The 57671-nt window shown below is 41.3% G+C and carries 53 protein-coding genes and 1 pseudogene (1 of these 54 only partly in view); 31 read left to right on the forward strand and 23 right to left on the reverse strand.

The features are described from left to right. Positions 1 to 85: 85 nt before the first annotated feature. Positions 86 to 2035, reverse strand: a complete 1950-nt coding sequence (locus MST17_RS07770; RefSeq protein ID WP_180026978.1) for an alpha/beta fold hydrolase — start codon at positions 2033 to 2035, stop codon at positions 86 to 88. Between the two features lie 190 nt (positions 2036 to 2225). Next, positions 2226 to 3308 (reverse strand): putative zinc-binding metallopeptidase, encoded by a 1083-nt coding sequence (locus tag MST17_RS07775; protein ID WP_180026979.1) that lies wholly within the window; start codon positions 3306 to 3308, stop codon positions 2226 to 2228. 447 nt (positions 3309 to 3755) lie between these two features. Here MST17_RS07775 and MST17_RS07780 point away from each other — a divergent pair, with 447 nt between their 5' ends. Genes MST17_RS07780 through MST17_RS07790 form a run of 3 tightly spaced genes read left to right on the forward strand, consistent with a single transcriptional unit; the run spans position 3756 to position 5424 of the window. Further along, positions 3756 to 4196, forward strand: coding sequence for a CopG family ribbon-helix-helix protein (locus MST17_RS07780; RefSeq protein ID WP_078190923.1), 441 nt, complete (start codon positions 3756 to 3758; stop codon positions 4194 to 4196). A gap of 11 nt (positions 4197 to 4207) precedes the next feature. After that, positions 4208 to 4405, forward strand: a complete 198-nt coding sequence (locus MST17_RS07785; RefSeq protein ID WP_180026980.1) for a hypothetical protein — start codon at positions 4208 to 4210, stop codon at positions 4403 to 4405. Next, complete coding sequence (locus MST17_RS07790) at positions 4402 to 5424, forward strand: ABC transporter substrate-binding protein (protein WP_180026981.1); 1023 nt, start codon at positions 4402 to 4404, stop codon at positions 5422 to 5424. The genes MST17_RS07785 and MST17_RS07790 overlap by 4 nt, the downstream gene beginning before the upstream one ends. Positions 5425 to 5521: 97 nt before the next feature. On the opposite strand, the pseudogene MST17_RS07795 reads toward MST17_RS07790, so the two are convergent. Continuing rightward, positions 5522 to 6189, reverse strand: a pseudogene (locus MST17_RS07795) (epoxyqueuosine reductase QueH). A 623-nt stretch (positions 6190 to 6812) separates the two neighbouring features. Here MST17_RS07795 and MST17_RS07800 point away from each other — a divergent pair. The 4 genes from MST17_RS07800 to MST17_RS07815 all read left to right on the forward strand — a co-directional run bounded on the left by MST17_RS07800 (position 6813) and on the right by MST17_RS07815 (position 10351). Beyond that, entirely contained in the window at positions 6813 to 7802 is a 990-nt protein-coding gene (locus MST17_RS07800) for a putative oxygenase MesX (RefSeq protein WP_180026982.1), read from the forward strand. 76 nt (positions 7803 to 7878) lie between these two features. After that, positions 7879 to 8907 carry a methionine synthase gene (locus tag MST17_RS07805; protein WP_180026983.1) on the forward strand — a complete coding sequence of 343 codons (1029 nt, stop codon included), beginning with the start codon at positions 7879 to 7881 and terminating at the stop codon, positions 8905 to 8907. A 103-nt stretch (positions 8908 to 9010) separates the two neighbouring features. Then, positions 9011 to 9505: a flavin reductase gene (locus MST17_RS07810; RefSeq protein ID WP_180005612.1), complete on the forward strand. Its 495-nt coding sequence runs from the start codon at positions 9011 to 9013 to the stop codon at positions 9503 to 9505. 45 nt (positions 9506 to 9550) lie between these two features. Beyond that, the gene (locus tag MST17_RS07815) at positions 9551 to 10351 is read left to right on the forward strand and encodes a sulfite exporter TauE/SafE family protein (protein WP_180026984.1); all 801 of its coding nucleotides are present in this window, start codon (positions 9551 to 9553) and stop codon (positions 10349 to 10351) included. Between the two features lie 193 nt (positions 10352 to 10544). Here MST17_RS07815 and MST17_RS07820 read toward each other — a convergent pair whose 3' ends face one another. The 7 genes from MST17_RS07820 to MST17_RS07850 all read right to left on the reverse strand — a co-directional run bounded on the left by MST17_RS07820 (position 10545) and on the right by MST17_RS07850 (position 16613). Continuing rightward, positions 10545 to 10874, reverse strand: a complete 330-nt coding sequence (locus MST17_RS07820; protein WP_121594129.1) for a multidrug efflux SMR transporter — start codon at positions 10872 to 10874, stop codon at positions 10545 to 10547. Positions 10875 to 10881: 7 nt separating this feature from the next. Then, entirely contained in the window at positions 10882 to 11763 is an 882-nt protein-coding gene (locus tag MST17_RS07825; protein ID WP_180026985.1) for a hypothetical protein, read from the reverse strand. After that, the gene (locus tag MST17_RS07830) at positions 11760 to 12776 is read right to left on the reverse strand and encodes an isopenicillin N synthase family oxygenase (protein ID WP_180026986.1); all 1017 of its coding nucleotides are present in this window, start codon (positions 12774 to 12776) and stop codon (positions 11760 to 11762) included. Before MST17_RS07830 ends, MST17_RS07825 begins: the two co-directional genes overlap by 4 nt. Before the next feature lie 81 nt (positions 12777 to 12857). Further along, the gene (locus MST17_RS07835) at positions 12858 to 13739 is read right to left on the reverse strand and encodes an ABC transporter ATP-binding protein (protein WP_180026987.1); all 882 of its coding nucleotides are present in this window, start codon (positions 13737 to 13739) and stop codon (positions 12858 to 12860) included. Beyond that, on the reverse strand, positions 13739 to 14683 hold the full coding sequence (locus MST17_RS07840; protein WP_168377501.1) for an ABC transporter permease: 945 nt from the start codon (positions 14681 to 14683) through the stop codon (positions 13739 to 13741). The genes MST17_RS07835 and MST17_RS07840 overlap by 1 nt, the downstream gene beginning before the upstream one ends. 188 nt (positions 14684 to 14871) lie before the next feature. Continuing rightward, the gene (locus tag MST17_RS07845) at positions 14872 to 15573 is read right to left on the reverse strand and encodes a Sir2 family NAD-dependent protein deacetylase (RefSeq protein ID WP_180026988.1); all 702 of its coding nucleotides are present in this window, start codon (positions 15571 to 15573) and stop codon (positions 14872 to 14874) included. A 104-nt stretch (positions 15574 to 15677) separates the two neighbouring features. Beyond that, complete coding sequence (locus MST17_RS07850; protein ID WP_180026989.1) at positions 15678 to 16613, reverse strand: LysR substrate-binding domain-containing protein; 936 nt, start codon at positions 16611 to 16613, stop codon at positions 15678 to 15680. Positions 16614 to 16859: 246 nt separating this feature from the next. On the opposite strand from MST17_RS07850, the gene MST17_RS07855 reads away from it, so the two are divergent. The 3 genes from MST17_RS07855 to MST17_RS07865 all read left to right on the forward strand — a co-directional run bounded on the left by MST17_RS07855 (position 16860) and on the right by MST17_RS07865 (position 21007). After that, a complete protein-coding gene (locus tag MST17_RS07855; protein ID WP_180026990.1) occupies positions 16860 to 18080 on the forward strand; it encodes an acyl-CoA dehydrogenase in 1221 nt (406 codons plus the stop codon). A 209-nt stretch (positions 18081 to 18289) separates the two neighbouring features. Continuing rightward, positions 18290 to 19717, forward strand: coding sequence for an MFS transporter (locus tag MST17_RS07860; RefSeq protein WP_180026991.1), 1428 nt, complete (start codon positions 18290 to 18292; stop codon positions 19715 to 19717). A gap of 51 nt (positions 19718 to 19768) precedes the next feature. Then, positions 19769 to 21007, forward strand: a complete 1239-nt coding sequence (locus MST17_RS07865) for a CaiB/BaiF CoA-transferase family protein (protein WP_180026992.1) — start codon at positions 19769 to 19771, stop codon at positions 21005 to 21007. 125 nt (positions 21008 to 21132) lie between these two features. On the opposite strand, the gene MST17_RS07870 is transcribed toward MST17_RS07865, so the two are convergent. The 7 genes from MST17_RS07870 to MST17_RS07900 form a co-directional block, all read right to left on the reverse strand. Then, positions 21133 to 21369, reverse strand: coding sequence for a hypothetical protein (locus MST17_RS07870; protein ID WP_257222993.1), 237 nt, complete (start codon positions 21367 to 21369; stop codon positions 21133 to 21135). A 276-nt stretch (positions 21370 to 21645) separates the two neighbouring features. Next, complete coding sequence (gene pcaD, locus MST17_RS07875; protein WP_180026993.1) at positions 21646 to 22425, reverse strand: 3-oxoadipate enol-lactonase; 780 nt, start codon at positions 22423 to 22425, stop codon at positions 21646 to 21648. 68 nt (positions 22426 to 22493) lie between these two features. Continuing rightward, positions 22494 to 23699, reverse strand: coding sequence for a 3-oxoadipyl-CoA thiolase (pcaF, locus tag MST17_RS07880; RefSeq protein ID WP_180026994.1), 1206 nt, complete (start codon positions 23697 to 23699; stop codon positions 22494 to 22496). 126 nt (positions 23700 to 23825) lie between these two features. Further along, a complete protein-coding gene (locus MST17_RS07885; protein WP_180026995.1) occupies positions 23826 to 24476 on the reverse strand; it encodes a 3-oxoacid CoA-transferase subunit B in 651 nt (216 codons plus the stop codon). A 19-nt stretch (positions 24477 to 24495) separates the two neighbouring features. Beyond that, positions 24496 to 25182, reverse strand: a complete 687-nt coding sequence (locus MST17_RS07890; protein ID WP_078193765.1) for a 3-oxoacid CoA-transferase subunit A — start codon at positions 25180 to 25182, stop codon at positions 24496 to 24498. 154 nt (positions 25183 to 25336) lie between these two features. Next, complete coding sequence (catC, locus tag MST17_RS07895) at positions 25337 to 25627, reverse strand: muconolactone Delta-isomerase (protein WP_078190886.1); 291 nt, start codon at positions 25625 to 25627, stop codon at positions 25337 to 25339. A gap of 20 nt (positions 25628 to 25647) precedes the next feature. Beyond that, a complete protein-coding gene (locus MST17_RS07900; protein WP_180026996.1) occupies positions 25648 to 26757 on the reverse strand; it encodes a muconate/chloromuconate family cycloisomerase in 1110 nt (369 codons plus the stop codon). A gap of 103 nt (positions 26758 to 26860) precedes the next feature. Here MST17_RS07900 and catM point away from each other — a divergent pair, with 103 nt between their 5' ends. Then, the gene (catM, locus tag MST17_RS07905) at positions 26861 to 27784 is read left to right on the forward strand and encodes a cis,cis-muconate-binding transcription regulator CatM (protein ID WP_180026997.1); all 924 of its coding nucleotides are present in this window, start codon (positions 26861 to 26863) and stop codon (positions 27782 to 27784) included. Positions 27785 to 27860: 76 nt separating this feature from the next. Here the strand turns inward: catM and MST17_RS07910 are convergent, their stop codons facing one another. After that, positions 27861 to 28856 (reverse strand): ABC transporter substrate-binding protein, encoded by a 996-nt coding sequence (locus MST17_RS07910; RefSeq protein ID WP_180026998.1) that lies wholly within the window; start codon positions 28854 to 28856, stop codon positions 27861 to 27863. A 3-nt stretch (positions 28857 to 28859) separates the two neighbouring features. Further along, positions 28860 to 29447, reverse strand: coding sequence for an ANTAR domain-containing response regulator (locus MST17_RS07915; protein WP_078190882.1), 588 nt, complete (start codon positions 29445 to 29447; stop codon positions 28860 to 28862). A 446-nt stretch (positions 29448 to 29893) separates the two neighbouring features. Between MST17_RS07915 and MST17_RS07920 the strand changes: the two genes are divergently transcribed. The 18 genes from MST17_RS07920 (at position 29894) to MST17_RS08005 (ending at position 53832) form a co-directional block, all read left to right on the forward strand. Beyond that, entirely contained in the window at positions 29894 to 31243 is a 1350-nt protein-coding gene (locus tag MST17_RS07920) for an MFS transporter (RefSeq protein WP_180026999.1), read from the forward strand. A gap of 66 nt (positions 31244 to 31309) precedes the next feature. Then, on the forward strand, positions 31310 to 33856 hold the full coding sequence (gene nirB / locus MST17_RS07925; protein ID WP_218949207.1) for a nitrite reductase large subunit NirB: 2547 nt from the start codon (positions 31310 to 31312) through the stop codon (positions 33854 to 33856). 113 nt (positions 33857 to 33969) lie between these two features. Beyond that, positions 33970 to 35580 (forward strand): nitrite reductase small subunit NirD, encoded by a 1611-nt coding sequence (gene nirD, locus MST17_RS07930; RefSeq protein WP_180027000.1) that lies wholly within the window; start codon positions 33970 to 33972, stop codon positions 35578 to 35580. Positions 35581 to 35847: 267 nt separating this feature from the next. Continuing rightward, positions 35848 to 38640, forward strand: a complete 2793-nt coding sequence (locus MST17_RS07935; RefSeq protein ID WP_180027001.1) for a nitrate reductase — start codon at positions 35848 to 35850, stop codon at positions 38638 to 38640. Continuing rightward, the gene (locus MST17_RS07940) at positions 38640 to 39263 is read left to right on the forward strand and encodes a molybdenum cofactor guanylyltransferase (RefSeq protein ID WP_373683052.1); all 624 of its coding nucleotides are present in this window, start codon (positions 38640 to 38642) and stop codon (positions 39261 to 39263) included. The genes MST17_RS07935 and MST17_RS07940 overlap by 1 nt, the downstream gene beginning before the upstream one ends. A 356-nt stretch (positions 39264 to 39619) precedes the next feature. Beyond that, the gene (gene moaA / locus MST17_RS07945; protein WP_180004418.1) at positions 39620 to 40660 is read left to right on the forward strand and encodes a GTP 3',8-cyclase MoaA; all 1041 of its coding nucleotides are present in this window, start codon (positions 39620 to 39622) and stop codon (positions 40658 to 40660) included. A 2-nt stretch (positions 40661 to 40662) separates the two neighbouring features. Next, positions 40663 to 40914, forward strand: coding sequence for a MoaD/ThiS family protein (locus MST17_RS07950; protein ID WP_180004419.1), 252 nt, complete (start codon positions 40663 to 40665; stop codon positions 40912 to 40914). 2 nt (positions 40915 to 40916) lie between these two features. Next, the gene (locus MST17_RS07955) at positions 40917 to 41480 is read left to right on the forward strand and encodes a molybdenum cofactor biosynthesis protein MoaE (RefSeq protein ID WP_180004420.1); all 564 of its coding nucleotides are present in this window, start codon (positions 40917 to 40919) and stop codon (positions 41478 to 41480) included. Positions 41481 to 41540: 60 nt separating this feature from the next. Next, positions 41541 to 42464, forward strand: coding sequence for a bifunctional molybdenum cofactor biosynthesis protein MoaC/MoaB (gene moaCB, locus MST17_RS07960; protein ID WP_168377472.1), 924 nt, complete (start codon positions 41541 to 41543; stop codon positions 42462 to 42464). Further along, entirely contained in the window at positions 42461 to 43735 is a 1275-nt protein-coding gene (locus MST17_RS07965; RefSeq protein ID WP_180027002.1) for a molybdopterin molybdotransferase MoeA, read from the forward strand. Before moaCB ends, MST17_RS07965 begins: the two co-directional genes overlap by 4 nt. A gap of 9 nt (positions 43736 to 43744) precedes the next feature. Next, the gene (gene modA, locus MST17_RS07970) at positions 43745 to 44506 is read left to right on the forward strand and encodes a molybdate ABC transporter substrate-binding protein (RefSeq protein WP_180027003.1); all 762 of its coding nucleotides are present in this window, start codon (positions 43745 to 43747) and stop codon (positions 44504 to 44506) included. A 3-nt stretch (positions 44507 to 44509) separates the two neighbouring features. Further along, on the forward strand, positions 44510 to 45208 hold the full coding sequence (gene modB / locus MST17_RS07975) for a molybdate ABC transporter permease subunit (protein WP_180027004.1): 699 nt from the start codon (positions 44510 to 44512) through the stop codon (positions 45206 to 45208). Then, on the forward strand, positions 45195 to 45833 hold the full coding sequence (locus MST17_RS07980; RefSeq protein ID WP_180021861.1) for an ATP-binding cassette domain-containing protein: 639 nt from the start codon (positions 45195 to 45197) through the stop codon (positions 45831 to 45833). The genes modB and MST17_RS07980 overlap by 14 nt, the downstream gene beginning before the upstream one ends. Positions 45834 to 46046: 213 nt before the next feature. Next, positions 46047 to 47450, forward strand: coding sequence for an amino acid permease (locus tag MST17_RS07985; protein ID WP_180027005.1), 1404 nt, complete (start codon positions 46047 to 46049; stop codon positions 47448 to 47450). A 198-nt stretch (positions 47451 to 47648) separates the two neighbouring features. Further along, entirely contained in the window at positions 47649 to 48077 is a 429-nt protein-coding gene (locus MST17_RS07990; protein ID WP_218945786.1) for a cation efflux protein, CzcI-like, read from the forward strand. 47 nt (positions 48078 to 48124) lie between these two features. Next, the gene (locus tag MST17_RS07995; protein WP_180027006.1) at positions 48125 to 49447 is read left to right on the forward strand and encodes a TolC family protein; all 1323 of its coding nucleotides are present in this window, start codon (positions 48125 to 48127) and stop codon (positions 49445 to 49447) included. A gap of 13 nt (positions 49448 to 49460) precedes the next feature. Next, on the forward strand, positions 49461 to 50687 hold the full coding sequence (locus MST17_RS08000) for an efflux RND transporter periplasmic adaptor subunit (RefSeq protein WP_180027007.1): 1227 nt from the start codon (positions 49461 to 49463) through the stop codon (positions 50685 to 50687). Further along, the gene (locus MST17_RS08005; protein WP_180027008.1) at positions 50677 to 53832 is read left to right on the forward strand and encodes an efflux RND transporter permease subunit; all 3156 of its coding nucleotides are present in this window, start codon (positions 50677 to 50679) and stop codon (positions 53830 to 53832) included. The genes MST17_RS08000 and MST17_RS08005 overlap by 11 nt, the downstream gene beginning before the upstream one ends. Positions 53833 to 53946: 114 nt before the next feature. On the opposite strand, the gene MST17_RS08010 is transcribed toward MST17_RS08005, so the two are convergent. Further along, a complete protein-coding gene (locus MST17_RS08010) occupies positions 53947 to 54645 on the reverse strand; it encodes a DUF1826 domain-containing protein (RefSeq protein WP_180004439.1) in 699 nt (232 codons plus the stop codon). Between the two features lie 128 nt (positions 54646 to 54773). Then, complete coding sequence (locus MST17_RS08015; RefSeq protein WP_180004441.1) at positions 54774 to 55010, reverse strand: VF530 family DNA-binding protein; 237 nt, start codon at positions 55008 to 55010, stop codon at positions 54774 to 54776. Between the two features lie 423 nt (positions 55011 to 55433). Here MST17_RS08015 and MST17_RS08020 point away from each other — a divergent pair, with 423 nt between their 5' ends. Next, the gene (locus tag MST17_RS08020; RefSeq protein WP_257246887.1) at positions 55434 to 55922 is read left to right on the forward strand and encodes a hypothetical protein; all 489 of its coding nucleotides are present in this window, start codon (positions 55434 to 55436) and stop codon (positions 55920 to 55922) included. A 2-nt stretch (positions 55923 to 55924) separates the two neighbouring features. Here MST17_RS08020 and MST17_RS08025 read toward each other — a convergent pair whose 3' ends face one another. Next, positions 55925 to 56626, reverse strand: coding sequence for an IS1-like element ISPa14 family transposase (locus tag MST17_RS08025; protein ID WP_257246861.1), 702 nt, complete (start codon positions 56624 to 56626; stop codon positions 55925 to 55927). A 167-nt stretch (positions 56627 to 56793) separates the two neighbouring features. Here MST17_RS08025 and MST17_RS08030 point away from each other — a divergent pair, with 167 nt between their 5' ends. Continuing rightward, positions 56794 to 57426: a tyrosine-type recombinase/integrase gene (locus tag MST17_RS08030; RefSeq protein WP_180027280.1), complete on the forward strand. Its 633-nt coding sequence runs from the start codon at positions 56794 to 56796 to the stop codon at positions 57424 to 57426. Here the strand turns inward: MST17_RS08030 and MST17_RS08035 are convergent. Beyond that, positions 57423 to 57671, reverse strand: partial view of a M48 family metallopeptidase gene (locus tag MST17_RS08035; protein ID WP_180027279.1) — the 3' end only. The gene runs 492 nt beyond the window's last position; 249 of the gene's 741 nt are visible here — the last part of the coding sequence; its start codon lies off the right edge, out of view; it ends in the stop codon at positions 57423 to 57425. The genes MST17_RS08030 and MST17_RS08035 overlap by 4 nt on opposite strands.

Raw genomic sequence — 57671 nt, forward strand, 5'->3', positions numbered from 1 at the left:
ATAGAGCTAATTTAGCAATAAAACACTGCTTTTAAAAGATAATTTATAAATACATAAAGCAATTTAATCGTTATTGATTCAACGCTTATTTATCCAAATGCTCTCTCAAAATGCGTCGCAACTCTAAAATGGCATCTGGAGACTCATGGATGGAATGCCCACCATTGAACATTTTTTCAGACACAGCACCATCTAAATGAGAACTTGTATAGGGAACAATGCCATCCGACATTTTGCTCGGTTCAGTACTTTGCGTCTGATTTCCCATAATAGAATGATAAGGAATATCTTTATTTGGCATGATGTCAGCAGACAACAGCATAAAACGTGATTGTTGACTTAAATCTGCTGGCCCAGACTTAATCAGGCCCATCGTTGAATTTTTTGCATTCGGGATTTCAACATTGACATCATTTAAAAAACTTAAAGGCAATACCACGATTTTTTTCGCCAAATTGGTAAACCAGCGGTCTGCATAGTCAGTACCATGATGCGGTGCGGCAATGAAAATTGCACGACTAACTGGCTTCAAGGCTTTAAAGACAAAACGATCGCGGATAATTGGATGACGTTGTAACTGTGTATTTTGTTCATAGTTCATGAGTGGAATAGCTTGAGCGGAAATATCTGCATCACTAACCAATAAACGACTAATGATGCCGCCCATACTATGTCCGATAATGACAGCATCTTGAGCCGAAGGCGTATTGGGTTGAACAATTGCAAATGCCTGTTTGAGTAAAGCATTGATTTGAAAACGACTCTCAAATATTGGCATATTGGTTGAGTAAAACACTTGCCAAACTTGGTAATGATCACGTAGTTTTTGATCACCCATAATGTTATTGGTCAGGCCGATCCAAGTTTCAGGACTGCTGGCTAATCCGTGAACCATGACAATAATCTTTTTATTAGGTTGATACGGCTCTAACATAAACACATGTGGCATGCGCAAATGTTCTTCCTTATTCAATAGTGTCCAATAGCCAGATCGTCCTAATTTATTTTCGGCTAACCAAAGACCATAAGGCACAGAATAATTGGCTGTTAGGGTATAGGGCTGAGATTCAATTTTTGCCTTTTTAAATTGATAGGGATTAAATAATTCAACATTAAAGTCTGATTGCGGCGACAAAATTTCACTAATGCTGCTATTGGTCTTTGCAGGCTCTGCTATCGCACTGACAGATAAATAGCGTGCTGTATGGATATTGGGGTTGGATTTATTTGAATAATATTGTTCAGGATCTAATATAAAAGGCTGCGCAGCAGACAGATCCGTGGCTTTTTTGACTAAGACAAATTCAGAGCCTATGCCTTCCTGACGGTTAATGGTTTTTAAGCCTGAAAAATTAAAATTATAGCTCGACTGTAATTTATCAATGTCCGCATTTTTGATTTCAGGATAATGTTCATAGTTAAAATGATAAAGCGATGAACCCAGCATTAAACTTTCAGGCATTTGCTGATAGTCAAAACGGGTGAATGATGAGGTGATTAAACGTGATAAAGCCACATTATAAAAGGTGCGGACTTGTCCCTGACGCAAATCAAATAACCGTTCTTCAGGGGCTTGAGCGGATTTAAATAGATAGACATAGCTGTAACGCAGACTGAAATCAAAGTCTGCAAGCTGCTGATCCATACACATTTTAATTTTGCTTGAAGCTAATTTTCCGCTGTGTTGTTTTAAGCTTTTTTTGCATTGTGGATTTTGTTCGGCGCTTAAAGCACGTGCTATGTACAGCTCACTTGCTGCTGCATAGACTTGAGCAATATCTAAAGTTTCATTATTACGCATTTTGTGAATACAGCTTTCAAGCGCATTTAAACAAGATTGGTCGCTTTCATTCACCATTAACAGGATTTGATGGCTAAATGTACTGAGCTTCTGATGGGTTAATATGCTATCTGTTTTATTATTTAGTGACGCACTGAGTTGATTTTCTTGTAATTTGACCAATTGGCATCCACTAAGCAAACTCAGGCTGATGATATACATAAAACGAGCGGGTAAATGCGTGAAAGGCATCATTGGAAAGGTCACAGGCATCTATTTTTTGTTATTTTAACCTTTATAAAATAGTAAAAATAGGGCAGGTGTTACAGCGCTCAATCCTAGAAAATTACTACGTATGTATCCTTTCTAACTAAGCTAATGTTCGAATGCTGTGATACCGAAAAGTTGATTTGAGATTCAAACACTGTCACGTGTTAAATTTAATCTAATTGTGCTGCTGATTTTTTAAGGTCATATTGAGCAATTTATGATGAATGAATCTAAGTTTATCCAATACCGGATTCGACAACGTAAATGGATAAGCATCATCTAAGCCCATGCTGCGGTTCAACGCATTTAAATTAAAGGTCAAGGTCATCCAGTGTTGCAGCAATAGGTCAAAATCCTGAGCGCCAATCGGGTTCTCTTTCAGTTCTAAATTATTCAAATCTGACTTATTGGTTTTGACCACTAATCCTGCATAGTAGGCGGTTTCAAGAGTGTCCATCATGTGCAAATAATGCGCCCATGTTTCCGCCCAATCTTCCCAAGGATGCGTACTGGCATAGGAACTGACATAGTAATCCGCCCAATTTTGCGGCGCACCGTCATTATAATGCCGTTTCAGAGCTTCACTATAATCTTGTCGTTCATCACCAAACAGTTCCCGAAATTCATCAATTAGCTCTGGGTGTAAATGTTTGATCAAATCAAAATAATAATGACCACTTTCATGTCTAAAATGACCTAGAAGTGTGCGGTAGTTTTCACCCATTTTTATGCGCGTTGTTTCACGGTAAATCACATCTGCTTCACTGGCATTCAAGGTAATAATGCCATTGGCATGACCAGTCATGACAGGTGTATTTTCTGTTGGCATCAGAAAGTCAAAACGCAGGCCAAAACGGTCCTCTTTACTTCGTTTAGGACGCGGCATGGTATTCAGTTGCTGCATTAAATACAAAAAACGCCGTTTGGCATGTTCCAATCGAGCCCAGTACACAATATGGTCTGGGTTATCTAGGTTGGGAATGGTGTGCGTGAGCAGGCAAGACTCACAATAAATTTCCTCACTGTCAGCAGGCACCATCCAGTTACATATCTGATGATGCTGATAATTATGACAAGGTTTAAAGCGTTTTCCCTTTATTTCAGGATTTAACGCAAGCCACAGCGTAGTGCTGTGCTTTTCAAAACAGCCCATTTGCTTTTCAGAGGCAATATAACCCAGCGCAGTCTGACAATTGACACAGTGTGAATTGGCAAAAAAGATTTGGTTAGAACATACCGCGCAGCTGAAATACTTCATAGGCGTTGAGTGATGAATAGAATGATCAATCAGTATAAATGATGTTCAATGTTGATGAAATAAATTGAACTTCGAGTTTGTTGCATGTCGGTCAATGCTCTTGCTTAAGAACAACGACCTTTAGAAATAGTCTTTCATCAAATAATACATCGCAGCAATAGTGCAAAGGGGTCTCGATGAGTGCATTTATTGCACAAATCATGAACAGTAAAATCTAAAAGAAAGTTAAGAGTCCCAAAAAACGATCATTTTTCATGTTCCTCACTTGGCACAGTTTCTGCATTTCTATCGATATTACGAAATAAATATTTTGTATTACTTAAACAGGAGATGCATATGAACCGCCATCAATCTGCAACATTTCTGCATCAATTAAAGCAATTTTTTATTGAGCTACTGAGCGCCCGTGCGGGTTTCTATATTCAGCAAAAAAAATAAGGAACAACAGTGCCTAAACAAAAGCTGGCGCGTATCAGTATTACAGTACCTGAAAAAACAGTCGATGCTTTGGATCAAAAAATTGTCGATCAGCATTATGAAAGCCGTTCTCAGGCCATTGTGGACATGATCAATAAGCATCTGATTGCCGATCAGGAGCAACGTAATGAAGTAATGGTCGGCACGTTTACATTACTTTATGACGCAAGTAGTACGGCGCTACGTATTCAGCTTTTAGATTTACAGCAGCAGTTTTTAGAACAAGTGGTGAGCTCACTGCATATTCAACTAGACGACCACAAAATTTTAGAAGTCATGATTCTGCAAGGCGTCAGTTCAGAGCTCAAAGTCATCAGTCAGCATTTTTCAGCACTTAAAGGTGTGATTAAAGGACATTTGGAGTTGATGGACGCTGTGATGCCGCCAATTCCGCAAAATGCAAAGAATTAAGGAGTTTTAAAATGGGCCAATTATATCGTTCACAAGGTCAGTTTAAAGACAAAGTAACAGACCTACAGCAAGCACATGCTATTGCAGCCAACCATAGACCAAATCTTGCAAAGCACAATGTTCAATCTGTCAGCAATCCTAAAACGCCATCGTTTTTGTATACCAATACCAAATTTAACTGTAATGCCATCGGGGAAATCGCACTATGATCAAAAAAGCCTGCTTATCTGCATCCGTTTTGACCGCCATCTTACTGGGTGGTTGTGACAATACAGCCAAAACACCTGAACCAAACGCGCAAGCAGAAGGCACAGTCAATACAAAAGCCATCACAATTGGCTATAGCGACTGGCCTGGTTTTGTCGCATGGCAAGTTGCTATTGAAAAAGGCTGGTTGAAAGAAGCCGGTGTCAATGTGGACTTTAAATGGTTTGATTATTCAGCTTCATTATCTGCATTTGCGGCTAATCAGTTGGATGCTGTTTTGGTCACCAATGGCGACAACTTAGTCACAGGTTCTGGCGGCACAAAAGGCGTCATGATTATGGCGACGGACTATTCTGCGGGTAATGATGTCATCATTGCTAAAGATGGCATCAATAGCTTAACTGATTTAAAAGGAAAAAGTGTCGCAACAGAAAAAGGCTTGGTTGATCATTTGCTTTTGGCGACGGCTTTGGATGATGCAAAAATTCAAGCTTCTGAAGTGAAGTTGGTCAATACCATGACCAATGAGCTGCCACAAGTATTTGCAAGTCCTGATATTGCAGCGATTGCCGTGTGGCAACCGGTCGCAAATCAAGCTTTGAAAGCGGTAGCAGGTTCTAAAATCATTTATACATCGAAAGATAAACCCGGTCTGATTTACGACACATTAACCGTCAACATGACGCATTTATCTGCCAACAAAGAAGAATGGAAAAAAATCATTCAAGTTTGGGATAAAACGGTTAAATACATCAATGACCCTGCAACGCATGCCGATGCAGTGAAAATCATGTCGACCCGTGTTGGCGTTGATCCTGCACAATATGAACAGTTTATTGGAGGGACACATTTACTGGATTTAGCTGCCAATAAACAAGTCTTTAAAAAAGGAACTGGTTTTGACTCGATTTATGGTTCTAGTTACCACGTGAATAAATTTAATGTTGGCAATGGCATTTATAAAACTGAAATGGATGTGGATGGATCAATATATCCAGCTTTGGTTGAAGAACTGAAATAAGTTGAAATATAGCTAAAAAAAAGCCCTGAATGGTGTAAATACTTCAGGGCTTAACAACATCAAATTAATATCAGTGAAAAATAACGAAGAGTAGAACTTAAGCTTCTTCATCCATCGCATTGGAATAAAACTTCACCCCTAATTTGATTCGGTCACGGCCTTGGCTCATGCGCCAGCGATTGGTATCGCGCAGTGAATAGACACAGCCGCAGTATTCCTGCTGATAAAATTCTTCTTTTTTACTGATTTCCAGCATACGTACAGCACCGCCATTTTTACGCCAGTTATAGTCCCAATAGGTTATTCCGTCATAATGTGAAGCTGAACGATGCCCGCAGTCATTAATCTGCTGCATATTTTTCCAGCGTGAAATACCCAATGAACTGCTGATTAGGCTAAAGCCATGTTCTGCCGCATATAATGCAGTACGTTCAAAGCGCATATCAAAACACATGGTACAGCGGAGGCCTTTTTCAGGCTCATTTTCATAGCTTTAGCGCGAGCAAACCAATTGTCTGGCTCATAGTCAGAGTCAATAAACGGAATGTTATGTTTCTCGGCAAAGCGGATATTTTCCTCTTTACGGATTTCATATTCTTTCACAGGATGAATATTGGGATTGTAAAAGAAAATTGAAAAATCGATACCTGATCCAATTAATGTTTCCATGACTTCGCCAAAGCATGGTGCACAGCAAGAGTGGAGTAAAAGCTTGTCATGACCTACTGGGAGAGTCAGTGTCTGAGGTTCTAATTTATTAGACATGATTTTAAGAAGGTATAAGTATAAACCGAATATTTTAGCGATTCCTTAACATACCAAAGCTCGAATATGCTGATTTTTTCTAAGTACAAGTTGAGTCATATTCAGTATATTGACTAAAAAGCTGAAACGACATGAATATATGCTTATTTCATATTTTGTTTATCTATTTATGGCAAGGTTTAAGAACTTTATAGCTCAGGACAAAAGTATATTAGTGTTACAGATTCAATATTAAAACAATTAGTGATTTGATCTTTTTTCATTTTAAAGTTAGAAAAATTCACCCTAATGAATAAATCGCTAAATTTTGAGAGTGGAGATTTTGAGCCAATCTGTACGATTCTACACATTTCAGATGTGTGTTTGAATGAAAAAATTTTCATTGAATTTTTTTTAAGCCCTTATTTATATTAAATAAAATTTAAATGCTACCTGGGTGGCAGTTTTTTTATCGCCAGTTGAATGATGCATAGTTGAAGAAAATTCATTGTATTTAAATCTTAAACATGAATTTATCTCACTTTGAGTTGAGGTTAAATCATTTTTATTCATCTTAAGTTTCACGTATAAATTACTTCATACAGAAATTTTGATTATTTTTAATATTAGGGTAGTGAATCTCCATGAGTCATAAATTTGCATGTTCAATCAAACGTATTCGCTTTGATGAAAACTATGAGCCAGCAGACAATACACGTCTAACAACGAACTTTGCCAATTTGGCACGTGGTGAACACCGTGAAGAGAATCTGCGCCGTACTTTGGCAATGATTAATAACCGTTTCAATAGTTTAGCTACTTGTGACAACCCAAATGCAGATCGTTATTCACTTGAAATTGACATCATTTCTGCTGAACTCGATGTGGAAGGCAATGGTCAAACTTTCCCGTTTATTGAAACTTTAAAAAGCACCATCATCGACCATAAAACCAATGAACGCATTGAAGGCATGATTGGCAACAGTTTTTCTTCGTATGTACGTGACTATGACTTCAGCGTAGTATTACCAGCACTCGGTTGCAAATTCAATGAAAAACCTGAAGATTTTGGCGATTTACACGGCAAGCTTTATCAACACTTGATCAATTCAGACGTATTCAAAGCTGAATTTAAAAAACAACCTGTCATCTGTTTAAGTGTCTCAACGACAAAAACCTATTACCGTACTGCAAATGTACATCCGATCTTAGGTGTGGAATACACCAATGATGACTATTCACGTACCGATGACTATTTTGCAAAAATGGGCTTAAGCGTTCGTTACTTCAAACCTGAAAATGCGACTGCACCATTGGCATTCTATTCAGCAAATAACTTGCTCAGCGACTATACAGATTTCGAACTGATCAGCGCGATCAGCACCATGGAAAGCTTCCAAAAAATCTACCGTCCTGAAATTTACAATACCAATGCGACAGCAGGTTTAGTGTATCAACCAAGCTTAAGCTTTGGCGATTACTCATTAACCCGTATTGTGTATGACCGTGTCGAACGTGGTCAGTTGGCGGTTAAACAGGGCAAATGGACCGAAGAGAACTTTATCCAGCCATATCAAGACATTTTGAATGAGTGGGCTGCTAATTTTAGCATTGAAAATGCAGACGCAGCTTAATTTTAAAATACGTAAATAGATGAAAACGCGGGTGTAAACCACCCGTTTTAAAGAAAATAGAGATAGAAGATCGAATATGGCCATTTTACTCCCAACTTCAACTGCTGGCAGCTTACCTAAACCGTCTTGGCTGGCTGAACCTGAAAAATTGTGGTCAGCATGGAAACTTGAAGGCGAAGAATTATTAGATGCAAAACGTGATGCGTTGAAATTATCTTTGCATGAACAAATCCATGCAGGCATTGATATTGTCAGTGATGGTGAACAAACCCGTCAGCATTTTGTGACCACATTTATTGAACATCTTGAAGGGGTAGATTTCGAAAAGCGTGAAACGATGCGTATTCGTAATCGTTATGATGCAAGTGTACCGTCTGTGGTGGGCGAAGTATCGCGTAAGAAAGCAGTGTTTGTTGATGATGCAAAATTCCTACGCAGCCAAACCAATCAGCCGATCAAATGGGCACTGCCTGGCCCAATGACAATGATTGATACTTTGTATGATGGTCATTACAAGAGCCGTGAAAAATTGGCTTGGGAATTTGCTAAAATCCTGAATCAAGAAGCGTTAGAGCTTGAAGCGGCAGGCGTAGATATCATTCAATTTGATGAGCCTGCGTTTAACGTATTTTTTGATGAAGTCAATGACTGGGGTATTGCGACCTTAGAGCGTGCGCTTGAAGGTTTGAAATGTGAAACTGCTGTTCACATTTGCTATGGTTATGGCATCAAAGCCAATACCGATTGGAAACAGACTTTGGGTAATGAATGGCGCCAATACGAAGAATCATTCCCGAAATTGCAGCAATCGAAGCTCGATATCATCTCGCTTGAATGCCAAAACTCTCGTGTACCGATGGATTTAATCGAACTCATCCGCGGTAAAAAAGTGATGGTTGGCGCCATTGATGTAGCAACCAATCAGGTTGAAACAGCAGAAGAAGTAGCAAATACATTACGCAAAGCGCTTCAGTTTGTAGATGCCGACAAGCTACATCCTTCAACAAACTGCGGTATGGCGCCTTTACCTCGCCAAGTGGCGCAAGGCAAACTAAATGCGTTAAGCGCAGGCGCTGCCATTATTCGTCAAGAATTGACCGCATAAATTCGAGCTGACTCGGTTTCATGTAAGGGCAATAAGGAAATTAAATTTGCTATTGCCCAAACTGAGAAAGAGATAAGCCATATAGACCATTGAGATTGAAGAGATGATTGAAGCAACTGATTTTAGAAATGCAATGTCTTTATTGACGACTGCAGTCAACGTGATTACGACTGAGGGTGAAGCAGGCATGCATGGATTTACAGCATCAGCAGTATGTAGTGTGACAGATACACCGCCAACTTTGCTGGTTTGTATGAATCAATCATCTCGTTCTCATGCGCATTTTCTTGAAAATAAAGTTCTGTCTGTCAATGTTTTGGGCGCACAGCATGAGCAAATTTCCAATGCCTTTGCTTCAAGCAAATTCAATTCGGAGGAGCGTTTTAAATTGGGTACTTGGACTGCATTAGAAACAGGTTCACCAATACTCAAAGATGCTTTGGTCAGTTTTGACTGTCAGATTGAACAGATTCAAGAAGTGGGTACGCACAGTGTGTTTATGTGCCGTGTGGTTGCAATCAAGCAAAGTCAGCAGGAGGAAAGCTTGGTATATTTCAACCGCGCTTATCATGCTGTGGGTCAAGTGGAGTTGGCTTAAACCAGTCAGACTTCTTCAATACATCACTTTAAAAGTATCTATTTCGTGGAACTCATTACTTTCTTAATTATTGGCGCATTTGCAGGTTTTGCTGCGGGGCTGTTTGGCGTTGGCGGCGGTACTATCATTGTGCCTTTGCTCTATATTGTTTTTAGCCAAATGGGCTATAGTCCCGATGTGATTATGCATTTGGCGCTCGGCACATCTTTGGCTACGATTGTGGTGACATCGATCAGCTCCTTGATGGCGCACAATAAAAATGGCGCTGTGATTTGGCCTGTATTTAAAAATTTAGCTCCGTCTATGGCGATTGGCTGTTTTGCAGGCGCAGGGATTGCAGGCTGGCTGTCAGGTTTACATCTGCAAATGATTGTCGGCGTGTTTTTACTTTGGGTGGCTTATACCATGTTTATGGGAGCAAAAAAGCCAGTCGATCCAAATAAAACACTACCATCTACAGCTAAACAAATTGCAGCAGGTTCGGGTATCGGCGTTGCATCGGCCATCTTCGGGATTGGCGGCGGCAGTATTTCGGTGCCGCATTTAACGGCAAATGGCGTGGTGATGCAAAAAGCGGTCGGGACGTCTGCCGCTTGCGGTTTACCCATTGCCATTGCTGGCGCATTAGGTTTTATGTTCTTTGGCATGCAGCAGCATGTTGAAATTCCAAATACCATTGGCTTTATTCATATCTATGCCTTTTTGGGCATTAGTGTGATGAGTTTCTTTACGGCTAAATATGGCGCGAAAACTGCGCATGCGCTTTCACCAGCAGTACTGAAAAAATGTTTTGCTGTGCTGTTATGTATTGTTGGATGCTTTTTTCTAGTGAAAGGCATCTTATAGAAGCCGACAGATTATAGTTTATTCATTCGAAACGTATGCTCTAGTGTGCAACAGCAAGCTAGAGCATTTTTATCTATAGCAATTTAAGTCTTTAAAATTTCAGAAATATTATTTAAAAACTACATTTCAAAACTACATTTCAAAACTACATTTCAAAACTACATTTCAAAACTGACATTTCAAAACTGACATTTCAAAGCTCTGTGCTTTTAGAAAAAACATTGATAATCACAATGCCCAATAAAATAAAGGCCAAACCAATTATGGCAGGTAGGTCTAAATTTTGTTTAAACACAACCCAGCCCACGCATGAAATAAGCACAATGCCTGCAGCGGACCACATGGCGTAGGCCAATCCCATAGGAATCGATTTAAAGGTCAAACCTAAAAAGAAGAGCGCAATGGCATAGCCCAACACGGTAAAAATAATCGGCACAAGTTCGGTAAAGCCATTACTGGCTTTTAAGGCGGATGTAGCAATCACTTCGGCAATGATTGCAATAAGCAAATAAATAAACGACATTGATTTCCTATAGGCATTCTACTGCATGATGTAAGAGATGCTGTTTTTCATTTTGCAACCAATCTGCACTTTCTGTCGTGGTATCAGTGCGACGCTGAAATGCATAATGTGGAACATAAATATCCACCTCGTACATCAGCTGTACTGCTTGACCATTAATAATGACGTTTTGCATCAAATGTGTTTCATCAATAACTTTAAAATCATCAAATTTAAACACTTGATTTTGCTGAGAGGAAGTTGTTGTATAGTACTTATGCAGACCATCTACAGCGATGGACACTTCAAAGCTTTCAATCAACTTTTCATACATAGTAGGTGCAGATGATATGTTGATGCTGGCAACTGTTTGCTGATCTGTAGGTAAACGGCTCAGTGCGAAGGCCACATGCTTATCACAAATAATTAAACCGCCATCCATCTGCAAGGGTTGATGACTTTCTACATCGAGGGCTGACTGCAACCGCAGGCCTAAAAATAGCCCTTCATGAACTTGTTGACGCCAGTCTTCAACATAGGCATTGCTTGGAGAGAATTCTAAAATACAGTTGCCAATCGCATGCAGTTTGGCTGATTCTGGCCATTGCACATGATTTTGATAATTTGAGTGTGCTTTAAGGTCCCAAGACAATAATTGCTGTTCAGCATCCCAAAGAGTGTTGCCAATCCAGCCTTGACGTTCATTCACTGGCGTATTTTCACGGCTTTTTAAACGTAGATCGATGGTGAAACTACGTGACTGAAACCAATACACAATGGTCTTTTCATCCGTCAAACCATTTGAAAAACTAATGCTTTTACGGCGAAAAGCACCATACAAATAGTCTGGAATAGGACCTGAAACCTCTTGGCTGGCTGGAAGCTGTGCTAAAGCCTGAAATAGATTCATGCGCTTGCTCCTTGTACTTCTGTATTTTCATCCATACCAAATGATGACAAAGGCACAGCATTTCTTAGACTCAGCTCTCCTGAAGCGATACGTTTTTTGAGATAACTAAAGGTTTGCGCGGTTTGATTAAATAAATGTTCACCACCAATTAAGGGCTGATATTTAGGCGCTTCAGTTGAATGTACTGGCTCAATGATCGTGTCGTAATTGCAGGCGCAGAATAAGGGGAAAGAGTAGCGTTCTTCAGAGACTTTTTTAACACGGTGTTTGGTGGCCAAATATTTGCCATTCGACAAAATTTCCATCATGTCGCCAATATTCATCACCAAGGTATTTTCAATCAATGGAATATCCATCCATTCACCTTGTTTATTGAGTACCTGCAAACCTGGTGCAGTCGGTAAGAGCAGTGTAAAGCACTCATAATCTGTATGCGCGCCAATACCTTCGGCATCTTTCACTTCAGGGTTATACGGATAATGAATTAGACGCAGTTGGCTGGTCGGATGGGTAATTTTGCGCTCAAAAAAATGCTCATCTACATTCAAAGCTAAAGCAAAGGCCTGAAAAATCTGCTCACTAATACTGCGTAAATGGTGGTAATAATCACTGACTGTACTTTTAAATGTGGCATCATCTGGCCATAAAGTAGGGCCAATTAAAGGAAATGCCTTAGTTTCGCCATGATAATCATAATTGACGTCATAGGCTTCTTTTAAGTCATAGCTGTTGCCTGCAAATTGTTCTTCACCAATTGGCACATAGCCACTATGATTTTTCGACAGCCCAATATAGTGTTGCATTTTACTGGCGGTATCTTGTTGGAAATAGCGCTTTGCCACCTGAATCAATGATGTCGCAAAATCAAAATTGAACTGATCACCTTTTAAATATAGAAAACCAACATCTTTACAGGCTTGATCCAACGCGGTTGCCACCTCTAAGCGTTCTGACAGTACCGTGCTTTGCATTTTTGAAATATCTACAAGTGGCAAAACATAAGATTCATTCATCTTCAATTCCTATAAAGTTGGCCGTCCAACGCTGTAGTACATCATTTAGGCCGTCCTAAAGATGAAGAGGGATTAATCCAGTTATTTTTGCGTACTGACTTGAGTCATACGCGGAATTTTCGGTAGGTTTTCCATCGCTGGGTCGAGCTCGTCTTCCTGCGCATGTACCAAGAAATCCACCCGTTCGCGCAGTTGTTTAAATTCAGGACTCAGCATGAGTTCAGGATTACGAGGACGGGGTAAATCGACCTCAATTATTTCTTTAATTTCACCAGGATTGGCTTTGAGCGCCACAATACGATCCGCCAATAAAATGGCTTCATCCATGTCGTGGGTCACAAAAATGATGGTGATATCAATGTTTTGCCAAAGATCCATTAAATGTTTTTGCATTTTTTGACGGGTATGCGGGTCAAGCGCGCCAAACGGCTCATCCATCAATAATATTTTGGGTTCATTGACCAATGCGCGGGCAATAGCAACGCGCTGTTTCATTCCGCCAGACAGCTGATGCGGGTACTGATCTTGGTATTTTTCTAGACCAATAATATCAATCCATTCGCGGGCGCTGGATTCAGCCGAAGCATTGCTGGCACCTTTCATTAAAGGGCCAAACATTACATTTTCTTTGACCGTTTTCCATGGAAAAAGCGTGTAGCCTTGAAACACCATGCCACGCTCAGGGCTTGGGCCTTCAATGGCTTGTCCATCGACCAGCAATTCGCCGCTACTGTAAGGATCAAGCCCAGCCACAATTCGGCTAAAGGTCGATTTACCGCAACCCGATGGGCCAATCACGCAGATAAATTCACGTTTATGAATCTTTAAATCCAACTGATTTAAAATAGTGCGTTTAGTTTTGCCGTGCTTGAAACTTTGTGTAAGTTTTTTTGCTTCTAAAATGACAGGGCGTGCATAAATTGCATCGAAATAAGTGGTGGCATTAAACTCTGTGCTGTTCATTATTTTGCTCCTGCTTTCCATTTAAATAGACGTTGACCGAGTTTCATTAGCACCACATCGCATACCAAACCAATCACCCCAATGATGAGGATCGCGGCATAAACATTGTCAAAGTTTTGGTAACGCGCTTGTTGGGTAATAAACCAAGTAATCCCAGAGGTTGTGCCGATCAGTTCAGATACGATCAGATAAGTCCAAGCCCAGCCCAGTAATACACGTAGGTCGCGGTAAATGTCAGGAAGCGCTGCCGGAATCACCACATGAAATAAGCTTTTCAATTTATTGGTGCCTAGCGTAAAACCTGCTTCGATCAGGCCACGGTCAACCATCCGTGTGGTATTGGCAATAATTAGAATTTGCTGAAATAGCGTACCGATCACGATAATAGCGATTTTAGGTGCATCATTAATGCCTAAAATCGCAACGGCTAAGGCACCAAAAGCAGGGGCGGGCAAGTAGCGAAAAAACTCAACAAAGGGTTCGGTCAGTTGTGATATTTTTTGAGAAAAACCGCAAAGAATACCCAGCGGAATACCGATGAGAGAGGCAATAAAAAAAGCGCTGAACACAATTTTAATACTGTGCCATAAGCTTTGATGAAACCATGGGGCATCAGGTTGGGCAGGCGGAGTAATAAAGGCCGTAACCAGCGCTTTTGCCACTTCATGCGGTGCAGGTAGATAGATTGGATTGACCAGTTTGCCTTGAGGTGGCGCTAAACCTGCATTGACCGCAGATTGCGCTTCGGCATAAAACACCGCTTTGTCGACACGGCTATCCACCTGAAAATAAGGCACACTGCCTGACTGCGTAATTTGCACCTGCGGATGCCATAAAAATGGCAAATAACTCACTGCACACCAAATAAGCACAGGAATTAAAAATGATCCTAAGCCAAGCAATAGCTTACTTTTTGGACTGAGCTCTCTTGCGACATAACCCATACTGACCAAGCCCCAATATTACTTTTTTAATAAAACGTAATACCGTTAAGCAATTTGAATGCCAAACGTGTGTATGCCGTTATTTATTGGACTTAAGCAAAGTTAGATAGGCTATAAACAGCAAAAAGCCTGCAAAAGAAGCAGGCAATATTAGTTTTTTTGATCAAAACTGATGCCAAAATGTACTTTTATGGCGCAACCAATTGCAAAAACAATTTTTTCATTCCTTCACTCGAACCCGCTTTAATTAATTGATACTGCTCTGGTACGCGTTGATAGTCTGCTTTCGGGTCGATATAAAATGCACGGCAGTTGGCAGGGATTTCGTGAATTAATCCTGCAACAGGGTAGACAGCCAGACTCGTACCAATCACAATAAAAATATCTGCCTTTTGTACACTTACACTAGCATCTTCATAGGCAGGAACTGCTTCGCCAAACCAGACCACATGTGGCCGTAAATGATATCCTTCAGGGCATTGATCGGTCTCTAAGTTTAAATCTGCACCTTCAATGGGAAACAATTCCTGCGTATATTGCGCCTGAGGGCCAGAGCTTTTTGCGTAACGAATATTGCCATGCAGATGTAGTACATTGTGACTGCCTGCACGTTCATGTAGGTCATCAATATTTTGAGTAATGACTTGTACATCAAAAAAATCATCGAGTTCAGCAATTAATTTATGCGCTGCATTTGGCTCTGCGGCTAAAATATGTTTACGGCGTTCATTATAAAAACGCTGTACTAAAGAAGGGTCACGTGCCCAAGCTTCAGGTGTGGCCACATCTTCAATACGATGCTGTTCCCAAAGACCATCACTGTCACGGAAGGTATTGATGCCGCTTTCTGCGCTCATACCAGCACCTGAAAACACCACAATTTTTTGCATAGATATATAGCCTTATATTTTAATTGATGCGTCCATTAGGCACGGTTACATGTATTGAATGGATGATTCAGCGAATTTACTGTACTCAAAATATAGCGATTACTTCAACTGATCTGGTGCAATTCTTGTAGCACCCAATCGACAAATTTTTGTATTTGCGGTGAACTGTCTTGGCTCGAATGGACTAAATAATATTTTCGGCTACCGTGCAGTTTTTTATTTGATGCAATCACCAATTCTTTTTTTCTCAGTTCTGCTTCAATCAGCATTTGTGGAATCAGTGCCATACCCATGCCATGACTGGCTGCCACAGAAAGCATAGAAAATAGTTCATGTCGCTGACCATCAAATGGTTTGGAATGCTGAAGCTGATGGGCTTGAAACCATTCTTGCCAAATACTTGGACGGGTGGTTTGCTGTAATAAGGGCAATTGAAGTAACTCTTCATCGCTTAAATTAAAACTGTGATCATCGGTCATTTCCGCATGGGGAAAGTTGCTTTTAATCAATTTGGGGGAACAAACGGGAACCACTTCTTCATCCATTAAATAATGCGCTTGAATGCCCGGCCAATGCTCAATTTGTTGCTGAGTTCCTGCAAAAATCGCCGCGTCAAAGACATTTTGATTAAATAAAAAGGGTTTAGTACTGGTTTCCAAATGCACGGTAATTTCAGGATGTTGCGCATTTAATTTATGTAATTTTGGCAACAGCCAACGTGTGGCAAAGGTTGGCACAACGCCCAGCTTTAAAGTACCGCCCAATCCTTTGTGCGTCATGATATCTGAGGTGCTTTTTTCGATACCTTGCAAAAAGGGTTTAATACTTTTTGCATATTGCTTGCCTGCTTCTGTGAGATCGACACCGTGACGTGTTCTGCTAAACAGCATGACACCTAAATATTCTTCAAGCTGTTGAATTTGGCGCGATACGGCACCTTGTGTGATAAATAACTCTTGGGAAGCATGCGTATAACTTGCGTGCTTCGCAGCAGATTCAAAGCAAATTAAGCTTTGCAATGACGGAATATTGCGCCGCATAGATAAAGTCCTTTTTATCGATAGGTATCACAAAATGGCATATAAGAATGATTTTCATATACCACTATAGTCTATAAATAAAGCAATCCGCAGTTCAAATCAGTGGTTAAAGTGCTTAACACGCTGTGAGCCAAGCTTAGGTATGCGAAAGGCGCATATCTACATGCAAATTAATCGTTTGAATGAATCACTTTTCACACATAGCATCGAATAAAACAACGAAAACCCGAAAAAGCAGAGGATGCGATGAATCAAATGGTCAATGTAAAAAAAGTAAAAGTACAATTTAACTGGCAAGACCCGTTTCTTTTGGAACAGCAATTAACAGAAGAAGAACGCATGATCCGTGATACTGCACATGCCTACTGCCAAGAGCGTTTACAGCCACGTGTACTCGAACAATTTCGCCATGAAAAAACTGATGCATCAATTTTCCGAGAAATGGGCGAACTTGGCTTGCTTGGCCCAACCATTCCAGAGCAATACGGCGGCGCAGGTCTAAACTATGTTAGCTATGGATTAGTTGCACGTGAAATTGAATATGTAGATTCTGGCTACCGCTCTATGGCCAGCGTGCAAAGTTCTTTGGTGATGGTGCCAATTAATGAATTTGGCTCTGAAGAGCAAAAACAGAAATACCTGCCAAAGTTGGCAACAGGCGAGTACATTGGCTGTTTCGGCCTGACTGAGCCTGATCATGGCTCTGACCCGGGTAGCATGATTACTCGTGCAAAAAAAGTGGATGGTGGTTACCGTCTAACTGGCGCAAAAATGTGGATTACCAACAGCCCAATTGCCGATGTTTTTGTAGTGTGGGCGAAAGAAGTATCGCATGAAGGCAATGTAGGTGACATTCGTGGTTTTATTTTGGAAAAAGGCTGGGAAGGGCTATCAGCACCAGCGATTCACGGTAAAGTTGGCTTACGTGCATCGATTACCGGTGAAATTGTCATGGACAATGTTTTTGTCCCTGAAGAGAACGCTTTTCCAGAAGTACGTGGTTTAAAAGGTCCATTTACCTGTCTAAACAGTGCACGTTATGGTATCGCTTGGGGCGCAATGGGCGCAGCTGAATTCTGCTGGCACACAGCGCACCAATACACCATGGACCGCAAACAGTTCGGTCGACCATTGGCGGCGAATCAGCTGATTCAAAAGAAATTGGCGGATATGCAAACTGAGATTGCCTTGGGGCTACAAGCTGCGCTTCGCTTTGGACGTATGAAAGATGAAGGTTTAGCTGCAGTAGAAGGCACATCACTCATTAAACGTAACAACTGTGGCAAGGCTTTAGATATTGCCCGTGTAGCGCGTGACATGATGGGCGGAAATGGTATTTCTGATGAGTTTGGTGTTGCCCGCCATTTGGTTAACCTCGAAGTCGTCAACACTTATGAAGGCACACATGATGTACATGCACTGATTCTAGGTCGTGCGCAAACAGGCATCGCGGCTTTTGGTAACTAATTGAATTATATATCGATAAGGTGCTCTGCATAGAGTGCCTTAGAGACTTTTTATGCAAAAATAAACTTAATCAATAAAGGATTCATCGTGAAACACTCTTGTAACTCTGTGCAATAGCCTGAGCAGTGATGAAATAAAAAGAATAAAAAAGGCAAATGTGCAGACATAGGAATGCCGATGACTCATTTGGGAAAATGAGGAACAAGGAAATGAATAACGAAATGCAAAACGGAGCAGGAACGCTCAAATTGCCTTCTAACGTGGGCACGATGCATCGGATTACCAGCAACACTTGGAAAATGGCCTTTATTTTTGCCTTTATTTCCTTGGTGATTGATGGTGTAGACATCATGTTGCTGTCATTCAGCCTGACCAGTTTAAAGGCTGAATTTGGTTTAAGTACATTTCAAGCTGGAATGCTCGGTAGTTCTTCTTTAGCAGGGATGGCGCTGGGTGGTATTTCGGGTGGATGGGCGTGCGATAAATTCGGCCGTGTGAAAACCATTGCTTGGTCGGTCGTATTTTTCTCGATCATGACCTGTATCTTAGGCTTTACCCAAAGCTATGAACAATTTTTAATTTTACGTTTTATTGGCGCTTTTGGACTGGGTTCTCTTTACATGGCGTGTAATACGCTCATGGCAGAATATGTGCCAACCAAATATCGAACAACGGTACTTGGGACTTTGCAAACCGGTCAAACCGTGGGTTATATCGTTGCAACGCTGCTGGCGGGTGCCATTATTCCAGATCACGGCTGGCGGATGCTATTTTATGTCACCATTATTCCTGCTGCTTTTGCCCTGATCTTTATGCGTTTTGTTCCTGAACCAAAATCTTGGCAGGAAGCAAAAATTGAGCAGCTAAAACGCCGTGAATTAAAACTTGAACCTGTACAGCAGCAAGCTGCAGTCAATCAAAATGCACCTTCTGAAAGTATTTATAAACGTATTTTTGGACACACTAATCATCGCAAAATGTTCTTCTTTTGGATGTCGACCGCTGCATTTCTACAATTCGGTTATTACGGTGTTAACAACTGGATGCCAACGTATCTAGAAACCGAACTCAGCATGAACTTTAAAGCCATGACAGGCTATATGGTAGGTGCATATACCGCCATGATTCTGGGCAAAATTTTAGCCGGCTATGCCGCTGACAAGTTCGGACGTCGTATAACCTTTGTGTTTGGTACGGTAGCCACGGCAGCATTTTTACCGATCATCATTTTCTATAACACACCAACCAACATTGCCTATTTACTCGTAACTTTCGGTTTCTTATACGGTATTCCATACGGTGTAAATGCAACTTATATGGCAGAAAGTTTCTCTACGGATGTGCGCGGTACAGCCATTGGCGGTGCTTACAATATGGGGCGCTTAGGCGCAGCCATTGCACCAGCAACCATTGGTATGATTGCCGCAGGCGGATCGTTCACTATGGCCTTTATTGTGATGGGTGCTGCTTACTTTATTGCAGGTGTTATTCCAGGCTTGTTCATTCGTGAACGTCAATATGACCCGCAGCAAGCATCACTTTCTTCAGATGCGGAAAAAGAAAAACTGGCCAGTTTAGATATACATGTAGCTGATGCAGAGCAAAAAGCGTCTGCAAAAACTGCAACAGTAAAATAATTAAAAAGATCTGTGCCATAGCTCAATACTATGGCACATCTGGAGTGAACTATGGGTGCATTAAAAGGAATTCGTGTATTGGACTTAAGCCGTGTTTTAGCAGGTCCTTGGTGCGGTCAAATATTGGCTGATTTAGGTGCAGAGGTAATCAAAATTGAGCGTCCTAAAGTCGGGGATGATACCCGTATGTGGGGACCACCTTGGATGCCAAATCAGCAAGGTCAAGCGACGAAAGAATCAGGCTATTACCAATGTGCGAACCGTAATAAATATTCTGTAGCCATTGATATTGCCAGTGAAGAAGGGCAAACCCTAGTCCGTGAAATTGCCCAAACTGCAGATGTCGTGATTGAAAACTACAAAGCAGGTTCACTTGCCAAATATGGTTTGGATTATGCATCGCTCAGTGCGCTAAATCCAAATATCGTATATTGCTCAATTACAGGTTTTGGTCAGGATGGGCCTCGCGCGGAAGAACCGGGCTATGACTTTATTATTCAAGGTATGTCCGGCTTAATGAGTATTACTGGTGAATCTGATGATGTAATCGGTGGCGGAGCACAAAAGGTGGGGGTCGCTGTAGTCGACATTCAGACCGGACTGTACTCAACGATTGCCATTCAGGCGGCATTGTTGGCGCGGCAGCATACTGGACGCGGTCAATATATTGATATGTCTTTACTCGATGTACAGGTGGCAGCTTTAGCCAATCAAGGTATGAACTATTTGACCTCAGGTAAAGCACCCAAGCGTATGGGAAATAATCACCCGAATATTGTGCCGTATCAAACTTTTAAAGCCAAAGATAAGGAATTTATTATTGCCTGTGGTAACGACAAGCAATTTAAAGACTTGTGTATTGCGATTGGCTATACAGAACTGTTAGATCAGCCGAACTATTTACGTAATCAAGATCGGGTAAAGCACCGTGATGAATTGATTCCATTATTGAGTGCCTTTTTTCTGACTCAAGATGCTCAAGTTTGGGTCGATGCGATTCATGCGGTAAAAGTGCCAGTCGGTGTAATCAACTCTGTAGACGACGCATTAAATGAACCACAAATTCAACACCGTAACATGGTAGTGAATATTCCACATGCTTTAAATCATGATTTTAAAGTGATTGGTTCACCGATGAAGTTATCTGATACGCCTGTGGAATACCGTCATGCACCTCCACAGTTAGGGCAGCACACGACAGAAATTTTGTCCCAATATAGAACTGAAGCTGAATTAAATGAATTGGCTGCACAAGGCATCATTGATCAACTCAATCATCCTGCAGCTTAAAATTTCATGGGATTATTCTTCAAACTATTCTTCAATATATGGGCTTAAACGCCTATGTGGAATGAGTGGAGTTAAAAGTTTAGACCGAAGGACTCCAATACTTCGGTCTTTTTCAATATCAATATTCATTTACGGAGTGCTTTTAATGTTAATTTTCTAGATAAAGTATAATTATTCATCAAAGCTTGGGCCTGCAATACGGTCTTTATTTTTTTGTATGAAAGAGATGTCCATACTTTTGCGCCTTGATATTTTTTCTTTAAGCTATAACTTTCAAATTCTGGATTATACACAAACCAATTTCCGCAATGCTGCACGCAATAAGCATTTATATGCCTATTTTTCAAGTCTACTAATTGCACAGAAAGATTTCGATACCATCTCCATTGACGAGAGTATAAGTCTTTATATCCTTAATACGCTGAGTTTTAACATCTGCATAAGAAATCGTAGAACTAAAGCCAATGATTAAACTAAAAAGTAATATTGATCCGTTTTTTATATAGATGAACCATTCTTCTAATTGTCCATTTATTTTAAGAACGGACATTAAATCAAAGCCTTCAAACGAAATAAAGCCCTGCACAATGGCAAGGCTCTATTTTAATAACATTACATTGAATTTGTTCAGCTGCATATTATTGCTGTATAAAATTCTGCAAAGCCTGATTAAATGCATCTGGCTGTTCAATGTTTGAAATATGCGATGCATTAATTTCAAATAATTGGCTATTTGCGATGCGTTCTTGCATGAATTGACCATCTACAACTGTAGTTACAGGGTCTTGTTGACCTGCAATAATCAATACCGGTATGCGAATAGACGAGATTTCATTGCGCAAATCCGCTTTAGCCAAAGCTTCACAACAACTTGCATAACCTTCTGGGCTGCCAGCTCCGAGGTCGTTACTCAAAGATTGTACAGTTGCTGTGTTACTTTGGATAAAGGGTTCTGTAAACCATCGTGATGCTGCCGTTTCTGCAATTGGTTCCAGACCTTGTTGACGGACTAATTGCGCACGTTCATTCCAAGCTGATTCTTGCCCAATTTTTGCAGCGGTATTGCATACAATGACATGGTTAAAGCGTTCAGGATGATGTTTTGCAAGCCATTGGCCTGTTAAACCACCCATCGATATTCCACAAAATGTGGCTTGTTGAATATTTAAATGATCCAATAAATGGATGACATCTGTACCCAATTGATCAAGGCTATATGGCCCTTGAGGGGCAGAAGATGCACCATGACCACGTGTATCATAACAAATCACAAAATAATCCTGCTGTAGTGCCTCTATCTGAGGCTGCCACATGCTGAATTTTGTGCCTAAAGAATTAGAAAACACAATCGCAGGTCGTATGTGGTCACCAAAGGTTGCGTAATTAATCGTTGCATCATTGGATATAAATGTAGGCATGTTTTGAATCCTTAATTTTATAAATCCCCCTAAATCCCCCCTTTGATAAGGTGGACTTTTATTGAGGATTAAACACGTTCAATAATCAAAGCGATGCCTTGACCGACACCAATGCACATCGAACAGAGGGCATATTGACCTGAAATTTCCTCAAGCTGATTTAATGCAGTCGTGACTAAACGTGCTCCAGATGCGCCTAATGGATGACCCAAAGCAATAGCGCCCCCGTTTGGATTAACATGTTTAGCACCATCTTCTAAACCTAATTCACGGGTAACCGCTAAGGCTTGAGCCGCAAAAGCTTCATTCAGCTCGATTACATCCATTTGTTCAAGGCTTAGACCTGTTTGAGCTAACAACTTTTTTATGGCAGGCGCAGGACCAAAGCCCATGATTTTGGGTTCAACACCCACCACTGTTGCCGCAATAATTTTGGCCCGTGGTTTTAACTTAAATTTGTTGACAGCATTATCTGAAGCAATCAGTAGTGCAGCTGCACCATCATTGATCCCTGAAGCATTGCCCGCAGTTACCGTCCCATCAGCTTTCACCAAAGGTTTGAGTTTTGCTAAGCCTTCTGCTGTCGTCGATGCACGTGGATGCTCATCTGTATCGACTATCAGTGGGTCGCCTTTACGCTGTGGAATGACTACAGGGATGATTTCTTTCTCAAAAAAACCATTGGCCTGTGCAGCGGCTGTACGGCGCTGACTTTCTAAGGCAAAAGCATCTTGATCAGCACGGTTAATGTTGAATTGTTCTGCCACATTTTCAGCGGTTTGAGGCATGGTTTCCACGCCATACATTTGCTTGAGTATTGGATTGATAAAACGCCAACCCATGGTGGTGTCTTCAATCTTTTGACTGCGTCCATAAGCACTTTCCGATTTACCCATAACAAAGGGCGCACGGGACATACTCTCTACACCGCCGGCAATAATTAAGTCTGCTTCATTTGCTTTAATTGCACGGGCTGCCATCGCAATCGCATCAAGTGATGAACCACAAAGTCGGTTTACAGTTGTAGCAGGAACTTGAAAAGGTACACCTGCAAGTAGCGACGACATTCGTGCAACATTACGGTTATCTTCACCGGCTTGGTTCGCGCAGCCGTAAATCACGTCATCAACTGACTCCCAAGCAATACTTGGATTTCGCTGCATCAGTGCCTTAATGGGTAAGGCACCTAGGTCGTCGGTACGCACTGCTGCTAAACCGCCCGCATAACGACCGAAAGGGGTGCGGATTGCATCAATAATATAGGCATTTTTCATTTTATAAATCCTAAAAACTCAGCTCCTCCCTTTTTAAAGAGAGGTTGGGAGGGATTTACAGGAAGTTAATTTTTTAATATTAATCCTCCCTAAATCCCTCCTTTAATCAAGGAGGGACTTTTTGCTTTAAGCTGTCGTATCTATCAGCTTTGCACCGGTCATTGACTGTAATTCGTCAAAGCTCAGACCCTCAACTTTTTCAATCACTTTCATGCCTTCAACTGTTACATCAATGACGCACAAATCTGTGTAAATACGATCGACACATTGCAGGCCTGTCGCAGGGTATGACAATTCAGCAACAATTTTCGGTTCACCTTTTTTGGTCACATGGTCTGTAGTAATAAAGACTTTTTTCGCCCCAACAGCCAAATCCATTGCACCACCTACAGCAGGAATTGCATCTGGCGCACCAGTATGCCAATTTGCTAAGTCACCATTTCGGGCAACCTGAAAAGCGCCTAATACTGCAATATCTAAATGCCCGCCACGCATCATGGCAAAAGAGTCACCATGGTGAAAAAAGCAGCCGCCCGTTTGCATAGTGACAAACTCTTTTCCTGCATTAATTAACTCAGGGTCTTCTTCGCCTTTAGCTGGAGGAGGACCAAAAGCCAAAAGTCCATTTTCTGAATGTAGAAAAACATCTTTATCTGTTGGTAAATAATTTGAAATTTTAGTGGGCAAGCCAATGCCTAAATTGACATAAGCACCATCTGGAATATCTTGTGCAACACGTTCTGCAATTTGATCACGGGTTAATTTGGTATAGCTCATGGTTCTTTCCTCACGTGATTTATGCAGATTGCTCAAGCTGTGCAGGTTGAACAGCCACAACATGTTGTACAAAAATGCCAGGGGTAATAATGTGCTCTGGGTCTAATGCACCAAGTTCAACCACTTCTGAGACTTGTGCAATTGTCACATCTGCCGCCATGGCCATAATGGGGCCAAAGTTACGCGCTGATTTGTTGTAGACCAAGTTGCCCCAGCGGTCGCCTTGATGTGCTTTGATTAAAGCAAAATCGGCTTTAATTGGATTTTCTAAAACGAAATCTTTGCCTTCATAATTGAGTGTAGGTTTGCCTTCTGCCAACAATGTACCGAAACCTGTTGGTGTATAAATTGGACCCAGACCCATACCAGCTGCCTGAATACGGCAAGCCAAATTACCTTGTGGTACAAGCTCAAGTTCTATTTTTCCTGCACGGTATAGCTCATCGAACACCCAAGAGTCCGATTGGCGAGGGAAAGAACAGATCATCTTACGGACAGCACCAGCTTTGAGTAATTTAGCAAGTCCATAGTCACCATTACCTGCATTGTTGTTGACGATGATGAGATCTTTGATGCCAAGTTCAATCAGTCCATCAATCAGTTCAGCAGGCTGACCAGCCGTACCGAAGCCGCCAATCATAATGGTAGATCCATCCTTAATTTGAGAAAGTGCTTCTGTTAAGGAAGCGGTACTTTTATCAATCATGCTACGATCCTTCATCAAGAACGATAAAACTATTTACCTGACTAACCACTTCAGTCATGTATGGCAGATAATCTTTTATTTCAAATGTTTACAAACTTAAAAATGCAGATCAATGGACTCCAATCATGTGCTACACAATTGGAATCCAAACGCATCAGCTATCATCACTACGAACAGAAGAGGGATGACGATTTAAAGCCATAACTTCAATATTCATATACGGGTAAAGGGGCAACCCTTGTAAAATGTTGTGTAGCTCTTCATTGCTTTCAACATCAAAAATACTGATATTTGAATATTGACCAGTGATGCGCCAGATATGACGCCATTTGCCTTGACGTTGTAGATCTTGTGAATAAGCTTTTTCTACAGCTTTAATTTCATTGGCTTTTTCGACTGGCATATCTAATGGAATATTGACATCCATGCGTACTTGGAAAAGCATTTCTCACTCCTAGCTAAATATTATTTACGACGTAAGTCATCAATTTTGTTTTCATCAATTTCAATCCCTAAACCTGCCGTGGTTGGAATCTTGAGTTCGAAATCTTGATATTGAAGTGGGGTTTTTAAAATTTCTTCAGTTAACAGCAATGGACCAAAAAGCTCTGTGCCATAAGCTAAATTGTCAAATGTAGAAAATGCATGTGCCGATGCAATAGTGCCTACAGGACCTTCAAGCATGGTTCCACCGTATAAATCGATACCCGCAAGTTTGGCGATTTTTGAAACCTCACAGCCTTCGATTAAACCGCCAGACTGTGCAACTTTGACTGCAAAAACAGAGGCAGAATTGTGCCGAGCAAGTTGATATGCCGTTTGAGGCCCCATCAGTGATTCATCTGCCATAATCCCAATATCAAAACGACGAGTTAAACGGCGCATCGCGTCAATGTTATCGATTGCGCAAGGCTGCTCAATCAGGTCAACACCACCATCTTGTAACAACTGAATGCCTTTAATGGCATCTAATTCAGACCATGCACGGTTAACATCCACACGTATAGAAATGTCTGAACCTAACGCTTTTTTAATAGCTAAAACATGCTCAACATCAGCTTCAACGGGGCGTGAACCTATTTTGAGTTTGAAAATATTGTGTCGTTTTGCCGCAATCATCTTTTGTGCTTCGGCAATGTCTTTTTCCGTATTGCCAGATGCAAGTACCCAAAGAACAGGCAAGCTGTCACGTAAACGGCCGCCCAATACTTCACTTAAGGGCAGATTTAAACGCTGCGCCAAAATATCGAGTAGCGCCGTTTGAATGGCACATTTAGCAAAGCGATTGCCGTTAATACTACGTTTAATAGCTTGCATGGTTTGAGCAACATTCAAACCAGTGAGAGTTTTCAGTAAAGGACTAAAATAAGTTTCAATATTGGTACGAATGCTTTCAGGGCTTTCTTCACCATAGCCTAGACCACCAATCGTCGTCGCTTCACCCCAACCGATATAACCATCTTCGGTGGTGATTTTAATCAAAACAAGGGTTTGCGTTTGCATGGTTGCAACAGCCATCTTGTGCGGACGGATTGTTGGGATTTCCACGAGCAGGGTTTCAATCGACTTATACATCTTGCGTATTTCTTATCTATCCAACTATTTATATACCCTAATTTAATGTAATATCTTTAACTAGAGCGATTTTGGTATTTTTAGATACTTAAAAGGTATATAAATGGAATTAAGGCACTTACGTTACTTTGTCACCGTGGTTGAAGAGCAAAGTATTACCAAGGCAGCAGAAAAATTATGTATTGCTCAGCCGCCTTTGAGCCGCCAAATTCAAAAGCTTGAAGAAGAACTGGGCATTACCTTGTTTGAGCGTGGTTCTAGACCCGTGAAAACCACAGAAGCTGGTATGTTCTTTTATGAGCATGCTGTACAGATATTGACGCATACCGCCCAGGCCAAAACCATGGCACAGCGAATTAATGCCGTCGATAAAACTGTCCGCATTGGTTATGTCAGTTCGCTTTTATACGCATTATTGCCGCAAATTATTTATCTATTTCGACAACGCAACCCAGATATTCATGTTGAACTCATAGAATGTGGTACACGCGACCAGATTGAAGCCTTAAAAACCGGTCGAATCGATATTGGTTTTGGACGACTTCGATTAACTGATCCGTCCATTAAACGTATTTTATTAAGAAAAGAAGCGCTACGTTTAGCTATTCATAAAAATCATCATTTGGCTGAATTTAAAGACAAAGGCATTTATCTTTCTCAAATTTTAGATGAACCAATTTTTGCCTATCCAACGACACCTAAACCGAATTTTTCCACTCTCATCCAATCCATTTTTACCGAACTAGGACTTGTACCTAAACATTTAACCGAAGTGCGTGAAATTCATATGGCTTTGGGTTTGGTGGCTTCGGGAGAGGGCATTTCCCTGATTCCTGAAAGTGCCAGTGATATTGGCATGAAAAATTTGATGTACATCCCAATCTTAGATTTGGAAGCCTATAGTCCAATCTCTTTGTCGGTACGCAATATGGATCATAGTAATTACATTCCAAAGATACTGGATTGCATTCGTGAAGTCTTCGTTGAAGAAAATATCGACTTACGCGCTATCGATGCAGATGCATAACTGATCAAGGTTTGATGATCGATGTTTCTTAAAATCCACTATTCAGTTGATAGTGTCTTATGGAATATCAATAATTTCAGCCCAAAGCATCCTGATAAATACAAGACCGAGCTATTTCAATAACCTTTTCATCTTCAATATTTAATTGATCGTATTGCTGCATTTTTTGGATCATCCATTCAAAGTCTGAAGTTTGTGGCGCTTGGGTCTTGCCAAAATTTTGAATGATACTTTTGATCCGATGAAAAGCCTCGACGTGAATCTGCTCAGAACAATCAAAACGGATGATGTGATATTGTTTTAACAAAGAAAATATTTCTGAGAAATGTGTTTGTTGAAGTAGATCGTTTTGTGCTTTTTGGATGGCAAGATTGATCGCCTTTAAGGTATTGGGATGTTTTTCTGCCCAATCATGAGTAAAAGCCAAAACCTTATCTGGTATAGGCTCAATAATATCTTGGCTATTGACGATGATACGACTATAGCCTTGTATTTCAGATTGCGTATTCCACGGCTCTCCGACACAGAATCCATCAATTCGTTGCGTTGATATTGCTTCCACCATATAAGGCGGTGGTAGAGTTGAAAAGGTCTGCGTTTGAGCGAGTTCTGTGTCGGCAAGTGCCAACCATTCTCTTAAAATATAATGATGAATCGAATGCTGAAAAACATGCGCCAACTGAATCGTTTGATTCTGCTTTATCGCAGATACGATTTTCTCTGCTGAATTAATTGGTAGATCTAATGCATGGATCTTTAATTCATAGTAGAGCTTTTGACTCAGACTAATATAAGCGCAATTGGTACTGAGCGTTAGTGAGGTTTGTAAGGGGATGCCGAGATGGTCTTTGCCCGTCACAGACGCAGGCAGCATGGCCGATAAACAGTGTGCTGCATCTAAAAAACCAAAAGCTAGACGGTCACGTAAACTTGCCCAAGACGGTTCTTGAGTTAGTGTGACATTCAAGCCTTGTTCAGCAAAATACCCTTGATGTTCTGCCCAGAGCAAAGCAACACAGTCAAGTAAAGGAATATAGCCCAATTGAATATCAGTTTTTTCAAGCTTTTGCATGGTTTATTCCTTAAATTGAGACTGTAACAGCGCTTGCGCATCAAGCAGTCGGCGCGCCATTTCACCCATCGTCATACGGTGACTCATGGCATTTTTTCTCAGCAAATTAAATGCTTGATCTTCGGTTAAACCATGCATTTGTATTAAAAGCACTTTGGCTTTTTCAATATCTTTTCGATCGGCCAATTTGCACTTGGTTTCAGCCAAATCATTCAGCAGTTTTTTATGCTTTTTATATTGTTCAATCGAAATTTCTAAAATGCTATTCAAACGTGCAGGGTCAATACCATCGACAATATATGCCGTGACACCCGCATCAATCGCGCTTCGGATGATTTCAAGACTCGAATTTTTAGTGAACAGAACAGTCGGTAAGTCAAATTGGCTGACACAGCTTTCAATGACATCGCGATGTGGATGATCCATATCCAATAAAATCACATCTGCCTGAATATTTTGCAGATATGACATATTTAAATGATCAATCATGAAACTGGCGACCACATCAAAGTCATGTTGAATTAATGAGGCTTGAATAAATTCAGCGCGTTCTTGATCATCATCAATTAGGGCTATTTTTAGTTTTGGCATGCAAACGCTCAGACAGAGCCAAACAAATACGTATTGAGTTTTCTAAGCAATTTAAATGCCAAATTTTAAGACAATACAAAATATAAATCTGCTTCTAAATTTTAGCTTGGTTATATGCACATTTTAAAATTGAACCATTTCCGTGCACTGATCTTGTGCAGGGCTGAACCACGTTTGAACATTCAGCCGCATCTCTATAGGCATATTGACTATTTATTTACCTTAATTCGCTTATTTTCGGATAGATCGGCGCTCAATGCTTAAATATAGAGATGAAATTTACGATTGAAATAAAAACTTGGCACGTATCGTGCTTAATACTTATTGAGTCAAAGAAGACTCTAAAAATTTGTTAGACGGCCAACGACGTCCGTTCTGATCGACTCTGTTATGTGTTAGCGACATAACCGAGTAATTCATGCGTTCAGTTCAGTCAGGAGAAGGTTATGTCTTCAAATTTAAATGCCAAAAAAGCCACAAAAATAAGTCTATTTAATTTTTCTTCAGCAGCAATGCGGGCCTTCCACATGAGTTGGCTCGCATTCTTTGTTTGCTTCTTTGCATGGTTTGCCTGTGCGCCATTGATGCCAGTGATTGCAGGCGAGTTTCTCCTCACGAAAGATCAAATTGCCAATATTAATATTGCCGCTGTTGCGATCACGATTTTAGTCCGTCTGATCGTTGGTCCTTTATGTGATAAATATGGCCCGCGTAAAACCTACACAGCATTATTAATTATCGGCAGTATCCCAGTCTTTGGTGTGGCCTCTGCGAATAGCTATGAATCCTTTCTCTTCTTCCGCTTGCTGATCGGTGCGATTGGCGCAAGCTTCGTCATCACGCAATACCATACAAGCATTATGTTTGCGCCTAATGTTGTGGGTACAGCCAATGCGGCAACCGCAGGCTGGGGTAATGCAGGCGGAGGTGCAACTCAAGCCTTAATGCCTTTACTGCTTGGCGCACTCGTTATGTTTGGTGTAGAGCAAGCAATGGGCTGGAGAATTGCACTGATTGTACCGGGTGTGATGATGCTGATTGTTGGTGCGCTTTACTGGAAGTTCACACAAGACTGTCCGCAAGGCAACTTTAAAGAACTTCGCGAACAAGGCATCAGTGTTGGCAGTGACAAAAAAGGCGGCTTGGCAATTCTAATGCATGCAGCGCGCAATTACCGTGTATGGATTCTATTTGGCGCTTACGCAGCTTGCTTCGGTATTGAAATCTTTATTCACAACATTGTAGCAATGTACTACGTCGACCACTTCAGCTTTGGATTAAAAGAAGCAGGTATGGCAGCAGGTATTTTTGGTTTGCTTGCACTGTTTGCCCGCGCGCTAGGCGGCATTGTTTCAGACAAAGTCGCGACTAAAAAAGGCTTAGATGGCCGTACCAAAGTGTTATTCGCCATGATTCTGCTCGAAGGGCTGTTTTTAATTCTGTTCTCGCAAATGAGCACGCCAATCTTCGCCATTCTTGCAATGACAGTATTCGCACTCTTCACTCACATGGCGTGCGGCGCAACCTATGCCTTGGTGCCATTCATTGACCGTGATGCTTTAGGCGGCGTGGCAGGCATTATCGGTGCAGGCGGTAACGTAGGTGCAGTGGCTGCAGGCTTCTTGCTTAAAGGCATGCTGGATATTCAAACTACGCTTATGGTGTTGGGCGGTCTAGTGGTTATCGCTGCAAGCTGTGTACTGATGATCCGCTTCTCTGTAGAGCATAAAGAAAAAGAACAGCGCCTATTTGAACAAGCTGTAAATGAACGAAATTTAGCTGAAGCTCAAAACTAATACTGAAAAGTTGCCTCTAAACATCGCGATTTAGGGGCAAATAAAAAAATCTTGCGGAGAAAGAATATGAAAATCATCATGATTGGACATGGCATGGTTGGCCATAAATTTATCGAATCTGTACTGGAACACGCAGATGATGATGTTGAATTAACCATTTTGGCTGAAGAGCCGCGTTTAGCTTATGACCGTGTGCATTTAACTGAATATTTCAGCGGTAAATCTGCTAAAGATTTAACCCTGTGCCGCAGCGACTTTGCTGATGCATACGGTATAGATTTACGCCTGAGCACCAAAGCGGTTGAAATTGATCAGCGCAATAAAACGGTCACAACCAATCACGGTGATATTCTTTCTTTTGACAAGCTGGTGCTCGCAACAGGTTCATATGCATTTGTGCCGCCAATTCCAGGCAATGAGCGTGAAAACTGCTTTGTGTACCGTACCATTGAAGACTTGGATGCCATCCGTGCCGCAAGCTTGAATGCTAAAACAGGTGTGGTGATCGGCGGCGGGTTATTGGGTCTGGAAGCAGCAAAAGCGCTGCGTGATTTAAACTTAGAAACCCATGTTGTTGAATTTGCACCACGCTTAATGGCAGTTCAGATTGATGATCTAGGCGGTAAAGTTTTACGCTCAAAAATTGAAAATCTAGGTGTTAAAGTCCATACGCAAAAAGCAACATCTTGCATTGAAGACGGTGCAAATACGAAGCATGTAATGAAGTTTGGTGATGGTTCTGAACTGGAAACCGACATCATCTTATTCTCTGCAGGTATCCGCCCACGCGATGAATTAGCGCGCCAAAGCGGTTTAGCCATTGGTGAGCGTGGCGGAATTGCGATTAATGACTATTGCCAAACTTCAAACCCTGACATTTATGCCATTGGTGAATGTGCGCTTTGGCAGAATAAAATTTATGGCTTAGTTGCACCGGGCTATGACATGGCGCGTATTGCAGCAAAGCATGTGATGGAACAAAACTGCACGCTTTTCGCTGGTGCAGATATGAGCACCAAGCTGAAACTGATGGGTGTTGATGTTGCATCTGTTGGCGATGCGCATGCAATGACACCCAATGCCTTAAGCTATTTCTATGCAGATGAAGCAGCTCAGGTCTATAAAAAAATTGTCGTGAATGCTGATAAAACCAAGCTACTTGGTGCAGTATTGGTGGGCTGTGCTAAAGAATACAATGACCTGCTGCAAATGATGCTGAATGGCTTAGACGTTCCTGAAAGCCCAGAAAGCCTAATCATGCCTGGCTATGCACAATCTACAGGTAAATCGGGCGGCAGCGGTGTCGATCTGCTGCCAGACAGCGCCACGATTTGTTCATGCAACAATGTCTCTAAAGCAGATATTTGCTCAGCCATTGCAGACGGATCGACCTCTTTAGGCGCATTGAAAAAATGCACCAAAGCTGCAACAGCTTGCGGCGGCTGTGCGCCATTAGTCACTCAAGTACTTAAATCTGAGCTTCAGCGTCAAGGTGTCACTGTAAATAACCATTTATGTGAACACTTTGCTTATTCACGCCAAGAGCTCTATCACTTGGTACGTGTGAACGAAATCAAAACCTTTGATGACCTGATTCAACAGCATGGCCATGGTTTAGGCTGTGACATCTGTAAACCGACGGCAGCCAATATCCTAGCGTCATGCTGGAATGACTTTGTACTTAAACCAAGCCATGCAGGCTTGCAAGACAGTAATGACTACTACCTCGGCAACATACAAAAAGACGGCTCTTATTCAGTCGTGCCACGTATGGCAGGCGGTGAAGTTACTCCGGATGGATTAATTGCCGTAGGTCAAATTGCGAAAGAATATGGTCTATATACCAAACTGACAGGTGGTCAGCGTGTCGATATGTTTGGTGCACAAGTGCATCAGTTGCCTGAAATTTGGGAAAAATTGATTGCTGCAGGTTTTGAGTCTGGTCATGCATACGGTAAATCATTGCGTACAGTGAAATCATGTGTCGGCAGTACTTGGTGCCGCTACGGCGTAGACGACTCTGTGGGTTTGGCGATTTTCCTAGAAAACCGCTACAAAGGCCTGCGTTCACCGCATAAATTGAAAATGGCAGTATCAGGCTGTACCCGTGAATGTGCTGAAGCGCAAAGTAAAGATGTTGGCGTGATTGCGACTGAAAAAGGCTGGAACCTTTATGTATGCGGCAACGGCGGTATGAAGCCGCGTCACGCAGAGCTTTTGGCATCAGACTTAGATACGCAAACATTGATCAAATACATTGACCGTTTCTTTATGTTCTACATTCAAACAGCAGACCGTTTGCAGCGTACTTCTGTATGGCGCGACAACATGGAAGGCGGTTTAGATTATCTGAAAGATGTCGTTGTGAATGATTCGCTTGGCGTAGCTGCTGAACTTGAACGCCGTATGAGCCATGTTGTGGGTACATATCAAGATGAATGGCGTACTGCTGTAGAAGATCCTGAAGTACGTAAACGCTTTGTGACTTTCGTGAATGCAAAAGCAGAACAGCAAAATGATCCGCATATTCAGTTTGCATCCGTTCGCGGTCAAATCAGACCCAAAACAGAAGCTGAACGCGATACGACACGCATTCCAGTGGTTGAAGCTTAAGAGAATAACGAATTTAAAACTTCTTTTATTTGATTTACATCCTTATTCGGTTTCTCGCTAAGGCGAAAATGAAAAGATAGTGATCTAAAAGAAGTTTAAAAAGGATCAAGAATATGACAATTTTAAAAGAAATAAATGATTTAGACTGGTTTGATGTTTGTGCATTAGATGATATTACGCCAAATACAGGTGTGGGCGCACTGATTGAAAATCAGCAAATTGCGATATTCCGTGTCGGTGAAGAAAAGCGGGTTTATGCGCTGAGCAATCAGGACCCATTTAGCCAAGCCTATGTTATGTCCCGCGGTATTATTGGTGACTTGCAGGGTGAGCGTGTTGTGGCATCACCCATTTATAAACAGCATTTCAGCCTTGCTACTGGACGCTGCTTAGAAGATAAAGACCAAAAACTCTTGGTTTTTCCAAGCAAAATTGAAAATGGCCGTGTGCTGATTAGTCCAACTGCTCAAAAAACCTATATTACCAATAACGCGCCATCGTCTGAGTTGATGAAACTGGTTTTGGTCGGCAATGGCTTAGCAGGTATGCGTTGCTTAGAAGATCTGCTGGATATGGCGCCAGAGCGTTATGAAATTACGGTCATTGGTGAAGAACCTTGGGGTAATTACAACCGAATTATGCTTTCACCTGTGCTTTCAGGTGATAAAACCATTGAAGATATCATGCTGCATTCACATGCTTGGTATAAAGACAAAAATATCCGTTTTGTAGCAGGTGATGCGGCGGTACGCATAGACCGTCCGCGCAAGCAGGTATACACAGAAAAAGGCTTGGTCATCGATTATGACCGTCTGATTTTAGCAACAGGTTCTAAGCCGTTTATTCCACCAATACCGGGAACTGACTTCAAAGGCGTTTTAAGCTTCCGTGATATTTATGATGTCAACAAAATGCTGGACTACTGCAAAACGAAGAAAAATGCAGTGGTGATTGGCGGCGGTTTATTAGGGCTAGAAGCAGCTTATGGCCTGAAACAGCGTGGCATGAATGTTACTGTACTGCATTTGATGGACCGTATTATGGACCGTCAGCTGGATGAAAAAGCCAGCCTGATGCTGAAATCAGCGATTGAGCAAAAAGGCATTCGTATTTTGACTGCAGCGAATACCCAAGAGTTGATTGGGCAAGATGGTCATGTGACACAATTACGTTTGCAGGATGGCACGGTATTAGCTGCAGATCTTGTCGTGTTTGCAGTCGGTATTCGCCCAAATATTGCATTGGCACAAAGTGCAGGACTGCGCTGCGGCCGCGGTGTGATGGTGAATGACACCATGCAAACCTTTGACCCGAGTATTTATGCGGTGGGTGAATGCATAGAACACCGCAGCCAAACTTTCGGTTTAGTTGAACCGCTTTGGGGACAGGCATTCATTTGTGCATCGCATCTGGCCGAACATGGCAGTTTAACCTTCAAAGCGCCCACGGTTCCGACGCAGTTAAAAGTCAGCGGCTGTGATGTATTTTCAGCTGGCAACTTTGAACCGCAGGATGATTTTGAAGACATCATTTTGAATGATGAAAAGCGTCAGATTTATAAACGCATTATTATTCAAAAAGATAGAGTGATTGGCGCTGTGCTGTTTGGCGATACTGAAGACGGTGCATGGTATGCAGAATTGATTTCAGATCAAACTCCAATTTCAAGCATCCGAAACAAATTGCTGTTTGGTAAGGATTTTGCATTAAAGAAAGCAGGGTGATTCATTATTAATCAAAGAATATAGTCACGACCGCGCAATTTCATTTTTAAGAAATTTGTATTTGCGTAGGTGTTGCCTCACTTTTGAAGGATCAAAAGTGACAAAAATCCTTTGTTGGGCGAAGGGTACATCCTATACCCCGCCCAACGGTGGCATCCATGCCACCACACGATAGTTAGTTTTAACTTAAATTTAAATAATTTAGTCATCTTTTGAAATTGGTCGTAACACTCAATTAATTGAGTTTGGAAAAAGGAGCCGGCAGAAGTGAATAGCATCCCAATAGTGGAACTGCATAGCTCCACAGAAAATAAAATTAAAACAACGCAAACCACTTGTCCATACTGCGGTGTCGGTTGCGGCGTGAGCGCAACAGTTGAACAGACAGCTTTAGGGCAAAAAGTGAGCGTAACTGGCGATGCGAACCATCCATCAAACTATGGCAAGCTGTGCATTAAAGGCAGTAACTTAGCCGATACGATGGGATTAGAAACACGTGTTTTACAGCCGATGCTTGGGCGTCAAACATCACCATTTCATACTCGTCAGGCTACAGATTGGAACACAGCAACAGCACTGATTGCCGAAAAATTTCAGCAATGTATAGATCTTTACGGACGTGAAAGCATCGCTTTTTATGTGTCGGGCCAACTGCTGACGGAGGATTACTATGCCGTTAACAAATTTGTCAAAGGCTATTTAGGTACTGCAAATATTGACACCAATTCACGGCTTTGCATGTCATCGGCTGTGGCGGCACATAAGCGTGCATTTGGTGAAGACCTTGTACCAGCAAGCTATGAAGACTTTGAGCATACAGATATGGTGGTGCTGGTCGGATCCAATACAGCATGGTGCCATCCCGTGCTGTATCAGCGCATTATGAAAGCCAAAGAAGAACGTGATTTGTTCGTAGTGGTCATTGATCCGCGCTTTACCAGTACCTGTGAGGCTGCAGATTTGCATTTGCCGATTTTACCGGGGCAAGATGTCGCACTGTTCAATGGTTTGCTGCAGTATTTAGTACAAAATAATCATAGTGATGTAGATTTTATCGCCAAACATACTCAAGGTTTAGCGCAAGCGCTGGAGCAAAGTAAAACAGAAGCTTCTATGACAGCAGTTGCTGAGCGCACAGGTATTTCTTTAGAAAAATTACAGCTATTTTTTGAAAAATTTGCGCAAACTGACAAAGTTATGTCGCTATTTTCGATGGGGGTTAATCAGTCTTCGCGTGGTGTAGACAAAGCCAACAGTATTATTAACTGCCATTTGCTGACTGGCAAAATCGGAAAATTAGGTGCAGCGCCTTTTTCTATGACAGGTCAGCCCAATGCAATGGGTGGCCGCGAGGTTGGCGGCTTAGCCAATATGCTGGCTGCGCACTTAGATGTCGATAACACAGCGCATCAGGCATTAGTACAAGCGTTTTGGCAAAGTCCATTTATTGCCAATAAAGCGGGATTAAAAGCGGTTGATCTGTTTCAGGCGGTTGAAAGCGGCAAAATAAAAGTCATCTGGATTATGGCTACTAATCCTGTAGTTAGCTTGCCAGATGCAGATCAAGTCAAACGTGCCTTAGAGCAATGCGAGTTTGTAGTGGTGTCGGATATTTGCAAAGACACAGACACAGCAATATATGCAGATGTGCTTTTACCTGCATTGGGCTGGGGTGAAAAAGACGGAACCGTGACCAATTCTGAACGCCGTATTTCACGTCAAACTGCTTTTTTAGATGCGCCGGGTGAAGCCAGAGCAGACTGGTGGTCTATTGCACAAGTTGCGAAAAAGATGGGTTATAGCGGGTTTGACTACAGCAGCAGCTATGACATATTTATTGAACATGCAAAATTATCTGCTTATCAAAATGCGCCTTTAGATCAACGTGATACCACTGAGTCTTTTCGCTACTTTAATTTGCAGGGTTTAAGTAAGTTATCTGCACAAGATTATGCTGAATTAAAGCCCGTGCAATGGCCAGTTTGGCAGTTAGATCAGAGCGCTGATGCAGTCAGCCGTTTGTTTGCAGCAGGCCAATTCAGCCATGCCGATGCCAAAGCTAAGTTTGTAGCAACAACCGCTATTGACCCTTTGAACAAGATTTGCGGCGAATATCCGCTGGTTTTAAATACTGGCCGTATCCGTGATCAATGGCACACCATGAGCCGTACGGGTTTATCTGCAAACTTGAGTACACATATCGCCGAACCATTTTGTGAAATACACCCGCAAGATGCACTGAAGTTTGGTGTTAAAGATGGTGAACTGATTGAGGTGAAATCTAACTGGGGCTTATGTATTTTACGTGCACAGGTCAGCAGTAAAATTCGACGCGGTCAAATTTTTGCGCCAATTCATTGGAATGACCAAGTCGCATCGGATGCGCGTATTGGCAAAGTGGTGAATCCTGTGGTCGATGCACTATCTGGTGAGCCTGAATTTAAACATACACCTGTATTTGTACAGCCGTTTTATACACAGTGGCAAGGTGTACTGTATGTACGTGACGGCTTTGAGCAAATGGTGCAAAACACCATTCAAAACACGGTGTGGTGGACCAAAATTAAAACAGCGAAAGCGACGCGTTTTGAGTTGGCCGATCGTAAAAAATTTAGAAACACGGTTCAGCAGCTGAAAACATTACTGCCATTTACCGATGAAAGCTTTGAATGGCTGAATTTGGAAGATCAAACTGCCGATTTGAGTCATACCGTGGTGCTGCAAGATGGGCATTTAATTGCCAGTCTATATATTGCGCAACGCTCTATGCTGCCAGACCGTGATTGGATTGCTGGCATGTTTAAGCGTGAACGACTCAGCGCAATGCACCGCAAAGCGCTGCTTGCAGGTCAGCCGATGAACATGACCAACAGTGCAGGTCCGCTGGTGTGCAGCTGCTTTAAAGTCGGTAAAAATACCATTATCGAAACCATTAAAGAAAAGAATATTACCCATGAAAAACAAGTTACTGCATGTTTAAAGGCCGGCGGCAATTGCGGTTCGTGCTTATCAGAAATTCGAGGCTTAATTAAAGCCTGTCAGACGGAGTACGCAGAATGATGAAGAAAATCACCAAATCAGTAGGCTATCCAGAAACAGACTTGGTCATTTTGGCGGGCGGTCAAGCCCGCAGAATGAACGGTATAAATAAAGTTTTACAAAAATTTGATGATGAAATTCAGCTTATTAAGATTCATCAGTGTTTAAAATCACGGGCTGCAAATGTCTGGATTAACAGCCATCGTGACCATTCAATCTATGAATGCATGATTCCTTCAATAAAGCTGTATAAAGATGATGAAGCGGGGTTTTTAGGGCCGTTGATGGGCATGAAAAGCGCGTGGTCACATGTACAGTCGGATTATGTTTTGTTTGTCCCGTGCGATGTGACCTATATCCCGAAGAAAGTGCTTTCGAGACTGCATCAGGCCATGCAGCGGGATCCATTGTGTGAAGTGGCAGTTGTGGAAATTAATGGCAAAGCGCTGTATCCATTTTGTTTGCTGAAACGAAGCAGTCTCACAATGCTGCAAGCCCATCTTGATCAAAAACAGCGCAGTTTGAAGGGGTGTTTCAGTCAAATGCACATGCAGGTTGCACGTTTTCAAAATAATGCACTCTTTTTTCACAGTATTAACTCTTTAGATGAGCTGCAGCAGCACCGTCAGCTGAATTTTCTCTGAAAGCTGTACCTTTTGCGGAGCTTTCATTTTAAATGATGAGCCTAATGTGCTGTTTTTGAACCCAGAGAGAAAATTTACAGCCAATATGAAGCTTTTGAGCATGATATATAGCGATAAAACAGACTGCTTTTATACCTTTGATAATGGGCTTAACGGCAATTTATATTTTTAATTGCTATTGGTTGTTTGTAAGTTGTTGATTTTGTATGTCAAAAAAATAAACCAAATCCTCTGAAATAAATATTTAAAAAAGCGCAAAGTTGGAACACTTATTGCAATTTTTACTGCAAGAAAAGAAGGCGCAAAATTTGTACTGAGCTAAGACAGGGCAAATGACAGCGTCATGGAAGATAAACATGAACAGCATGACACAATTACAGCCAGTGACCATTTTTAAAGATCAGTTTGGCCGTGAAAAACGCAAGTTGCGCATTTCAGTGACAGACCGCTGTAATTTTAAATGTGTCTATTGTATGCCTGAACACCCTGAATGGATGAAAAAGCATAATCTTCTCAGTTTTGAATCACTTTACAATTTTTGTGAGTTTATGGTGCTGCGCGGGATTGATCAGATCCGGATCACGGGCGGCGAACCTCTCATACGTCAAGGCGTTGTGCATTTTATTGAACAGCTGCAACAGCTGAGAAAGCTAGGCCTTAAACGTATATCCATGACCACCAATGGACATTATCTGAAACAATATGCACAGGCCCTAAAACAAGCTGGCTTAGATGGCATAAATATCAGTTTAGACAGTTTGGATGAAGCGCAATTTTTTCAGCTGACGCAAAAACAATTACAGCCAGTATTAGAAGGGATTGAAGCGGCTAAGCAAGCGGGCTTTGACATTAAGATTAATACAGTTTTGATTAGAGGTCTGAATGATCAGCAAATCATTGCATTAACAAAATGGGCGCTGCAACAAGGTTTCGAACTGCGGTTTATCGAGTTTATGCCGCTGGATGGTGATCAAAACTGGTCTAAAGCTGCGGTCGTTACCGAACAAGACATACTGGATAAACTCAAGACTGTTTTTGACGTGCAAACATTGCACGGTCAAGGTGCGTCACCAGCCAGATCTTACTTAATCAACGGCTTTCCTATAGGTATTATTTCAACCATCAGCAATTCTTTTTGCGGCAGCTGCGACCGTCTAAGACTGAATGCGCAAGGCGAGTTTTTTAACTGTTTATTTGCAAAAAAAGGCTTAGACCTGAGCAAGGACATACGCTCACTTAAAAGCACACTGGCTGAAAATGAAAATCCGCTGGATACGTTGAACATGCAAAACAAACTTGGCAGCTATATTTGGCAAAAAGAACAGGGCTTTCACACGATTACAGCGTCTAGTACTAGCAATACCAGAAAAATCAGCATGCATATGATTGGAGGTTAATGATGACTCAAATCACCATCAAAATTGAATCTTTTGGCGCTATTGAGCGTCTATTGCCAGCGCATTTGAGTCTGACTTGCTTGGCACAGCAGTCAATTGCAGAGGTTTTGCAGCAAGTTGCAAATCAATTTCCAGAATCATTCAGCATGCTTGAGCGCTGCGCCTGTGCCATTGGGGAAGACATTGTGCCAAGACAAACCGCATTGATGCAGGACAGTACCGTTGTGCTGCTGTCACCTGTGGCGGGAGGCTGAATATGGAGCTCAAGCATATTTCACGCATACAAGATACAGTATTCAGCCAAGCTGATTTTGACAGCATTGAGGCATTTCCTGAATGCGGCGGTATAGGTGTATTTATTGGCGCGGTTCGTAATCACCATGAAGGCAAAGCGGTAAAAGCCCTGAAATATACAGCTTATGCGCCTGTGGCTGAGAAAATGATCCGACAAATTGAACAGGAAATTCAAGCCAAATACGACGTGTCATATGTACGGGTTGTGCATCGTATTGGCAGTTTAGATATTGGTGATACTGCAATTATTGCTATGGCTTATGCACCGCACCGCCGTGAAGCTTTTGCAGCCTGCGAAGAAGCGGTTGAACGTGTAAAGCATGAAGTTCCGGTTTGGAAAGAAGAGTTTTATATGGATGGCAGCAGTCAATATGTAGAGGGCTGCTGTATTCGTAAGGATCACGCGCCTGAAGTGGCAGATCACGAAACGAAGCACGCTCATGTTCATAGCGAGTCATGCGAACATTCACATCAAAATAGCCAGACCATGCATTTGAACGCCAATATTTACCAATGGCATTTATAAAACCCAAAATTCAATATTTTCAATATTACAGCTGAAAATGAACAAAATAAGGATAAAGCAATGAAAAATGTGGGCATGAAAGCGGAAAGTTACCGTACAGCCATTGCAACTGGAATACTGCATGCACCGCCACATTGCATTGAACTGCTGCGTAATGGCAATACAGAAAAAGGCGATGCGCTGAAAACCGCACGGATTGCAGGTATATTGGGCGCAAAACGCACGGATGAACTCATTCCGCTGTGTCATCCGCTGCCGATCTACCGTGCAGATGTTGAATATGAATTGTTTGAGGCGCATGTTGAAATTAGCGCAGTGGTTGAAACCATTGGCCCAACGGGTGTGGAAATGGAAGCTTTAACTGCTGTCAGTCTTGCGGGTTTAACGCTGTATGACATGCTTAAACCGCACTGTGAACCAGAGGATTTGTGCTTAGATCAGGTAAAACTGCAAAAGAAAAAAGGTGGTAAATCACATTTTACCCGTGTATTGAAAGAAAGCTTATCGGCGTCGATTATTGTGCTTTCAGATACAGTTGCTGTCGGTAAAAAACCAGATACTGCGGGGCAAAATGTCCTCGAAATTTTAGAAGAAGCAAACTTCAGCAACATCAGCTATCAAGTGATACCAGACAGTCCTGAACAGCTTCTTACCTTGATTGAGCAACAGAAAAATCAATACCCGCTGATATTGACGGTTGGCGGTACGGGTTTAGGGCCAAAAGATTTAACTGTAGAAACGATACAGCCGCTGTTAAAACGTGAAATTCCGGGTTTGATGGAGGCTTCACGCAGTTTTGGTCAAAAACGCACGCCTTATGCTGCGCTTAGCCGTGGTGTTGCGGGCTATATAGATAACAGCCTTGTCATTACATTGCCGGGCAGCAGACAAGGCGCAAAAGAATCACTTATTGCCATTTTACCTGCCTTGGTACATCTATTTGATGTGCAGAAGAATATTCCGCATGTAGGAGGCTATCAATGAACCAAGCTGTATTGCATACAGGCTGTGGTGCTGAGGCTGGACTGATTTCAGTTGACGAGGCTCTTGCGCTGATTTCAGTTGACGAGGCTCTTGCGCTGATTCAGACACATACGCAAAGTTTGGCACATGAAACTTTGGAACTTCAACACGCTTTAGGCCGTTATTTGGCGGCAGATGTGCATTCACAAATTCAGCTGCCCTTATTTGCTCAAAGCGCTGTAGACGGCTATGCCATTTGCGCGGCGGGTGAAATTAAAGCAGGTACGCAATTTGAGCTCATTGGAGAAATCCGCGCAGGGCAAACGGCTGAAACTATTTTAAAAGCAGGCCAAGCTGTCCGTATATTTACTGGCGCGCCGATTCCTGAAGGCACGACTACAGTAGCGCGGCAAGAAATTGTGAAAGCGGATGCACAGCAAATTGAATTGACTTCAGTTTTAAATAAGCATGCGGATATTCGTGATGCAGGTGAGGAATTCTCAGTCGGACAATGTTTGGCTGTCCGTGGTCAAAAGCTAACGGTTGGGGCAATTGCAGCACTGAGCATGGCTGGTATTTCGCATTGTGAGGTCTACGCTTACCCTAAAGTTGCTGTGGTCATTACAGGTGATGAAGTTGCACAAAATATAGAAGATTATCGTGCAGGTAAAATATTTGATGCCAATGCGCCGCTGATTTCAGCATGGTTTCAGTCGCAGCACGTCCAAGTTGAATTGATTCATATTGCAGATGAAAAGCAGGCGGTCTTGGATTTATTCAACCGTTTAAAAGACAGCTTTGATGTAATTTTAACCACTGGCGGTGTATCTGTGGGTGACTATGATTTTGTTCGTCCCGCAGCCTTGGACATCGGTTTTCAGCAAATTTTCTGGAAAGTAAAACAAAAACCCGGCAAACCGATGCTGTTTGCAGAATATAAGCGTGAAAATTCAAGCTCATGCTATTTGCTCGGACTACCGGGCAATTCCGCAGCTGTATATGTGGGCATGCAAATTTATACAGATACATTACTGAAAGCTTTACAAGGTCAAACAACTCCGCTGGACTGGTTTAGCGGTGTGATCACACATGATTTAAAAGCTGATGCGAGAGAACGGTTTTTAAGAATGTCGGTTCGGTTTGAGCAAGGTGCTGTGCAGCTGACCAATTTAGCTAAGCAGCAGTCACACATGCTGAGCAATCTTATGCAAGCAAATTGTCTTGTTCGTATTCCAGCGGGTCAGTCTGTACAAGCAGGCTATCTTCTTCAAGGTTTGCTGATTCAACAGTAGGAGCTTTCTATGAATATTCGACTTACTTTTTTAACTGTACTTTGCTGTACAGCGAGTATGGTGCAAGCTGAAACAGTAAAAATTTATGCTGCTGCCAGTTTGACGAATGCGATTACTGATATTGCGAAAAAATATCAGGAACAGTATCCAGAAACTAAAATTGTACCGGTATTTGGCGCGTCATCTGCTTTAGCCAAGCAAATTGAAGCCGGTGCGCCAAGTGATCTGTATTTTTCAGCAGATGTAGACTGGATGAATTATTTGGTGAAAAAACAGAAAATACCTGCAAAGCAAGTAGTCAACATGCTGAGCAATGATTTGGTGTTGATTACGCCTAAAGCGGTGAATATGCAATTTAAGGCCGTGCCGCAGTTTAATTTTGCCAAGGCATTTCAAGGTCACTTATGTACAGGGCAAATGGAGTCTGTGCCTGCTGGAAAATATGCAAAACAAAGCCTAACAAAGCTGGGCTGGCTATCAAGTTTGAATGGAAGGATTGTCGGGACAGATGATGTTCGTTCGGCTTTGGCTTTTGTAGAGCGCGGTGAATGCCAGGCAGGTATTGTCTACCGTACAGATGCCATGATTAGTCAAAAAGTTAAAATTGCCGGTGTTTTTCCAAACCATACCCATCAACCCATCATTTACCCATTGGCTTTAACACAGCAAGGCGCAGCTAAACCTGAGGCCGTGAAGTTTTACCGTTATCTTAAAGACCATGCGCAAAGCAAAATGCTGTTTAAGCATTATGGCTTTGGTGTGAAGGGCTAAAGCATGCTAAGCCCTGAAGAGTGGAGCGCCTTGTATCTGTCGGCTAAGGTTGCCATTTGCGCCACTGTATTTTGCTTACCATTTGCTATAGGGCTGGCATGGGTTTTGGCGCGCTATGAGTTTCATTTAAAATTTTTGGTCGAAGCACTTTTACAAATGCCAATGGTGCTGCCGCCGGTGGTTCTAGGATATTTGCTATTGGTGCTGTTTGGTTCAAATGGCTGGATCGGCAAGATGCTAATTGAATGGGGAATTCAGCTGGTTTTTAATTGGAAAGGCGCCGTTTTAGCATCGATGATTGTGTCATTTCCGCTGATTGTGCAGCCGATCCGTTTGTCTTTTCAAATGATCAATCAACAGCTTGAGCAGGTTGCAGGCTCACTAGGCGCACATCCTTTACGGGTATTTGTCTCAATCAGCCTGCCGCTGGCTTTACCAGGGATTTTAATTGGCAGCATTTTAGGCTTTAGCCGAAGTCTAGGTGAGTTTGGCGCAACCATTACCTTTGTCGGCAATATTCCAGATGAAACCCGAACCATTCCTATCGCCATTTATTCGCTGATACAGCAGCCAAATGGTGAAGAGGCCGCAATGCGTTTAGTGATCCTTTCATTGCTGGCGGCTTTTGGCGCATTGATTGCCAATTATTATATTTTACAGCGCTATCAGCGAAAACTCGGAGCCGGCCATGCTTCAGTGTGATTTTCAGTTTCAATATGCAGATTTTCAATTGCAGGCTCGGCTGCAGATGCAGGATCAGCTGCTGGGCATTATGGGGCCATCAGGCAGCGGCAAATCTACGCTGCTGAAAAGTTTGGCCGGTCTGCTGCAGCCCCAGCAAGGTTATATATCGCTGAATCAGCGTGAAGTGTTCAACATAGCGCAGAAGATTAATGTGCCGATGCATAAACGCCGTATTGCGTTAATTTTCCAAAAAGCATGGCTTTTTCCGCATATGGATGTGCAGCAAAATTTGCAATATGCAGAGAACTTAGCTGCTCAGGAAAATGCACAATTTCAGTTTCAGCAAGTAGCGCATCTGCTTGAGTTGAAGCCACTGCTCAAACGGCGGGCACATGAACTATCTGGCGGAGAGGCGCAGCGTGTTTCCATAGGCCGGGCATTGCTGTCACAGCCTGATCTGCTGCTGTTAGATGAACCGCTGACAGGACTTGACCGCAGGCTGAAAGATCAAATATTGCCATTTTTAAACACGGTGAAAGAACAGTCGGCGCTGCCGATGATATATGTCACGCATCATAGTGATGAGTTAGATTATTTAAAAGCCCATATTTTGCATCTAGAAAATGGTCAAATAAGTTTTTAAATAAATATAAATTATATAAGTAATAACAGTAAATTAGATGAAAAAATGGCATTAAGCTGCATCTTAAAGTTTTGATTAGAACTATGAAAAACTCATTTTCTAGATTAAATTGTTACAAAACAAGGGAGAACACAGCGTTTTCCCTTTTTTATTCCTAATGATCTTGGAAATAATGATTTGTACGACTGAACGTGCAGACAGGGAATCTAATCGATGCATGATGATAGCTTAGCCACACATAATTCAACTGCAAAACTGGGTGCAGGGCTATCTAATCGGCATATCACGATGATCAGTATCGGTGGTGTAATTGGTGCTGGACTGTTTGTTGGGTCATCTGCTGCTATTGCAAAAGCAGGGCCTGCCGCCGTTCTTGCTTATATAATTACTAGTATATTGGTTTTTTTAGTCATGCGAATGTTGGGGGAGATGGCAGTCGCTCAACCTGACACAGGCTCATTTTCAACCTATGCAAGAAAAGCCATAGGGCCATGGGCTGGCTTTACTATCGGATGGTTATATTGGTGGTTTTGGGTTTTAGTTATTCCTATTGAAGCAATTGCCGGTGCAGAAATTTTGCATGCATGGTTTCCATCAATATCCAGCGCTGTCTTTGCAACTATTTTTATTATTCTCCTCAGTTTAGCCAACTTTTTTAGTACTCGAAGTTTTGGTGAGTTTGAATTTTGGTTTTCTCTGATAAAAGTCTTGGCTATTGTGATTTTTATCGCCATTGGACTCACCGCAATATTTGGATTTTGGCCCTTAGCACCTGACGTTAGTGGTGTAGAAAATCTATTCAAAAATAATGGATTTATGCCAAATGGCCTGGGTGGGGTACTTTCTGCAATATTGATTTCAGCATTTTCATTTTTTGGCGTAGAAATATTATCGATCGCTGCAGCAGAATCAAAAGATCCTGAGCAAAAAATTAAACGCGCAACCAATTTAGTGTTGTATCGGGTCATCTTATTTTTTGTGGTTTCAATTTTTATAACGGTTGCACTGGTAGATTGGCGTTCACCGCAATTACAACAATTAGGCACCTTCCAATATGTCTTGGTCAGTTTAAATGTCCCTCAATCCAAATTGATTATTGATAGTGTGGTATTTATTGCAGTTGCAAGTTGTATGAATGCCGCACTTTATAGTTCATCAAGGATGCTATTTTCATTGGGGACACGCAAAGAAGCACCTCAATGGGTCACATCTATTAATGCCTCTGGTGTACCTGCTATTGCTGTATTTGCATCGTCTGTAGTGGGCTTAATTTGCTGTGCAGTCAATTATTTATTTCCAGGCCAAGTATTTGGATTTTTACTGTCTACAACAGGTTCAATTGCCTTATTGGTTTATTTAGTGATTGCATTTTCACAGCTTAAATTGAGAACACAAATCGAAAAAAATGGAACTGAGGTTGCGTTTAAAATGTGGCTATTTCCATGGCTGACATGGGCAGTCATTTTGGTGATCTTAAGTGTGCTGATCTATATGTTTTTATCTCCAGCCTACAGTTATGAAACTTCATTATCTTTAGGTGTTACGACATTGGTGGTTCTCTGCGGCTTAGTTGTGACAAGAAAAGCTAAGTTGAAGAATGATTCCGAACTGAATTAAAAATAAAGGTTTCGCCGATAAAAATCGTAATCATGAACCAATGGATTGTCTTTAGCATGTGCCGTGTCAGGGGATTAAAGCGAATGCCTTACGTTATATCTCTATGGCAATCCATTTTTAAGACAAATTCAAAGATTCACTTGACCTTCGACCGACTCCAAGCTTTATAATCGTTAAAATTTTCTTGATTGATGCAATATGCGTTCTGCGACATGGATAACAGTCTTAGTTGGATTGTTCATGTTCCAAAGCCTTTGGAACGTGGCAGCCGCTTTCTGTGTGCATGAAGAGCAAACTCAAGTTGTTCAAAGCTATCATTTTGGTCATCATCAAAATACCTTATGCGTCAGCAGTGAAACCAATCCACAGCATTCGTTGCATCAAGCATCTGAATCCAGTAGCAAACCAGTCAAAAATACCGCTAACGATCTGCAACTCGGTGAAGATCATCAAGACCATTTACCGTCTATGACGCATTTGATTGTACAAAACCAACAATCGATTCTTTTTATTGCACATCAGAGCTTTGAATATTCGCCAAAATTTGTTTGGAAGAATCTTTATCAAGCCCCTGATTTATTACTGCAAACACCTCCTCCTGTTTATGCCCCGCTAATGGCGGGGTAGCCTAAAACATTCCCGCCACTTTTTTTAATAAATGAGTGGGAAAAATCATGTCTTTATATTTTATGGCGTTTATACGTCTAGGCTTAGCTGTCGGTATTTCGACGGCCTTACAAAGTACTTTTGCGGAAAATGTCAGTAGTTTTGAATCTGCATTTGCCAAAGTACAAAACTACCAAGCCCAAACTGATATTTGGCAACAACAACAGCAAATCTCTGATTTTAATCTGCGTCAAAGCAAGCTATGGCAAAACCCAAGTCTATCGATTGAACAAAATGGTTTTGGTAAAAATCAAGATCAAGAGCTCAGTATCGCAATCAGCCAGCCACTGGATGTATTCGGTCAGCGTAAAATCAATCAAGCACTCGCGAGTACCTCAGCACAGCAAATTCAGTTGCAACAGCAGATTTGGAATGCTCAAAGTCAGCTGATTGTGAAGTATGCATGGTCACAGCTAGCCATCGCTCAAAATGAGCAATCGATTTACGCTACACAGCTCAAACTCAGTAAATCTAATTTGGACAGCGCGCAAAAACGCTATCAGGCAGGCAGTATTGCTTTGGTGGATGTAGAGCGCGCTCAAATTGAAGCTTTGGAAATACAGCGTCTATACCAACAGGCGCTTTTAAAACAGCAAACTGTGGCGCGTCAGCTTTCTAATTTATGGGGTGAAACTACGTCGCAAATTGCGTTGAATAACAGCGTTACGCCTTGGCCTGAACAGAGCCAAAGTTTAGTTGAGCGTAATTTATCGGAAGGTTGGTTACAAAAATTGTATGCCTTGAATATTCAGCAGGCAAATCAGCAAATTGAACATTTAAAAGCTCAAGCACGTCCAAACCCAACCCTAAATATGGGCATGTCACGTACTAAGTCTCCAACTGACGCCAATGATACGGCCTTGGTACTTGGTGTGGATATTCCGCTAAATATTTTTAACCGCCAACAATATGCCATTCCAATAGCACAAAAACAGCAAATTTTATTAAATCATCAGCAACAGCGCGAGTTAAAACAGCAAGTTTTGGACATTGCCAATAGCATTCACCAGCTTAAAGGTCTGCGTATGCAGTTTGATGCCACAGGCAATCAGATTGGTTTGGCTGAAAAGGTTCAAAACCGAACTTTGCAAGGTTTTCAGGCAGGTAAATTTGCTATTACAGACGTACAGCAAACCACAAAACAACTCCAAGACCTTCGACTTAGCCAAATGCAAATTTTGGCGCAGGCTTGGCAGAGCGCACTCAGTGCTGAAGCCTTAAGTATTGGAACCAGTTATGAAGAAATCAGCCGTTCAGATGCTTATAGCCAACTAAATAAAAAAGCCATTGAGGCATCCCAAAATCTCATCAACAGCGCATCAGCACAATAAGGCAGTTAATCATATGAAAATTAAACAAGATGGAAAAATTTCACAACCTTTGATGATTGCAGTTTTGATTGGCCTAACGCTGATGCTGTGTACTGCTATTTGGTTCAGTCAAAATAAATCCGATGCGGATAAAACTGAGAGTGAGGGAGAGCATAACGAGGCTAATGATAGTGATGCTGAAGCAGAACACGCAGAAGAAGGTGAACTTCAGCTTAGTGCTCAGCAAATGATAGAACAAGGAATTAAAATTGCGACTGCGGAAAATGGTCTGGTCGAAAATATTATTCAATTGCCGGGTAAATTGGCCGTCAATACAGATCAGCAGGCACATATTTCCCCAAATTTTAGCGGACATGTCGAGCAAGTCAGTGTGGCACTCGGTCAAACCGTACAAAAAGGGCAAACTCTAGCTGTGCTTTCTGTGCCTGAATTAATTGATCAGCAAGCTAATTTGCGTATGGCAGAAGCCAATTTAGATTTGTCTCGCCAAGATTATCAGCGTGAGCAAAAGCTATGGTCTCAAGGGATTTCTGCCAAACAGGACTTTCAGCGTGCTGAAAATGCCTATCGTCAGGCTCAAATTAGCGTACAGTCGACACAATCGCGCTTGCAAGCTTTGGGCGCGAATAGCGGTCAAAACGGACGATTTATCATTCGTGCGCCTATTGCAGGTGTAATCAGTCAAAAAGATATTGTTGTAGGTGAAAATGTGCAATTGGCAGATCAATTGTTCACCATTGAACAGCTAAAAGATTTGTGGCTAGAATTTAACTTAACTCATCAATATTCCGCACAATTACAAACGGGTCAAAACGTCTCTTTCAAAATCAATGGCTCAGATCAGCTCTATAGCGCAGAGGTACAAAGCCTGACGTCAAAGGCAGATGTGCAAACGGGACGCTTGGTGGTACGTGCCAAATTAAAACAACAATCTGCTGAGCTTCGCCCGAATGTGATGGTCAACGTGCTATTGGCTGATTCAGGTACTAAAAAAGCATTACGGGTGCAAAAGTCCGCCGTACAAAGCATAGAGAGTAAAGACAGTATTTTTATTGTTGAATCTGAGCTAAAAGGCCAAGTGCATTTAAAAGCACAAGCGCTAAAACTTGGACAAGCATCCAGTGATGGGCAATGGCTAGAAGTGATTTCGGGTCTTGAGGCAGGGCAAAAGTATATTTCCCAAGGCAGTTTTTTACTGAAATCTGAACTGGAAAAAGATGAGGCTGGCCATGAACACTAATTCAGAGAACACGAACATTAATTTGCCAAAGCCAGCAGGTCTATTCGAACGCATTATTCAGTTTTCAATTCAAAATGCAATTTGGGTGATGCTGTTTGTCTGCACATGGATTGCCGTCGGGATTTACAGTTATCAAAAACTGCCGATTGATGCAGTACCTGATATTACCAACACCCAAGTGCAAATTAATACGCAGGCCAATGGCTTTACAGCGTTAGAAGTTGAACAGCGGATTACTTATCCGATTGAAAATGCGATGGCAGGTATTCCAGATTTGGAGTTGACCCGTTCTATTTCCCGTTATGGCCTGTCACAAGTCACGATTGTCTTTAAAGACGGTACGGATATTTACTGGGCACGTCAGCAAATTAATCAGCGGGTACAGGAAGTTCAGTCGTCATTGCCAGCTCAGGTTTCTCCGACGATGTCGCCAGTTTCGACAGGTTTGGGCGAGATTTATCAATGGGTGCTGAAAGCAGAACCCAATGCAAAAAAAGCAGATGGTACGGCATATAGCGCGATGGATTTGCGTGAAATTCAGGACTGGATTGTGCGTCCGCAATTACAGCGTGTACAAGGTGTTGCCGAGGTCAACAGTATTGGTGGTTTTAATAAAACCTACGTGGTTTCACCTGATTTAAACCGCATGCAACAGCTGAACCTGTCATTAGAACAATTACAGCAAGCGCTTACAGAAAATAATGAAAACCGTGGTGCAGGATTTATTGAGGAAAATGGTCAGCAGTTAACAGTTCGAGTGCCGGGAACCTTAAACACCATTTCAGATATTGAAAACACCATGATTGACAGCCCAAATGGCAGTCCAATTCGGGTGGGTGATATTGCGCAAGTCTCCATTGGGCATGATTTGCGCACAGGTGGTGCAACCTATAACGGAGAAGAAACGGTTTTAGGTATTGCCATGATGGCTATGGGACAAAATAGCCGAACTGTCTCGAAAGCTGTAGATTCCAAAATTAAAGACATTCAAGCCAGCTTACCCAAAGGGGTAAAAATTGAAACAGTGTATGACCGTACCACATTGGTGGAGAAAGCGATTAAAACCGTTCAAAAGAACTTGGTTGAAGGCGCAATTCTAGTCATCATCATTTTATTTATCTTTTTAGGCAATATCCGTGCAGCACTCATTACGGCCTGTGTTATTCCGCTGTCAATGCTGTTTACCTTAACCGGCATGGCACAAAAGAATATCAGCGCGAATTTGATGAGCTTAGGTGCGCTGGATTTCGGGATTATTGTTGATGGTGCTGTGGTCATTGTTGAAAACTGTATCCGCCGCTTGGCGCATGCACAGCAAACATTAAAGCGTCCATTAACGCAAAATGAACGTTTTAAAGAAGTCTTTTTGGCTGCACGTCAGGCGCGCCGTCCGCTGATATTCGGTCAGTTAATTATTTTAGTGGTTTATTTGCCAATTTTTGCTTTAAGTGGTGTAGAAGCAAAAATGTTCCATCCGATGGCATTAACTGTGGTATTGGCACTTGTGGCGGCGATCATTCTGTCTATTACATTTGTACCTGCTGCTGTAGCGCTTTGGGTGAAAGGTGAAATTAAAGAAACAGAAAGCCGTTGGATGAATTGGCTGAAAAAGCAGTATCTTCAAATTTTAAATAAAGCCTTTCATTACAAGGCTGTAGTGATGACTTTTGCACTGTGTTTACTGCTCATTACTGGGCTTTTAAGCACCAAAATTGGCAGTGAGTTTGCACCACAGCTGAGTGAAGGTGATTTTGCAGTTCAACTGATGCGCTCTCCTAGCACTGGTTTAGAAGAATCATTAAGAATGCAGGAAAACGCTGAGAAACTGCTGTTGAAAAAATTCCCAGAGATTCAGGCTGTATTTGCTCGTACAGGTACGGCAGAAGTAGCAACCGATGTAATGCCTCCGAACATTTCCGATGGTTATATCATGCTCAAACCACGTAATGAATGGCCAAACCCTAAAGAAAGTGTGGATGAACTGCGTGGCCGTATGGTGGCTTATGTGGCTACAATTCCAGGTAATAACAGTGAGTTTTCCCAACCTATTGAACTGCGCTTTAATGAGTTGATCTCAGGTGTGCGTAGTGATGTGGGCGTCAAAATATTTGGCGATGATATGCAAGTGCTCAACACAGAAGCCACTAAGATCGCCAAAATTATGCAGCAAGTTGCGGGGAGCAGCGCCGTAAAAGTTGAACAAACTTCAGGTTTACCTTTATTAAATATTGAAATAGATAAGGCTTTGGCTGCGCAATATGGTTTAAACGTTAAATCTATACAGGATACTGTGGCAGCCAGTGTCGGTGGACAAAGTGTAGGGGAGATTTTAGAAGGTGATCGCCGTTTTGATTTTGTTATTCGTTTAAATGATCAAGATCGTAATGTAAGTACAATTTCACAACTACCGTTAAAGTTGCCAAATGGTGGCAGTATTGTACTCTCAAATGTTGCCACAGTGTCTAATGTAGATGGGATCAATCAAGTCAGCCGTGAGAATGGTAAACGCCGTATTGTAGTGACTGCCAATGTTGAGGGCCGTGATTTAGGTTCTTTTGTGGCGGGTATGCAGACTCAGCTGAAACAATATGCATTACCAAGCGGTTATTGGATTGAATATGGCGGTCAATTTGAAAACCTTGCATCTGCCAAAGCAAGAATGCAAATTGTCATTCCTTTAGCACTACTGACCATCTTTATTTTATTAATGGCAGTATTTCATAATGTGAAAGAAAGTCTGCTGGTCTTTACTGGCGTACCCTTTGCCTTAACGGGCGGTGTATTGTTTCTTTGGTTAAGAGATATTCCGCTTTCGATGTCTGCAGGGATTGGATTTATTGCACTCTCAGGTGTTGCTGTGCTGAATGGCCTGGTCATGCTGACCTTCATTAAAGAACTGGGGGACAAGTATCCATTGCATGAAGCCGTATGGCAGGGCGCTGTACTTCGATTACGCCCAGTACTCATGACTGCCTGTGTTGCCTCTTTAGGTTTTGTACCAATGGCTTTGGCAACAGGTACAGGTGCGGAAGTGCAACGGCCTTTAGCCACGGTTGTGATCGGCGGTATTCTTTCTTCCACCTTGCTGACCTTGGTGCTATTGCCAGTGCTTTACCGCTGGCTTAATACAGCTCGATCTCAATAATCTAGACTAAGCAATTTTGATTAAAACGATATTGCATTAACCCATACGGTTCATTCATTAGACAGAATGGATCGTATGGACTTACGATTTATCAATATTTAAACACAGCTAAAATCAGCAAATCAGTATAAGCCGATATTCACCTACATTTTCTACAGGTGCGCGGTGTACACAAGGCAAAACTTGCTGTGTAGGATGATCCACCGCTAAACGCCAAAGATGACCATTGCCTAGATTTACAGGCACAGCATTTTCTTTGAGCTGATAATGTAAATCAAAAAAATATTCCGCTAAAAAATCATCAAATTCTGAGGTAGGGCCATCGTACAAATCTTTAAGTTGTTCTCGTATTTTAGGAATTAAGATTCTTTGTGTCACTTGATCATTTGGCACAATATCACTGGAAGCACCATAATATGTACATAAAAAGGTATCGGTAGCGATAGGTGATCGATCGACATGAAAGGAATAAACATCGGTTGAGATGAAATCGAATTCATCATCTCGTTCATAACATTTGAGCAAGTTCAACGAAGGTGATGCACCAAATTCTGTTAATTGTTGCAGATCATTTAAAATAACTTCTCTGGCTAAATGGCCTTGCGATGAAAGTGTTAACTTCATCAGATCATCTATAGAAATTTCGGTTATATTTTCAATCAGTTCGAGTTTTTCGACTATTTCTTTAAAGTCGCCTTGTATGCTGCGTTGCCAGCAAAGCGCATTCATTTGACCTTCGAAATGACTATGAATCAATTCAGAAAATGTAGTGACTACACCAATTTGAGGATGCTGGGAAAAAGTATTGCTCATAATAGGGATCAATTTAAATCTGAGGCGAAGATACTGCGTACAAGGAAGTGCTAGAAGGATTAAGCAGTTTTATTCTATCTTAAACCATAAACTGCTATACAAAATTATTCGAGCATAGGCATTCATCGTTACGCTTTCTGTTTGGCTTTTTGGCGTAAGACATACAAATATAAGCTTTCTACTTTTTCACGTGCCCAAGGTGTAGTACGTAAGAATCGTAGTGATGATTTAACGCTTGGATCTATGCAAAAACATCTAATTTCAATTTTGCGGCTTAAGCTTTCAAAACCACCGTAGTAATCCAATAATTCATCCAAGATGTCAGCAAGTTTTTTGCCGTGTAAAGGGTCATTGGAGGTGCTCATATTAGATCAATCATATTTTGGGAGACCATTATTATAACCTGAGCGAGTTGAAAAAATGAGAGGGTTTGAATTTAAACATCAGGAACGTCAGATTCGCCAATTGATAAGATTCTGATTTCGGCATAACGTATATTATGTTCATTAGCGTACTCGGCATCGTGAATGATAATTTTACAGATTCACGATGTCGAGCTGTGGCAACGGATGCGTTGTGTAGGCCACAGTCTTGGATATGCTATTTAACATAATATATATTATACGAACAAAAGGTACTTTAGTACTTGTTGTTTAAACTACATAATCTCTCTAATGCTTTAAAATCGTAAAATGTCATTTAAGTGTTGTTCATGTTTCTTAACACTTTAATATTTGGTCTTGATATCAAAAATATGTAGCATGGTTATATTTAAAGAATAGATAAAAATGCTCTTAAAATTTAAAGATAAATTCCATAAAAAGACTAATGACAAATTAATTGTCATCACTAATTCTTGTCTTGTGCCATACGTTTGGCCTCAGGTTTACAATGAGTTTTTTATTTGTCATTTGGCTACTAATACTAAATATAAAATTCTTAGACACATTAATCATTTTTATGAGTTTTTAGATACCAAGCTTCATATTTTTCCAGATAAGATTTTTGATGAGTCCAACTTAGATAACACTAAAAATTACTTCTTCTCCTATTATTGTCATTTATGTAATGATTTAGAACCAATTAATAATGAAATTTGGGCGGATGTTGTAGTTTTTTATGAAAAAATTCAAGAGTTTAAATTAAATACTAGTAATAATATTAATTTTGAATTAAAAGAATCAATCAAAGATTTATCAGAAAAACTATCTCAATTTAAGTTTAGAAAATCTAAAAAAATATTAAAAATTAGGGTGGTGTTTCAAAAAGTATGCTGACATTAAATGAAGCCATTATTGATGTAAAAAAAGGTTAAGTCGAAAGCTTTAAAATGGTTTTCAATCTTTTTTGAAAAATTACAACTCCTTCTAAAACCGCGCCTAATTCGATGCCTTATTTTGCAATTATTACCTTCAATACCTACAGTAAAAAATTTACCAATACTTTGCTTGCAGTTTTTAAAAGCAGTTATGAAACTGTCCCAATGATCACTTGCAATTCGGGTGTAGTGAATACCTAATTGTTTAAGCTTTGCCTTCAATCGTTGAACTGTAGCTAAGTCTCTTTTACCCCAAACATAAGCAACAATCTCACCTGTTTCTCGATGGTAGGCGTAAATAAGCCATTGTTTATTATTTTTATTTCCCACAAAAGTCCAAAACTCATCAACTTCAAGAGACTCATAATGACTTTGTTTAGGCTGATTTTGGTAGGTCGATTCGGTTAAAGTACGTAAAACTTTACCGATACTGATTCGCTCAACTTCAGCGATATCTCGTATACCACTACCTCTGACCATCAACTGTAATATTTTTCGAGTAATGCCTGAATGACATCCTAGATAGCTCAGAGCATGGTCACCAATAAACTGACGTTTACAGTCTTTGCACTGATAGTTTTGTTTCCCATCTACTTTGATGCCATTTTTCTTTATACTGTCACTGAGGCAGGTTGGACATTTGATTTCTAGAGTTATTCGCATTTCTCTATTTTATCAAAATTCAACCTGCTTTGTTTCAGCATACTTTTTGAAACACCACCAAAATTAAATCATTACCTCCAGTCATTATTGACTATCTTGATGAAATTCTAGTCCCAGGTGCTGTTAACAATCCTTTTAAGCATTTACAAACACAGTGGAAATATTATGTGGCATACATTCTATTGTCATATGTAGGTTTGAGACGTGGAGAATTATTACTATTAAATATCGATTCTTTCTTCATGACGAAAAGCTTTAAAAATAATAAAAATTATTATTACTTAAATGTACAAAATAATGAGAGTGATGATGATGAACGCTTTACAGAGCTGAATTTAAAAAATCAATATGCTACTAGGCAGATACCTATTGGTGAGGATATATACAAACTACTCAAAATTTATTGTGAGGGCTATAGACCACGCTCTTACACCCCTTTTATATTTATATCCAATAGGCATAAACCATTGTCCGTAGAAGCCTTAAATAAGACATTTCTAAAAATTTATCAAGCGTTGCCTATAGAATTATCAAAACAGTTAGAAAAGACACACGGTCTTACAAGCCTATCACCTCATATGTTACGTCATACTGCTGCTTCAATTTGTGTTTCGCTCTACCCAGATGATAATAGAGATAATATGTTTGCTGTAATGAGGAGTTATTTTGGATGGTGGCCAGATTCCAAAATGCCAGCATACTATGCTAGCAGTGCCTTCAATGACCAAATGCAGGCAAAATATCTCGATATATTAAATAGAAGAATATCAACAATAGAAAGAATATTTAGTCACGATTAGTGAATGATTGCTGTCGCTCTATCATCTAACCGTTTTTTGATTATTGGCCAATCAGGCATAACTTGACTTAGAAGTTGATAGAAACGCTCGCTATGATTATGTTCAACCAAATGACAAAGTTCATGCAAAATCACATAATCAATGCAAATTGCGGGCGCTTTAACTAGATGCGGGTTCAGTGTAAGAAGACCTGATGGTGAACAGTTCCCCCACTGTGTGCGCATGCTCATCAAACGAATATCAGG

Origin of the sequence: Acinetobacter sp. YH16056_T (assembly GCF_024605895.1) — a bacterium.
GTDB lineage: Bacteria > Pseudomonadota > Gammaproteobacteria > Pseudomonadales > Moraxellaceae > Acinetobacter > Acinetobacter amyesii.

What these genes read in the sequence shown, in the direction of transcription:
- MST17_RS07965 (WP_180027002.1), top strand. Translation starts at nt 42,461, where the DNA reads ATGAACCAAGCTGTATTGCATACAGGCTGTGGTGCTGAGGCTGGACTG.
- moaA (WP_180004418.1), top strand. Translation starts at nt 39,620, where the DNA reads ATGAACAGCATGACACAATTACAGCCAGTGACCATTTTTAAAGATCAG.
- MST17_RS07910 (WP_180026998.1), bottom strand. Translation starts at nt 28,856, where the DNA reads ATGCAAAAGCTTGAAAAAACTGATATTCAATTGGGCTATATTCCTTTA.
- MST17_RS07980 (WP_180021861.1), top strand. Translation starts at nt 45,195, where the DNA reads ATGCTTCAGTGTGATTTTCAGTTTCAATATGCAGATTTTCAATTGCAG.
- MST17_RS07770 (WP_180026978.1), bottom strand. Translation starts at nt 2,035, where the DNA reads ATGATGCCTTTCACGCATTTACCCGCTCGTTTTATGTATATCATCAGC.
- MST17_RS07850 (WP_180026989.1), bottom strand. Translation starts at nt 16,613, where the DNA reads ATGCGGCGCAATATTCCGTCATTGCAAAGCTTAATTTGCTTTGAATCT.
- moaCB (WP_168377472.1), top strand. Translation starts at nt 41,541, where the DNA reads ATGAAAAATGTGGGCATGAAAGCGGAAAGTTACCGTACAGCCATTGCA.
- MST17_RS07885 (WP_180026995.1), bottom strand. Translation starts at nt 24,476, where the DNA reads ATGAGCTATACCAAATTAACCCGTGATCAAATTGCAGAACGTGTTGCA.
- MST17_RS07940 (WP_373683052.1), top strand. Translation starts at nt 38,640, where the DNA reads ATGAAGAAAATCACCAAATCAGTAGGCTATCCAGAAACAGACTTGGTC.
- MST17_RS07995 (WP_180027006.1), top strand. Translation starts at nt 48,125, where the DNA reads ATGTCTTTATATTTTATGGCGTTTATACGTCTAGGCTTAGCTGTCGGT.
- MST17_RS07985 (WP_180027005.1), top strand. Translation starts at nt 46,047, where the DNA reads ATGCATGATGATAGCTTAGCCACACATAATTCAACTGCAAAACTGGGT.
- modA (WP_180027003.1), top strand. Translation starts at nt 43,745, where the DNA reads ATGAATATTCGACTTACTTTTTTAACTGTACTTTGCTGTACAGCGAGT.
- MST17_RS08025 (WP_257246861.1), bottom strand. Translation starts at nt 56,626, where the DNA reads ATGCGAATAACTCTAGAAATCAAATGTCCAACCTGCCTCAGTGACAGT.
- MST17_RS07950 (WP_180004419.1), top strand. Translation starts at nt 40,663, where the DNA reads ATGACTCAAATCACCATCAAAATTGAATCTTTTGGCGCTATTGAGCGT.
- MST17_RS07800 (WP_180026982.1), top strand. Translation starts at nt 6,813, where the DNA reads ATGAGTCATAAATTTGCATGTTCAATCAAACGTATTCGCTTTGATGAA.
- MST17_RS07785 (WP_180026980.1), top strand. Translation starts at nt 4,208, where the DNA reads ATGGGCCAATTATATCGTTCACAAGGTCAGTTTAAAGACAAAGTAACA.
- MST17_RS07955 (WP_180004420.1), top strand. Translation starts at nt 40,917, where the DNA reads ATGGAGCTCAAGCATATTTCACGCATACAAGATACAGTATTCAGCCAA.
- pcaF (WP_180026994.1), bottom strand. Translation starts at nt 23,699, where the DNA reads ATGAAAAATGCCTATATTATTGATGCAATCCGCACCCCTTTCGGTCGT.
- MST17_RS07860 (WP_180026991.1), top strand. Translation starts at nt 18,290, where the DNA reads ATGAATAACGAAATGCAAAACGGAGCAGGAACGCTCAAATTGCCTTCT.
- MST17_RS07775 (WP_180026979.1), bottom strand. Translation starts at nt 3,308, where the DNA reads ATGAAGTATTTCAGCTGCGCGGTATGTTCTAACCAAATCTTTTTTGCC.
- MST17_RS07825 (WP_180026985.1), bottom strand. Translation starts at nt 11,763, where the DNA reads ATGAATCTATTTCAGGCTTTAGCACAGCTTCCAGCCAGCCAAGAGGTT.
- MST17_RS08005 (WP_180027008.1), top strand. Translation starts at nt 50,677, where the DNA reads ATGAACACTAATTCAGAGAACACGAACATTAATTTGCCAAAGCCAGCA.
- MST17_RS07915 (WP_078190882.1), bottom strand. Translation starts at nt 29,447, where the DNA reads ATGCCAAAACTAAAAATAGCCCTAATTGATGATGATCAAGAACGCGCT.
- MST17_RS08000 (WP_180027007.1), top strand. Translation starts at nt 49,461, where the DNA reads ATGAAAATTAAACAAGATGGAAAAATTTCACAACCTTTGATGATTGCA.
- catM (WP_180026997.1), top strand. Translation starts at nt 26,861, where the DNA reads ATGGAATTAAGGCACTTACGTTACTTTGTCACCGTGGTTGAAGAGCAA.
- MST17_RS07835 (WP_180026987.1), bottom strand. Translation starts at nt 13,739, where the DNA reads ATGAACAGCACAGAGTTTAATGCCACCACTTATTTCGATGCAATTTAT.
- MST17_RS07900 (WP_180026996.1), bottom strand. Translation starts at nt 26,757, where the DNA reads ATGTATAAGTCGATTGAAACCCTGCTCGTGGAAATCCCAACAATCCGT.
- modB (WP_180027004.1), top strand. Translation starts at nt 44,510, where the DNA reads ATGCTAAGCCCTGAAGAGTGGAGCGCCTTGTATCTGTCGGCTAAGGTT.
- MST17_RS07805 (WP_180026983.1), top strand. Translation starts at nt 7,879, where the DNA reads ATGGCCATTTTACTCCCAACTTCAACTGCTGGCAGCTTACCTAAACCG.
- pcaD (WP_180026993.1), bottom strand. Translation starts at nt 22,425, where the DNA reads ATGCCTACATTTATATCCAATGATGCAACGATTAATTACGCAACCTTT.
- MST17_RS07890 (WP_078193765.1), bottom strand. Translation starts at nt 25,182, where the DNA reads ATGATTGATAAAAGTACCGCTTCCTTAACAGAAGCACTTTCTCAAATT.
- MST17_RS07790 (WP_180026981.1), top strand. Translation starts at nt 4,402, where the DNA reads ATGATCAAAAAAGCCTGCTTATCTGCATCCGTTTTGACCGCCATCTTA.
- MST17_RS08015 (WP_180004441.1), bottom strand. Translation starts at nt 55,010, where the DNA reads ATGAGCACCTCCAATGACCCTTTACACGGCAAAAAACTTGCTGACATC.
- MST17_RS07865 (WP_180026992.1), top strand. Translation starts at nt 19,769, where the DNA reads ATGGGTGCATTAAAAGGAATTCGTGTATTGGACTTAAGCCGTGTTTTA.
- nirD (WP_180027000.1), top strand. Translation starts at nt 33,970, where the DNA reads ATGACAATTTTAAAAGAAATAAATGATTTAGACTGGTTTGATGTTTGT.
- MST17_RS08020 (WP_257246887.1), top strand. Translation starts at nt 55,434, where the DNA reads ATGCTCTTAAAATTTAAAGATAAATTCCATAAAAAGACTAATGACAAA.
- nirB (WP_218949207.1), top strand. Translation starts at nt 31,310, where the DNA reads ATGAAAATCATCATGATTGGACATGGCATGGTTGGCCATAAATTTATC.
- MST17_RS07810 (WP_180005612.1), top strand. Translation starts at nt 9,011, where the DNA reads ATGATTGAAGCAACTGATTTTAGAAATGCAATGTCTTTATTGACGACT.
- MST17_RS07990 (WP_218945786.1), top strand. Translation starts at nt 47,649, where the DNA reads ATGCGTTCTGCGACATGGATAACAGTCTTAGTTGGATTGTTCATGTTC.
- MST17_RS08010 (WP_180004439.1), bottom strand. Translation starts at nt 54,645, where the DNA reads ATGAGCAATACTTTTTCCCAGCATCCTCAAATTGGTGTAGTCACTACA.
- catC (WP_078190886.1), bottom strand. Translation starts at nt 25,627, where the DNA reads ATGCTTTTCCAAGTACGCATGGATGTCAATATTCCATTAGATATGCCA.
- MST17_RS07855 (WP_180026990.1), top strand. Translation starts at nt 16,860, where the DNA reads ATGAATCAAATGGTCAATGTAAAAAAAGTAAAAGTACAATTTAACTGG.
- MST17_RS07820 (WP_121594129.1), bottom strand. Translation starts at nt 10,874, where the DNA reads ATGTCGTTTATTTATTTGCTTATTGCAATCATTGCCGAAGTGATTGCT.
- MST17_RS07920 (WP_180026999.1), top strand. Translation starts at nt 29,894, where the DNA reads ATGTCTTCAAATTTAAATGCCAAAAAAGCCACAAAAATAAGTCTATTT.
- MST17_RS07840 (WP_168377501.1), bottom strand. Translation starts at nt 14,683, where the DNA reads ATGGGTTATGTCGCAAGAGAGCTCAGTCCAAAAAGTAAGCTATTGCTT.
- MST17_RS07845 (WP_180026988.1), bottom strand. Translation starts at nt 15,573, where the DNA reads ATGCAAAAAATTGTGGTGTTTTCAGGTGCTGGTATGAGCGCAGAAAGC.
- MST17_RS07830 (WP_180026986.1), bottom strand. Translation starts at nt 12,776, where the DNA reads ATGAATGAATCTTATGTTTTGCCACTTGTAGATATTTCAAAAATGCAA.